This is a genomic window from Xanthomonas floridensis, assembly GCF_001642575.1.
GTDB lineage: Bacteria > Pseudomonadota > Gammaproteobacteria > Xanthomonadales > Xanthomonadaceae > Xanthomonas > Xanthomonas floridensis.
Map to the genome: position 1 here is coordinate 1 of NZ_LXNG01000010.1, position 57,671 is coordinate 57,671.

General features: G+C 65.5%; 43 protein-coding genes and 3 tRNA genes. 17 read left to right on the forward strand and 29 right to left on the reverse strand.

What is annotated here, in order from left to right; translation table 11 throughout:
* Nucleotides 1–157: 157 nt before the first annotated feature.
* The 9 genes from xylB to A7D17_RS06270 all read right to left on the reverse strand — a co-directional run bounded on the left by xylB (nucleotide 158) and on the right by A7D17_RS06270 (nucleotide 20,562).
* Entirely contained in the window at nucleotides 158–1,651 is a 1,494-nt protein-coding gene (gene xylB, locus A7D17_RS06230) for a xylulokinase (RefSeq protein ID WP_064508312.1), read from the reverse strand.
* Nucleotides 1,648–4,020, reverse strand: coding sequence for a glycoside hydrolase family 95 protein (locus A7D17_RS06235; protein WP_064508403.1), 2,373 nt, complete (start codon nucleotides 4,018–4,020; stop codon nucleotides 1,648–1,650). Before A7D17_RS06235 ends, xylB begins: the two co-directional genes overlap by 4 nt.
* Nucleotides 4,021–4,111: 91 nt before the next feature.
* Nucleotides 4,112–7,015, reverse strand: coding sequence for a TIM-barrel domain-containing protein (locus tag A7D17_RS06240; protein ID WP_064508313.1), 2,904 nt, complete (start codon nucleotides 7,013–7,015; stop codon nucleotides 4,112–4,114).
* Nucleotides 7,016–7,198: 183 nt separating this feature from the next.
* Nucleotides 7,199–8,941 carry a GH35 family beta-galactosidase GalD gene (galD, locus tag A7D17_RS06245; protein ID WP_064508314.1) on the reverse strand — a complete coding sequence of 581 codons (1,743 nt, stop codon included), beginning with the start codon at nucleotides 8,939–8,941 and terminating at the stop codon, nucleotides 7,199–7,201.
* 11 nt (nucleotides 8,942–8,952) lie between these two features.
* The gene (locus A7D17_RS06250) at nucleotides 8,953–10,869 is read right to left on the reverse strand and encodes a sialate O-acetylesterase (protein ID WP_064508315.1); all 1,917 of its coding nucleotides are present in this window, start codon (nucleotides 10,867–10,869) and stop codon (nucleotides 8,953–8,955) included.
* A gap of 106 nt (nucleotides 10,870–10,975) precedes the next feature.
* Nucleotides 10,976–13,234, reverse strand: coding sequence for a sialidase family protein (locus tag A7D17_RS06255; RefSeq protein ID WP_064508316.1), 2,259 nt, complete (start codon nucleotides 13,232–13,234; stop codon nucleotides 10,976–10,978).
* Between the two features lie 111 nt (nucleotides 13,235–13,345).
* Nucleotides 13,346–16,069 carry a TonB-dependent receptor gene (locus tag A7D17_RS06260; RefSeq protein ID WP_064508317.1) on the reverse strand — a complete coding sequence of 908 codons (2,724 nt, stop codon included), beginning with the start codon at nucleotides 16,067–16,069 and terminating at the stop codon, nucleotides 13,346–13,348.
* Nucleotides 16,070–16,403: 334 nt separating this feature from the next.
* Nucleotides 16,404–19,334 (reverse strand): TonB-dependent receptor, encoded by a 2,931-nt coding sequence (locus tag A7D17_RS06265; protein ID WP_064508318.1) that lies wholly within the window; start codon nucleotides 19,332–19,334, stop codon nucleotides 16,404–16,406.
* A 256-nt stretch (nucleotides 19,335–19,590) separates the two neighbouring features.
* The gene (locus A7D17_RS06270) at nucleotides 19,591–20,562 is read right to left on the reverse strand and encodes a LysR family transcriptional regulator (RefSeq protein ID WP_064508319.1); all 972 of its coding nucleotides are present in this window, start codon (nucleotides 20,560–20,562) and stop codon (nucleotides 19,591–19,593) included.
* A 415-nt stretch (nucleotides 20,563–20,977) separates the two neighbouring features.
* On the opposite strand from A7D17_RS06270, the gene A7D17_RS06275 reads away from it, so the two are divergent.
* The 5 genes from A7D17_RS06275 to fdxA all read left to right on the forward strand — a co-directional run bounded on the left by A7D17_RS06275 (nucleotide 20,978) and on the right by fdxA (nucleotide 25,188).
* Nucleotides 20,978–21,610, forward strand: a complete 633-nt coding sequence (locus tag A7D17_RS06275) for a 2-dehydro-3-deoxy-6-phosphogalactonate aldolase (RefSeq protein WP_064508320.1) — start codon at nucleotides 20,978–20,980, stop codon at nucleotides 21,608–21,610.
* A complete protein-coding gene (gene dgoD / locus A7D17_RS06280; RefSeq protein ID WP_064508321.1) occupies nucleotides 21,607–22,755 on the forward strand; it encodes a galactonate dehydratase in 1,149 nt (382 codons plus the stop codon). The genes A7D17_RS06275 and dgoD overlap by 4 nt, the downstream gene beginning before the upstream one ends.
* Nucleotides 22,749–23,660 (forward strand): SMP-30/gluconolactonase/LRE family protein, encoded by a 912-nt coding sequence (locus tag A7D17_RS06285; RefSeq protein ID WP_064508322.1) that lies wholly within the window; start codon nucleotides 22,749–22,751, stop codon nucleotides 23,658–23,660. Before dgoD ends, A7D17_RS06285 begins: the two co-directional genes overlap by 7 nt.
* On the forward strand, nucleotides 23,657–24,535 hold the full coding sequence (locus tag A7D17_RS06290; protein WP_064508323.1) for a 2-dehydro-3-deoxygalactonokinase: 879 nt from the start codon (nucleotides 23,657–23,659) through the stop codon (nucleotides 24,533–24,535). The genes A7D17_RS06285 and A7D17_RS06290 overlap by 4 nt, the downstream gene beginning before the upstream one ends.
* Before the next feature lie 329 nt (nucleotides 24,536–24,864).
* On the forward strand, nucleotides 24,865–25,188 hold the full coding sequence (gene fdxA, locus A7D17_RS06295) for a ferredoxin FdxA (RefSeq protein WP_006453280.1): 324 nt from the start codon (nucleotides 24,865–24,867) through the stop codon (nucleotides 25,186–25,188).
* Between the two features lie 104 nt (nucleotides 25,189–25,292).
* Here the strand turns inward: fdxA and A7D17_RS06300 are convergent, their stop codons facing one another.
* Together A7D17_RS06300 and dapA are read right to left on the reverse strand one after the other, a co-directional pair.
* Nucleotides 25,293–25,811 carry a hypothetical protein gene (locus A7D17_RS06300; RefSeq protein WP_064508324.1) on the reverse strand — a complete coding sequence of 173 codons (519 nt, stop codon included), beginning with the start codon at nucleotides 25,809–25,811 and terminating at the stop codon, nucleotides 25,293–25,295.
* A gap of 16 nt (nucleotides 25,812–25,827) precedes the next feature.
* On the reverse strand, nucleotides 25,828–26,736 hold the full coding sequence (dapA, locus tag A7D17_RS06305) for a 4-hydroxy-tetrahydrodipicolinate synthase (RefSeq protein WP_064508325.1): 909 nt from the start codon (nucleotides 26,734–26,736) through the stop codon (nucleotides 25,828–25,830).
* A gap of 92 nt (nucleotides 26,737–26,828) precedes the next feature.
* Here dapA and A7D17_RS06310 point away from each other — a divergent pair, with 92 nt between their 5' ends.
* The 9 genes from A7D17_RS06310 (at nucleotide 26,829) to A7D17_RS06350 (ending at nucleotide 32,362) form a co-directional block, all read left to right on the forward strand.
* The gene (locus tag A7D17_RS06310) at nucleotides 26,829–27,455 is read left to right on the forward strand and encodes a glycine cleavage system transcriptional repressor (protein ID WP_011036914.1); all 627 of its coding nucleotides are present in this window, start codon (nucleotides 26,829–26,831) and stop codon (nucleotides 27,453–27,455) included.
* Between the two features lie 14 nt (nucleotides 27,456–27,469).
* Nucleotides 27,470–27,820, forward strand: coding sequence for a ribonuclease E inhibitor RraB (locus A7D17_RS06315; RefSeq protein WP_053503188.1), 351 nt, complete (start codon nucleotides 27,470–27,472; stop codon nucleotides 27,818–27,820).
* 39 nt (nucleotides 27,821–27,859) lie between these two features.
* Nucleotides 27,860–28,342, forward strand: coding sequence for a peroxiredoxin (locus A7D17_RS06320; protein WP_064508326.1), 483 nt, complete (start codon nucleotides 27,860–27,862; stop codon nucleotides 28,340–28,342).
* An 82-nt stretch (nucleotides 28,343–28,424) separates the two neighbouring features.
* The gene (locus tag A7D17_RS06325) at nucleotides 28,425–29,822 is read left to right on the forward strand and encodes a PhoH family protein (protein ID WP_064508327.1); all 1,398 of its coding nucleotides are present in this window, start codon (nucleotides 28,425–28,427) and stop codon (nucleotides 29,820–29,822) included.
* Nucleotides 29,822–30,304 carry a hypothetical protein gene (locus A7D17_RS06330; RefSeq protein ID WP_064508328.1) on the forward strand — a complete coding sequence of 161 codons (483 nt, stop codon included), beginning with the start codon at nucleotides 29,822–29,824 and terminating at the stop codon, nucleotides 30,302–30,304. Before A7D17_RS06325 ends, A7D17_RS06330 begins: the two co-directional genes overlap by 1 nt.
* Before the next feature lie 82 nt (nucleotides 30,305–30,386).
* Nucleotides 30,387–31,196, forward strand: a complete 810-nt coding sequence (gene thiD, locus A7D17_RS06335) for a bifunctional hydroxymethylpyrimidine kinase/phosphomethylpyrimidine kinase (RefSeq protein ID WP_064508329.1) — start codon at nucleotides 30,387–30,389, stop codon at nucleotides 31,194–31,196.
* On the forward strand, nucleotides 31,193–32,074 hold the full coding sequence (locus A7D17_RS06340) for an alpha/beta hydrolase family protein (protein ID WP_064508330.1): 882 nt from the start codon (nucleotides 31,193–31,195) through the stop codon (nucleotides 32,072–32,074). Before thiD ends, A7D17_RS06340 begins: the two co-directional genes overlap by 4 nt.
* A gap of 40 nt (nucleotides 32,075–32,114) precedes the next feature.
* Nucleotides 32,115–32,191 (forward strand) — tRNA-Arg (locus A7D17_RS06345).
* 94 nt (nucleotides 32,192–32,285) lie between these two features.
* Nucleotides 32,286–32,362 (forward strand) — tRNA-Arg (locus tag A7D17_RS06350).
* A 163-nt stretch (nucleotides 32,363–32,525) separates the two neighbouring features.
* On the opposite strand, the gene A7D17_RS06355 is transcribed toward A7D17_RS06350, so the two are convergent.
* Nucleotides 32,526–33,518, reverse strand: a complete 993-nt coding sequence (locus A7D17_RS06355) for a DedA family protein/thiosulfate sulfurtransferase GlpE (RefSeq protein ID WP_064508331.1) — start codon at nucleotides 33,516–33,518, stop codon at nucleotides 32,526–32,528.
* Nucleotides 33,519–33,562: 44 nt separating this feature from the next.
* The gene (locus A7D17_RS06360) at nucleotides 33,563–34,507 is read right to left on the reverse strand and encodes a LysR family transcriptional regulator (protein WP_064508332.1); all 945 of its coding nucleotides are present in this window, start codon (nucleotides 34,505–34,507) and stop codon (nucleotides 33,563–33,565) included.
* Between the two features lie 136 nt (nucleotides 34,508–34,643).
* Between A7D17_RS06360 and A7D17_RS06370 the strand changes: the two genes are divergently transcribed.
* The gene (locus A7D17_RS06370; protein WP_064508334.1) at nucleotides 34,644–35,345 is read left to right on the forward strand and encodes a pirin family protein; all 702 of its coding nucleotides are present in this window, start codon (nucleotides 34,644–34,646) and stop codon (nucleotides 35,343–35,345) included.
* A gap of 366 nt (nucleotides 35,346–35,711) precedes the next feature.
* Here A7D17_RS06370 and A7D17_RS06375 read toward each other — a convergent pair whose 3' ends face one another.
* From A7D17_RS06375 to rlmE, 16 genes are all read right to left on the reverse strand, one after another.
* Nucleotides 35,712–37,664, reverse strand: coding sequence for a PAS domain-containing protein (locus tag A7D17_RS06375; protein ID WP_193395323.1), 1,953 nt, complete (start codon nucleotides 37,662–37,664; stop codon nucleotides 35,712–35,714).
* A gap of 1,034 nt (nucleotides 37,665–38,698) precedes the next feature.
* A tRNA-Ser gene (locus A7D17_RS06380) sits at nucleotides 38,699–38,791 on the reverse strand.
* An 83-nt stretch (nucleotides 38,792–38,874) separates the two neighbouring features.
* A complete protein-coding gene (gene csrA, locus A7D17_RS06385; RefSeq protein ID WP_003481884.1) occupies nucleotides 38,875–39,087 on the reverse strand; it encodes a carbon storage regulator CsrA in 213 nt (70 codons plus the stop codon).
* Between the two features lie 139 nt (nucleotides 39,088–39,226).
* Nucleotides 39,227–41,875, reverse strand: a complete 2,649-nt coding sequence (gene alaS / locus A7D17_RS06390; RefSeq protein WP_064508335.1) for an alanine--tRNA ligase — start codon at nucleotides 41,873–41,875, stop codon at nucleotides 39,227–39,229.
* Between the two features lie 101 nt (nucleotides 41,876–41,976).
* Nucleotides 41,977–42,465: a recombination regulator RecX gene (gene recX, locus A7D17_RS06395; RefSeq protein ID WP_064508336.1), complete on the reverse strand. Its 489-nt coding sequence runs from the start codon at nucleotides 42,463–42,465 to the stop codon at nucleotides 41,977–41,979.
* 253 nt (nucleotides 42,466–42,718) lie between these two features.
* Nucleotides 42,719–43,753 carry a recombinase RecA gene (recA, locus tag A7D17_RS06400; RefSeq protein WP_064508337.1) on the reverse strand — a complete coding sequence of 345 codons (1,035 nt, stop codon included), beginning with the start codon at nucleotides 43,751–43,753 and terminating at the stop codon, nucleotides 42,719–42,721.
* Nucleotides 43,754–43,924: 171 nt separating this feature from the next.
* Nucleotides 43,925–44,566 (reverse strand): transcriptional repressor LexA, encoded by a 642-nt coding sequence (lexA, locus tag A7D17_RS06405; protein WP_064508338.1) that lies wholly within the window; start codon nucleotides 44,564–44,566, stop codon nucleotides 43,925–43,927.
* Between the two features lie 87 nt (nucleotides 44,567–44,653).
* Entirely contained in the window at nucleotides 44,654–46,330 is a 1,677-nt protein-coding gene (ubiB, locus tag A7D17_RS06410; protein ID WP_064508339.1) for a 2-polyprenylphenol 6-hydroxylase, read from the reverse strand.
* A 415-nt stretch (nucleotides 46,331–46,745) separates the two neighbouring features.
* Nucleotides 46,746–49,295: a TonB-dependent receptor gene (locus A7D17_RS06415; RefSeq protein WP_064508340.1), complete on the reverse strand. Its 2,550-nt coding sequence runs from the start codon at nucleotides 49,293–49,295 to the stop codon at nucleotides 46,746–46,748.
* 386 nt (nucleotides 49,296–49,681) lie between these two features.
* Nucleotides 49,682–50,176, reverse strand: a complete 495-nt coding sequence (locus A7D17_RS06420; protein ID WP_064508341.1) for a CinA family protein — start codon at nucleotides 50,174–50,176, stop codon at nucleotides 49,682–49,684.
* A 156-nt stretch (nucleotides 50,177–50,332) separates the two neighbouring features.
* A complete protein-coding gene (hflX, locus tag A7D17_RS06425) occupies nucleotides 50,333–51,652 on the reverse strand; it encodes a ribosome rescue GTPase HflX (protein ID WP_064508342.1) in 1,320 nt (439 codons plus the stop codon).
* Between the two features lie 11 nt (nucleotides 51,653–51,663).
* Nucleotides 51,664–51,942, reverse strand: coding sequence for an RNA chaperone Hfq (hfq, locus tag A7D17_RS06430; protein WP_005915027.1), 279 nt, complete (start codon nucleotides 51,940–51,942; stop codon nucleotides 51,664–51,666).
* Nucleotides 51,943–52,019: 77 nt separating this feature from the next.
* The gene (miaA, locus tag A7D17_RS06435; RefSeq protein WP_064508343.1) at nucleotides 52,020–53,003 is read right to left on the reverse strand and encodes a tRNA (adenosine(37)-N6)-dimethylallyltransferase MiaA; all 984 of its coding nucleotides are present in this window, start codon (nucleotides 53,001–53,003) and stop codon (nucleotides 52,020–52,022) included.
* On the reverse strand, nucleotides 53,003–53,905 hold the full coding sequence (folP, locus tag A7D17_RS06440) for a dihydropteroate synthase (RefSeq protein ID WP_064508344.1): 903 nt from the start codon (nucleotides 53,903–53,905) through the stop codon (nucleotides 53,003–53,005). Before folP ends, miaA begins: the two co-directional genes overlap by 1 nt.
* 353 nt (nucleotides 53,906–54,258) lie before the next feature.
* The gene (gene ftsH / locus A7D17_RS06445) at nucleotides 54,259–56,199 is read right to left on the reverse strand and encodes an ATP-dependent zinc metalloprotease FtsH (protein WP_064508345.1); all 1,941 of its coding nucleotides are present in this window, start codon (nucleotides 56,197–56,199) and stop codon (nucleotides 54,259–54,261) included.
* 60 nt (nucleotides 56,200–56,259) lie between these two features.
* Nucleotides 56,260–56,892 (reverse strand): 23S rRNA (uridine(2552)-2'-O)-methyltransferase RlmE, encoded by a 633-nt coding sequence (gene rlmE, locus A7D17_RS06450; protein WP_064508346.1) that lies wholly within the window; start codon nucleotides 56,890–56,892, stop codon nucleotides 56,260–56,262.
* A 65-nt stretch (nucleotides 56,893–56,957) separates the two neighbouring features.
* Between rlmE and yhbY the strand changes: the two genes are divergently transcribed.
* Both yhbY and A7D17_RS06460 read left to right on the forward strand, forming a co-directional pair.
* A complete protein-coding gene (yhbY, locus tag A7D17_RS06455; protein WP_029219583.1) occupies nucleotides 56,958–57,263 on the forward strand; it encodes a ribosome assembly RNA-binding protein YhbY in 306 nt (101 codons plus the stop codon).
* A 16-nt stretch (nucleotides 57,264–57,279) separates the two neighbouring features.
* Nucleotides 57,280–57,654, forward strand: a complete 375-nt coding sequence (locus A7D17_RS06460; RefSeq protein ID WP_064508347.1) for an Mth938-like domain-containing protein — start codon at nucleotides 57,280–57,282, stop codon at nucleotides 57,652–57,654.
* Nucleotides 57,655–57,671: the final 17 nt, after the last annotated feature.

Sequence of the window (57,671 nt, forward strand, 5' to 3'; positions counted from 1 at the left end):
TTTTTTTGTTGGCGTCGTAGACCTTGAACGCGAGCGGGTTGTCGGAGTCGCGGCCTTCGAAGCCGATCTTGCCGATGCCGGGGAAATATTCCTTCGCGCCGATGTAAACGGTGTTGCTCATGGGGTGTGATGTCCTTGGTTCTGGGGGAGTGGTGAATCAGTCAGCGTAGAGCGGGCTGACAACGTGCAGATGCTTGAGGAAGGTCTGGTAATGCTGCTGGTAGCCGGCCACGCGCTGCGGATCCGGCTGCGCGGACAGCGCATCGTCCACCTGCAGGTGCTCCAGCACCACATCCGACAACGCATCGGTGCCACCGTCGTCGCGGTCGCAGGCCCATAGCGCCTGCAAGGCGGCACCGAAGGCGGCGCCTTCGGGCTGGGTCGGCACCACGACGGGCAAATTGAAAACGTCGGCGACCATCTGCCGCCACTGCGCGCTCTTGCTGCCGCCGCCGGTGAGCAGGATGGTATCGAACTGCAGACCGGCGGCGACGAAGGCATCGAAGCCATTGCGCAGGCTATAGGTCGCCCCTTCCATCGCGGCGCGATAGAAATGCGCCGCAGTGGTGTTGTGCAGATCCATGCCGAACAGGCAGCCGCGTGCATCGGGCAAATTGGGCGTGCGTTCGCCATTGAAGAACGGCAGCAACACCAGGCCGTCGGCGCCCGGCGCGGTGTCGGCAATCATCGCTTCGGTCTGCTCGCGGGTGATCGAGAACATGCGCATCACCGCTTCGGTGGCCACGGTGCAGTTCATGGTGCAGATCAGCGGCAGCCAGCCGCCGCTGGACGAGCAGAAGGCGGCCCAGCGCGCGTCGTCGTCCACCACCGGGTGATCGGCGTAGGCGAACAAGGTGCCCGACGTCCCCAGGCTCATGGTCAGGCGCCCAGGCACCACGTTGCCGGTGCCGATGGCGGCCATCATGTTGTCGCCACCGCCGGTGGTGACGCGCACGCCGGCCGGCAGGTTCAGCGCTTCGGCCGCCGCGTCGGACAACGCATACACCGCGCCGGTTTCCACCAGCGGCGGCAGTGCGGTGCGCAGATCGCGCTGCGCATCCACTGCGCCGAGCATGCGCTCGGACCATTGGCGCGTGCGCACATCCAGCCAGCCGGTGCCGGAGGCATCGCCGACTTCGGCAAAGCGCTCGCCGGTGAGCCAGAAGTTGATGTAGTCGTGCGGCAGCATCACCGTGGTCATCGCCGCATAGGCGTCGGGGCGATGCTTGCGCGTCCACGGCAATTTGGATGCGGTGTAGCCGGCCAGGATCGGGTTGCCTGCGGCCGCCACGCTACCCGCCGCGCCGCCCACCGCGTCCATGATCTCGTCGCATTCCAGCGCGGTGCTGGTGTCGCACCACAACTTCACCGGCGCGGTGACGCTGCCATCGGCGGCCACCGGCACGAAGCCGTGCTGCTGGCCCGACACCGAGATGCCGCGCACGCGCGCACGCTGTTCGCCATCGAGCTGCGCGAAGCAGTGCACGATGCCGTCGACCCACCACTGCGCCTGCTGCTCGCGGGTACCGTCGTCGCGGCTGATCAGTTCCATCGGCGCGGCGATGGTGGCGACCACGGCGCGCTCCTGCGGATCGTAGGCCACCAGCTTGACGCTCTGCGTGCCCACGTCCAGTCCTACGTACAAGCTCATTGCTTCACCAATCGGTTGTTGTTGAGTCCCACCTGCTGGGTGCGGCCCGCGCCCAGTTCCAGGTCCAGGGTCTGCCCTGCGTAGGACAGTTGATAGCGTCCGCCACGATCGCTGTGCAGGCGTGCCTGCTGCAAGCGACCGCCATCCCATTCCAGATCGATGCTGGCGCCGCCACGCACGCGCAGGCCGCGCACGCTGCCGCGCGGCCAGGCGCTGGGCAAGGCCGGCAGCAGAAACACACTGCCGCCCCAGCTTTGCAACAGCATTTCGGTAATGCCGGCGGTGCCGCCGAAGTTGCCGTCGATCTGGAACGGCGGGTGTGCATCGAACAGGTTCGGGTAGGTGCGCTCTGGCGAGATCAGCAATTGCAAGATGCGATACGCATGCTCGCCGTCGGCCAACCGTGCCCACAGATTCATCCGCCAGCCGATGCCCCAGCCGGTGGTGTTGTCGCCACGGGTTTCCAGCGTGCGTTTTGCTGCGGCGGCCAGCTCGGGCGTATCGCGCAGATTGATCTGGCTGGAAGGATGCAGCGCGTACAGATGCGAGACGTGGCGGTGATGGATCTCCGGCGCGTCCATGTCCCAGTCCTGCTGCCACTCCTGCAACTGCCCGGCCTTGCCGATGCGGTTGGGCGGCAGTTGCTCGCGCAGCGTGGTCAACTGCTGTGCCAGCGCAGCATCGACATCAAGCAATTTGCTCATCGCAATGCACTGCGCGAACAGATCGCGCAACAGCTGCGCGTCCATGCTCGGGCCGGCACAGATGGCGGCACCGAATGGATGCTGGTTTTCCGGCGAGATCGACGGATTGGTCACCATCGCGCCGGTCTGCGGGTCGCGCACCAGCGTGGCGACGAAGAACTCCGCCGCACCCTTGAACAACGGGTAGATCTTGCTCAGATACGCACGGTCGCGCCCGTAATCCCAGCGGTCCCACAGCTGCTGCAACAACCACACCCCGCCCATCGGCCACAGGCTCCACTTGGCGCCATCGATCGGCCCGGCCTGGCGCCACAGATCGGTGTTGTTGTGCACCACCCAGCCAGGTGCGTCGTACAGTTTGCGCGCGGTGTGCGCGCCGGTCTGAGCCAGGTCGAACAGCATGGATTCCAGCGGCTCCACGCATTCGTGCAGAGCGTTGGCCTCGCTGGGCCAGTAGTTCATCTCGGTATTGACGTTGATGGTGTACTTGCTTTCCCACGGCGGCTGCATCAGGTCGTTCCAGATGCCCTGCAGGTTGGCCGGCTGGGTGCCGGGCCGTGAACTGCAGATCAGCAGATAGCGACCGTACTGGTGATACAGCGCCGCCATGGCCGGATCGTTGCCGCCGGCAAACTGCTGCACGCGTTGATCGGTGGGCAGCGCTGCCGCATCGCTGGTGCCCAGGTCGATCGCCACGCGCCGGAACAGGCGCTGGTGATCGGCAAGGTGGGCACGCAGCAATGCGGGGTAATCGGACTTGGCGGCCTTCTGCAGGCTTGCCGCCGTCAACGCCAGCGGATCGCCATCCACTGCGTCAAAACGTTGGAAACTGGTTGCGGCCGTCAGCAGCAACACCACTTCATCGGCAGCCTCGATACGTAGCCGGTCGCGCACATGGCTGACGGTGCCGCCGGTGACCTTCGGCACTACGCGCAAGGCAAAACGCAGCTTGCCGTCGATACCGGCAAAACCACTGTTGCGACCACGGAACAGCAGGCCGCCCTGCTCCACCGTGACCTCGCCGCTCTGCGGGCTGTCGATGCCGACCCGCAACGAAATACCGCCCGGCCGATCGCAGGACAGGCGCACCACAATGCACTGCGATGGTGCCGACACGAACACCTCGCGCCGGTGCACGGCACCACCGGAACGGAACGTGGTGGTGGCCACCGCCGTGTCCAGATCGAGCTGGCGCCGGTACTCGCTGATGCCGTCGGCACGATCGAAATCCAGCAACAGATCGCCAAGCGGTTGATACGGCATCTGCTTGAGCGGACGCGAGAGCAGCTTGGCGTCGGCCAGCTGCTCGGCCTCGGCATAGCGGCCGGCAAAAATCAGCGCGCGCACCTGCGGCAACGCGGCCAGACCCTCCGGGCTGGTGGAATCGTAGGGGCCGCCTGCGTAGAGCGTGTCTTCGTTGAGTTGCAGGCGCTCGTGGGCAATGCCGCCCCACACCATCGCACCAAGCCGGCCATTGCCGACCGGCAAGGCCTCCACCCATTCGTTGGCCGGTTCGCGATACCACAGCTGCAGGGCGTCTGCCGGCGCTACGGCCGGCAACCCTGTGTCGCTGCCCGAACGTGCAGCCTGCGCGGCCACCGACGCGGCCCCCAGAACCGCAAGCGCGGCCCCGGTGGCCTTGCACAGTTCGCGCCGGGTCAGCACGGCCACCGCCGTGCTGCCTCACCGGAACCGCCCGCGACTGCCTTGCGGCGTTCCGGCATCTGCTCGCTCATCGACTGAAGACAGCCTGCGATCATCGACGACGCGCTTTGCCGGACGCAATCTTGCGCTGCAACACGCTGACCGCCTTGCCGTCGTACTGGATGCTGGTGTCGGACTTGGGCTCCAGCGCACCGGCATCGGCGCGTGGACCATCGACAAAACGCACATGGATGGTGCGTTTGGCCTGCATGCCGGTCCAGCTGCCTTCGCGCTTGCCGATGCTCAGCTCGCCCTTGGCCTGGTTCCAGACCAGCGGGATGCGGCTGAACTCGCCCTTCTCGTAGCCGTAGCCCTTGCCGTCATCCTCGTACAGCGAGAACTCACCGTCGGCACCGGTGTAGACCACCACGGTGAGCGGTGCATCCGGCTTCTGGTCCACGTATTCCTGCACCGGGCCGGTCGGCACGATGGAGCCGGCACGCACGAACAGCGGCATGCGTTCGATCGGCGCGGCCGCTTCGATGGTCTGGCCGCCTTCGTAGCGCTTACCGGTGGAAAAATCCAGCCAGCTGGTGCCGGCCGGCAGGTACACCTGGCGCGAGGTGGCGCCGAAACGGGTCACCGGTGCCACCAGGAACGCCGGTCCGAACAGGTACTGGTCGTTGATGTCGCGGACCTTCGCGTCATCCGGGAAGTCCATCATCATGCCGCGCATGATCACGCCATCGCGCTGATAGGTATCGCCGGCCAGGCTGTAGATGTACGGCAGCAAGGCGTAACGCAGGCGGTTGTAGTAGGCCATGCTCTCGTAGAACGGCGTGCCTTCCGGGGCGATGTTCCAGATTTCGCGGTACGGAAACTGACCATGCGAGCGGAAGATCGGCACGAACGCACCGAACTGGAACCAGCGCGTATTGAGCTCGCGCCATTCCGGCAGATGCGCCGGGTCCTGGTTCTCGTAGCGTTTCTCGACCGCAAAGCCGCCGATGTCGAAGGTCCAGTTGGGCAGGCCCGATAGCGCCATGTTGACGCCACCGGAGATCTGGTCGCGCATGTCGTCCCAACGCGACACGATGTCCCCGCTCCACACCGCCACCGCATTGCGCTGGGTACCGGCGTAGCCCTTGCGGGACAGGATGAACACGCGCTTGTCGTCGGCCGCGCGGTCGCCCACGTAGACGCCGTGGGTGTGCGGCAGCGGGTACGAATTGAAGTACTCGGTGGAGGTGCCCAGCGCATTGGGTGTTGTGCGCGCCTTGCGCTCGCCGATGTCCAGGTTGGAATGCACGTCCGGTTCGTCGGCGTCCATCCACCAGGCATCGAAGCCCTTGCTGTTGAGCTTTTCGTTGACCTGGCGCCAGAAGATGGCCTGCGCCTTCTCCGAGTACGGGTCGTAGAACGAGTTCTTGTAGCCCTTGCCGATCCAGTCCAGTTCGCCCACTTCCACGTTGCGCTTGTACATGAAACCGGCGGCATCCAGTTCCTTGTAGTTGGCGGTGGTGGGATAGAACTTGGGCCAGATCGAAATCATGATCTGCGCATGCATGTCGTGCACGGCCTTGACCATGCCATCCGGATCCGGGAAGTGCTGCTTGTCGAAGTCATGCGAGCCCCAGGCGTTTTCCGGCCAATACGACCAGTCCAGCACGATGTTGTCCAGCGACAGCTTGCGCTTGCGGTACTCGGCCACCGCGCCGACCAACTCGTCCTGGCTCTTGTAGCGCTCGCGGCTCTGCCAGAAGCCATAGGCCCACTTGGGCAGCATCACCGACTTGCCGGTCAGTTCGCGGTAGCCGGCCACGGCCTGGTCGTAGGAATCGGCCGAAACGAAGTAGTAGTCGATCATCTGGCCGGCTTCGGACCAGAGCGACAGATCCTTGGCTTCAGCGGCAGGCAGCGGGTCGCGATGCAGCAGCGCGATGTAGCTGGGGTCGATCAGGTCCCACTCGATCTTGACGGTGTGGCGCTTGCCCGGTTCCAGCTCCAGCTTGAACTCGTGATTCCACGGGTTCCAGTTCTGGCGCCAGCGGTCGATGACCAGCTTGCCGTCCACGTACAGCTTGGCGTACTCGCTCGAGTACAGCGAGAAGGTGTGCTCGCCACCGGTGAGCGCTTCGATCTCGCCCTCCCAGGTGACCTGCATGCGGCTGTCCTTGTCCTTGGTGATCGCCTTCTTGGGGAACTTGGTCAGGTCGCTGAGGTACTGGTAGTTCACCTCGCTCTCGCGGCGCTCGAGCACCTGCTTGCCGTTGATGGCATAGCGTGCGGTCAGCGCACCGGCCTTGCCCTTGGCGTCGTACAACTTGAGCGTCTTGGGCAGCGGCTGCAGGCCGCGCGGGTCGCCCAGGCGGCTGATGGAGTTGTTGTCCCACAGCAGGCCGTAGTTGCGGCTGGACACCAGGTAGGGCACCGCCATGTCGATGTTGTTCTGCTGCAATTCGACATTGCGGCCCTTCTGGTTCATCCAGCCCTGCTGGTGCTGGCCGAAGCCGTACAGGGCTTCGTCATCGGGCGACTGGAAGCGCTGACGCACGGTCAGGTACTTGTGCCCTTCCACCTTCAGCGGTGCGAAGCTGCGCCCCCCTGCCACTTCCGACAATACCGGCTTGCCATTGGCATCGGCGAAGCTGACATGGCCATCGACGGTGGACACGGTGGCGGTGACCTTGCCGGTCTTCAGCTGCACGCTGTCGCCCTGTTCGGCCAGCTGGAAGGTGCTATCGCCCTGCACAGGCACGCGCATCAGGCTGGGGCTGCGTGCGAAGTCGCCATCCGGATCGGCGCTGACGCGGATGATGCCGGCATCCACCACCTGCAGGCGCACCGGGGCGGCGCCCTTGGCGCTCGGCACCACGGTGACGCCGTCGGCGGCCTTGCGCACCTCCTGTGCGTGCGCGGCATTGGCCAGCAGGGCCAGCGACAACGCCAGGCAATGGGCAAGCGGTGTACGTCGGTTGGCAGGCGCGGCGCCGGCGGAACGGATGGTGGTTTGCATGGTCACTCCCTTTGAATGTCGAATCGCTGCCGCGGGGGCGGCAGCGCATGGGTTTCATGTATGAAGCAGCGCGCAGGGCGGCGGTGGTCGGGCAAGCCCCGTTGATGCGACGGAATCGACGTGCGGCATGTCGACTCCGCGCACCGGCCGCCCGCCCGAAGGCGGCGCCGTCTCGCGTAGCGATTACTTGTAGGTGGCGAGCTTGATCTTCAGCAATTGCGGCACGCTGGAGAAATTGACCCCGTAGTCGGTCTGGTCGCCGTTCCAGTTGCGCTGGAACTGCCACTGCGTGCCCTCGTACACGCCCTCCTCGACGCGGTCGTAGAACATGTTGGCAGTGGCGTCGCTGGCCGGGTGCAGGGTCACGCGCGCGTGGTAGCCGGTGACCAGGAACTCGTCCGGACCCAGCTCGGCGATCAGGGCGGCACCGATCGGCTCCGGGTTACCCGGCGGCTCGCCCTTGAACCAGAACTGCGGCACGCCATAGGTGATGGTGGCGCCCCAGCGGTCGTTGAGCTTGAGCTCCTGCACGGCCTGGCCAGGTTCTTCGGCGGTACCGTGCAACTTGCCTTCGGACGCAGCCTTGGCGAACGGGCGCATGCCCATGCTCACCGCCTGGAAGCCCAGCGCAAACGGTGCCAGCGTTTCTTCGTTGACGTGCTTGGCGCCCAGCGGATAGTTGGAGTAACGGGTGAAGTCGATGCCGAATGCCGACCAGCCGATGCCGTCATGGCCCAACGTGGGATACAGGTAACGCGCGTATTCCGGGCGGTTGCCGGTTTCGGCGACGAACAAGGCATTGTCCGGGCGCGCGTAGCGTTCCAGCACTGTGGTGTACATGCGGTATTCCGGCATGTAGATGTCTGGCGCCAGCAGATCGATATGCGGGCCGGCGGCCTTCCACACATCCAGCACGTTGTCGGTGGGGCCACCGCTGGCGTACTGGCCGGGCTGACCCGGATTGAAGGGGCCACGCAGCGCGGCATTGACGTACATCGGCAGCGGATATTCGGCCTTGCCGGCCTCGGTCACCTGGTCGATGTAACGGCCGATCGACCACGCATGGAAGATTTCATCGGCATCGGCGCCGAACACCTGCGCCCAGGTGCCGGGCTGCTTGTTCAAGCGCTTGATCAGCGCATCCGGGACAGGGCCGTCGAACAGCTTTTGCGCCATCGGCGAAAAGTCGCGCACGCTGCCGTAGGTGCCCGGCTCGTTTTCCGGCTGGATCATGATCACGGTGTGCTGCGGGTCGACCTGCTTCAGGTGCTGCATGAAGGCCACAAATGCCTTGCGGTCGGCATCCAGGGTGGCCTGCGCATGCGGCGACAGTGAGCCGATCGACTTGCCTTCGCGGGTGATCACGCGCGGGAAGCGCTGGTTGTCGGCCTTGACCCACAGCGGCGCGTAGGCCGGGCCATTGTTCTTCCAGGTGGCGAACCACAGCAGCACCAGCCGCACCTTGTGTTCGCGCGCCTGGGTGAGCAGCGTATCGACGAAGGAGAAGTCGAACTTGCCTTCTTCCGGTTCCACCTGCTCCCAGGCGATCGGCACCTGCACGGTGTTGGGGCCCATCACCTTGATCGCCGGCCACACCTTGTCCATCACGCCGGGATAGTTGCTGGAGTTGTTGACCTGCGCGCCCAGGATCAGGAAGGGCGCGCCATCGACCAGTAACGCATGCTTGCCGTCCTTGCTGACGAACTGCGGCATCGGCGTCTGCGTGGCAGGCGCCTGCGCAGAGGCAGACGGGGTGGCTGGCGCGTTCGCTGCAGGTTTGGCGGCGTCGGGCTTGGCAGCGCTGTCCTGCTCGCCGGATTGGCAGGCCGCCAGGGCCAGCGTCAGCGCGGGCAGCAGCAGCGGGCGCAGGCAGCGACGCGCGTTGGAACGGGAAGCTGCAGGCGTAACGGGGGAATGCATGGTCATAAGACTCCGTGTCACCAGGTATCGGTGCGGAAGGGGGAAACGGGCAACTGCTCGCGATTGATCAGGTTGGCGTCGTCGGGGTTCTCGCTCCAGCCATAGCGCACCGCAACCGGCGCGCTCACCGCGTCGCTGTGCACGGTGATGCGGTCACCGTCGATCTGCGCGGTGGCCGGGTGGAAGCGTTGATCGGCACCGGCAATACGCAGGCCCTGCACCGCACCGCCGCCGCGCACCTGCAGCGCACTGCCCTGCAGATCGAACGTCAGCACAGCCTTGTCGCCGTCGAAACGCACGCGCTTGAATACCGGCGCGCTGTACACCAGTGTTTCGCCATAGGCCACGTGCCGGGCCGCAAGCGCCAGGCGATGCCCGACATCACGCTTGTTGGTGGGATGGATGTCGGTGGGGTTGCCGATATCGATGATCACCGCCTGCCCGGTTGCCGGCAGTGCCAGCGTCTTGGATTGCGATTCGCGCAGCAGCGCCCACGGGCTCAGCTCGCCCTTGTCGCCGCCGGCCTTGAAGTTGGCCAGCTGCACCCACAAAAACGGCAGGGCCTTCTGGCCACGTTCGGCGCGCCACTGCTGGATCATGGCGGCAAACTGGTCGCGGTATTTCACCGCCCCGCTCTCGCTGGCATTGGTTTCGCCCTGGTACCAGATCACACCCTTGACCGGAAACGGCTGTAGCGGGTGAATCATCTGGTTGTACAGCAGCGTCGGCAGCTGGTTCTTGTTGTCGGCCAATGAGACGCGCACCGCCGCGGGGCGGAACTTCCAGCCACTCAATGCACGTCTGGCGCCGTCGTTGGTCTGCACGAAGCGCTGCTCATCCGGGCCATGCATGCCGCCGCCGCCGCTGAGATCTTCCACGCGCACCGCGATGTGATTGATGCCGGCCTTCAGCGCCGCGGCCGGCACCTGGTAGACGCGCGGCAGGTTCCACTGCTTTTCGGTGCTGCCCACCTGCTGGCCGTTGACGTAGGTGATGTCAGAGTCGTCGATCTGACCCACGCCCAGTGCGATGCCGGCCTTGGCTTGCGCAGCCGTCAAGGTGAAGGTGGTGCGGTACCAGGCAATGCCGTCCATGCCATCGAAGCCGCTGGCCTCCCATTGCTGGCTGGTCGGAATGCTGTCCCAGTCGCTGTCGTCGAAGTCCGGCTCACGCCATTGCGGCGTGTCGCCATCAACCTTCGGCCAGCGCGCGATGCGCTTGCCGGTGGCGGCCTGCGCCGCGGCATCGCGCTGTTTGATCGCCTCGATGGCGCCCTGGTTCTGGGTGGCGTTCATGCCCAGCGAGGCGGCGTCCATCCATGCCTCGATCGCGCTACCGCCCCAGCTGCTGTTGATGATGCCGATCGGCACGCCGGTGCTGGCGCGCAGCTCCCTGGCGAAGAAGTAGCCCACCGCAGTGAACTCGCCGGCGTTGGCAGGCGTGGCGGCTTTCCAGTCGCCACCGCTCAGGCGCGCCTGCGGCTGCACCGACCACGACTTGGGGACCTTGAAGTGACGCAGCTGCGGATCGTTGGCCGCCGCTACCGCCTGCGGGCCGTCGCTGGCCTGCGCCAACGGCCATTCCATGTTCGATTGCCCGCTGGCCAACCAGACATCGCCAACCAGCACATCGCGCACCTGCAGCTGGCCACCGTCGCCCTGCACGCTCAGTACATAGGGGCCGCCGGCAGTGTGCGCCGGCAGGCTGACCTTCCATGCTCCCTGCGCATCGGCCTTGGTGGTGGCGCGCTTGCCGTCCAGGCGCACGCTGATGGACGCATTCGGTGTCGCCCAGCCCCATACCGGCATCGGCTGATCGCGCTGCAGCACCGCGCCATCGCTGAACAACAGCGGCAGGGTCGGCTGCGCCGCTGCGAGCGGGCTGACCAGCGCCAGGCCCAGCAGGCAGGCGCGGCGAACGAAGGTGACAGTCATGCAGTGATCTCCAGGGTCGGCGCGGCCAGTCGGCGCGCAACGAGGCGACGGGGGACGAAGATGGACACGGTAGGACAGCGCGGTGACACGCCCAGGAACGGCACGCTCATCGCGGGTCGCCGTAAAAGATGCCACGTCCGCCGGTCGCGAAATACACCCGGCCGGGAAGTCGTGGGTCACCAGTGACGCTGTACGGCTTGCCGAAGCGATGCGCATCGTCGTTGATGCGCCGCCAGTGCGCGCCTTCGTCGTCGGAGCGGAACACCCCGTCCACGCCGGCCACGCGACCGGCCAGATACAGCGCCGGTGGCGCGCCATCGCGCAGCGGCTTGCCGATGCCGAGCGAGCGTGCCTCGTCCAGTGTCGACAGGGTCTGCAGGCGGCCGTCCTGCCAGCGCATCACGCCATCTGCGGGACTGGCCAGATACACCACACCAGCGCGCCATGGATCGGGCCGCAGCTGTGGACGCAGGCGCTCATCGCGCGCCGGCGTGCCCAGCGACTGCCCGGTATCGCGGAAACTGGCCGCACCATCGGTACTTTCGTACAGGCGCCCACTGAGCGGATCGGCGGCGTACCAACGCTGCGCATCGACACGGTCGGCCACCACCACGGCGGTCTCCGGCAGCCCCTGCACGCGCTGCCAGTGCGTACCGAAATCCGCAGTGCGCCAATTGCCGCCCTGCGCCGGCGCCCACACCACCTGCGCCGCATCGGCGCCGATGGCGATCGTACCGGCGCCCTGCCCGGCCGGCGGTTCGCTGGCGAATGCGCGCCAGTGCGTGCCCCCATCGCGCGAATACAGCGCGCGGATTTCGTTGTTGCGGCGATTGCGCACGGTGCCGCTGCGGACCACCGTCAACGGCGCCTGGCCGGCGGCGTCGATGCTTTCGCCATTGGTCAGGCGCGGGCCGGCGTATTGCAGCTGCGCGCTGTCCAGATCGTCGTGGCGAAAGCCATCGATATCGCCGAGCGCGCTGAGCAGATGCGCACCGGCCATCGGGCTGAGCAGATCCAGCGGCACGGTTTCTTCAAGCCCGCTGTCCTGGAACCACCACTGCAATGGCTGCCGCTTGCCGGCGAAATCGCGCAGATTGCGCGAGGCCCAGATGCCGTAGCCGGTGACGAACAGCGCGTGGTTGCTGTCGAATGGATCGATCGCCAGTGCGCCCATCCAGTGCGGCGTTGCCTGCGCGGTCCACGGCGCGGCGCTGTGGTCGAACACCGCATCGGCCAACAACGGCGTCCAGTGCTTGCCGCCATCGACGCTGCGAAACAGTTCATCGCGCGGCGTGCGCCGGCGGAAGGTGCTGGCCAGCAGCACCTGCGGATCTTGCGGGTCCACCGCCACCGCGCCCCAGCCAAAACCATCGCCATCGGCCGGCTGCGGAATCGGGCTGATCTCGCTCCAGCGCCCCTGTGCCGGGCTGTACTTCCACAGCGCCCCCCCGGCCATCAAGTCCGGGCCGGGCTGATCGCCGTAGCTCAGGTACCACTGGCCGTCGCTGCCACCGACCATGTGACTCGGACGCGACCCCCTAGGTTGCCCGGCCACTGCCACCCAGCTGCGGCCGGCATCGTCGGAGACATACAGACTGGTTTGCGCGGTGGAAACGCCCACATAGATGCGTGGTGTCGGACTGCCAGCGCGGCCGCTGGCGGCGTCGAACACGACAAAGGCGATCCCCACCGCCTGTTCGCGCCCGACATGGTTGCGCGCGGTGGCACCGGCCAATGCATCGGCAGGAAATCCTTCCACCCGCGCCCAGTGCGCGCCGCGATCGTCGCTGCGCCACAGGCCTGCATCACGTGAACCCAGCAACAGCACACGGCCATCGTGCGGGTCCACCGCCAACCGTTCGCCGTTGGCGCGGCCGAGCTGATTGCCGCCCAGCTTGAACGGCAGGTCGGCCCGCTCGAAGCTGCGGCCGCGATTGAACGAACGCAGCACCGCCGCATTGCCGGCACGCGCATGCATATAGGTGCCCGCTGCCAGATAGATGGCCTCGGGATTGGCGGGGTCGATGGCGAAAGCATCGATGCCCATCAGGTTCCAGTCGTCCGCACCCAGCCAGTCGGTCAGGGCAATCCACTGTTGCGCACGCGCATCCCAGCGATACGCGCCACCGACATCGGTGCGTGCGTATGCAAGATCGCGCTCGGCGGGATGGAACAGCACGCCGGTGACGAAGCCGCCACCGCCGATGGCGACACTGCGCCAGTGATACGGCCCTGGCGTGCCGGGCTCGGCCGCAGACACGTGGGGCGTCATGAAGGGCAACACCAGCGTCAGGCAAACAGCAGTCAGCCACGCGTGTGCTGCGGAAAGGCGGCGCTTAGTAGGCGGATCGATCATGGCGATCATTCCTCCGGCTCCCATCGCGATCGACGGCAGCGCCATCGATAGGAAAAACACCGGCCCGACGAGCTGCCTGCACAGCTCGCCGAACCGGAGACGCACTTCCTACGGCGCGTTCTACAGGCTGGCCCGCAAGGTCAGGCCATACCGACGATCGTTGATCACAAAGTCGCGGTAGCGCGACTCGTTACCCAGGTAGCTTTCGCGACGGGTATCGAGCAGATTCACGCCATCCAGCGAAATCGACCACACATCATTGATGTTGAAACGCAGCGAGGCATCCAGCTGGCCGAAGCCCTTGTTGTAGACCGGCAGATTCCCGGTGCCGTTGCCCGCGGTGGTCACCAGCCAGTCGCTGCGCCAGTTGTAGGCCACACGGCCCTGGAAGCGCGAGGTTTCGTAGCTGACGATCGCGTTGTAGCTGTTCTTGGACAGGCCTTCCAGTGGCACCGTCAACGACTGGCCGTTGGTGTCGGTGGCGGTGGGGCTCGGCGCCTCGCTGTCGACGTAGGTGTAGTTGGTCTGCAGGCCGAAGCCGCTCAGCCAGCCCGGCAGGAAGTCGAAGAACTGCGTGTAGCCCAGTTCCGCACCACGGATCTTGCCGGCATCGCCGTTGACCGGGCGGGTGATCTGCCACACCTGGCCGTCGTACACCTCGTTGAACACGCTGTCGGCGATGAAGCCTTCCACCTTCTTGTAGAACAGGGTGCCGTACATCATCGAGCCCTGGCCGAAGTACCACTCCAGCGCAGTGTCGAACTGGTCGGCCTTGACCGGCTCCAGATCGGGATTACCCGCCCTGCCGGTGAAAGTCGAGGCGCCGGTGGACGACGTGCCGGTGCTTAGGCTCAGGTTCGGGTTGAGCCTGTCGAAGGTCGGCCGCGAGATACCGCGCGAGGCCGCAAAGCGCCACTGCAGCTGATCGCTCAGCATCCAGCGCAGGTTCAAGCTCGGCAGCACGTCGGTGTAGGTCTGCTGTGCATCCACCGGGATCAGACCACCGCCTTCGGCATCGGTCCCGGTGCGCACGCCCTGTGAGCCTACCTCGGTCCGCACCACACGCACACCGATGTTGCCGTCGAACGGGATGTCGCCATCCACGCCGAAGCGCAGCACGCCGTAGGCCGCGTAGGTCTTCTCGTTCTGCGTGTTGATGTTGTTCGGCGCAAACTCCAGGGGCGTGCCGCCGAAGGTGGCCAGCGTCTGCTCGTAGTTGGCCACGGCCGCATCGGAAGCGGTCAGGGTCGGCCCAAAGGTGCTGCTCTTGCCGCGGAAGAAATCGGTGATCGGGTTGGTCACCACGCCCACGGTGGGGAACTGCGAGAACGGCGTACCGACGCAGCCGTTGATGCACATGAAGCGGAACACGCCACCCTTGGTCTCGGCATCGCGGTCGGTATAACGCACACCGGCCTTGAAGCTGCGCACGAAATCGCTGTCGAACGCCAGATCCATGTCGGAACGCCAGGCAAACTCGGTGCCCTTGTTGTCGTCCTTGTTATCCAGGTGCCAACGCCAACCGTTGTAGTTGTCCTGGTTGGCCAGGAAACCTTCGGCGCCGCTGGCGTCGGTCACCGACAGCTTGGGCAGGTCGCCACGGAAGTCGACGTTGAAGAACGGCGTGTTATTCAGGCCGGTCGCCACGATGTAGCGCGTGCCGGTGGTGGTGGCATCGACGTACTGGAAGTCGGTGCTCAGGGTCAGCTTTTCGTTGACCGTCCACTTGGCGCCCAGCGAGTAGTCGGTGGTCACCGAATGCCGCTCGGTCAGGCTGGTGTTGGAGTCGGCCGGCACGTTCTGGAAGGTGCCGTTGACGAACTCGTTGCGGTCGTTGACCTGGATGCCGGGCGTGCCCTGCATCGGGTTGGCGCCGGTCAACGCGAAGAACGAATAATCGTGCCAGCTGAAGTCGTAGTCCGACCGCAGCACCTGCGTATAGACCTCCACCGCATCGTTCGGACGCCATTGCATCGCAAAGGCGCCGGTCTTGCGCTCGCGCTCGCCGACGGTGGTGTTGATGCCGGCGCCGTGCGGCACCGACACGCCCTGCCCTTCGTAGCCCGGCAGATCGGTCTGGGTGTACCACGGCTCGATCGAGATGGTGTCCTGACGGAACGGGCTCTTCTGCTGCGAGTAGTTCACCAGGATGCCGATCTCGCCGATGCCGGTCTGCCAGCGATCGCTGAACAGGCCAGAGAACGCCGGCTTGCCGTCGTCGGCGAGGTCGTAATAGTTGTACTGCACGCTGCCGGCGATCTTGCGGCCGTCGTAATCGAACGGCAGACGCGTGCGCAGGTCGACAGTGCCGCCCAGACCACCTTCGATCATGTCGGCAGACGGGTTCTTGTACACGTTGACGCCGCCGAGCAACTCGGCCGACACGTCTTCGAAGCTCAGGCCACGGCCGTCGTTGGCGGTGAAGATATCGCGGCCATTGAGCTCGGTGCGCACCTGGGTCAGGCCGCGGATGGCGATCGAGCTGCCTTCACCGTAGTTGCGCGAAATCTGGATGCCGGAGATGCGCTGCAGCGCCTCGGCGACGTTGTTGTCGGGCAGCTTGCCGATGTCTTCGGCGACGATGGAGTCGACGATCTGCTCGGCGTTCTGCTTGACCAGCTGCGCCTTGGTGACGCTGCTGCGGGTACCGGTGACCTGCACCGTGTCCAGCTGCTGGGTGGTGGCATCCGACGCCGGTGCAGCGGTGGTGGTCGCATCCTGCGCATAGGCCTGCGCGCTCAGCAGCGTGGCTACACTGATGGCCATCACGGAGCGGCGGAAATCACGGATCGAACGCTGACCCACAGCCCGGCCTGCCGGAATGTGGCGATGTTGCACTGACATGGTGCTCCCTCCCAGGACGCATGTACTTCTTGTTTTAGCGGACCGGTGCGCGAACGCCCTGCCCGTCGTTGTTGCTGGCCCGCATCTGCCATCCGGCCGTTGCCGGGAGTGCCGATGCGTGGTCGCCCTGGCGGGCAGACCTGCGGCTGCGGCGGGAGCATAGGGCGCGGCCGTCATGCCACACCAATGAAATATTCCTGGAAAGGTATTCGTTAAAACTATAGCAATCGTGTGAAACCTGACAGGTCCGGCATTACGGGCCGTCCCTGCCAGTCGGCAGGAAACGGCCTCGACCGTGCAACGCACTTCACAGTCGAGGCGTGACTGCGCGCACTTACCAGTTCATGCGCAGCACCAGCGAGTAGCGCCGGTCGTTGACGAACGACGAGCGGGTATACAGCCGCGGGTCGACTTCGCCGCCTTCGTACGAGGTCGGGCCCATCAGCACCTTGGTCACGGTGTTGGTCAGGTTGTTGGCCTGCACGCCCAGCTGCAGATGCTCGTTGAAGCGGTAAAAGAACGAGCCATCGAGCTGACCATAGTCGTCGGCCCAGGTCGGCAGGCGGGTCGCCGCGTCGCTGGTGGTCAACAGGTAGCGCGAGCGCCAGTTGTAGGCCAGGCGCAACGACAGCGGACCTTTCTCGTAGATGCCGGCCAGGTTGTAGCTCCGCCGCGACAGGCCTTCCAGTGGCAGGTCGACACCGTCCACGGTGGTACGGGTGTAAGGATCGATGGCGGTATTGGCGCCGCCCTCGCTGTCGACGTAGGTGAAGTTGGCATTGACGCCGAAGCCGCTCAACCAGCCCGGCAGGCTGTCGAAGAACTGCGTGTAGCCCACTTCTGCACCACGGATGGTGCCTTCATCCGTGTTGTACGGCCGGGTCACCAGCCACTGGCGGTTGTCGTAGGTCTCGGCGCGGGTCTGGGTGGAGAAGTAGTCCTTGACCTTCTTGTAGAACAGCGTGGTGTAGAGCATGTCGCTGCTGTCGAAGTACCACTCCAGCGCGGTGTCGAACTGGTTGGCCCGCATCGGCTTGAGGGTCGGATTGCCCGCGGTGCCGACAAAGTTGGTCGCGTTGCCGGCGTCGTCGGTTTCCACGTTCAGCAGCACATACGGCTGCAGCTGGGTGTAATCCGGGCGCGCCATCGCCTTGGACGCGGCAAAGCGCCATTGCAGGTTGTCGGTGAAACGCACACGCAGGTTCAGGCTGGGCAGCACGTTGGTGTAGCTGCCCTGCGAGTTGTTGTCGAAATACTGGCCGGTATAGCGGGCCTGCAGTTCGGGCGAGACGTTCAGGCCGGACAGATCCTGGAATTGACCGAAGCCTTCGGCCTGGGTCTTGGTCTGCACGACGCGTATGCCGATGTTGCCGTCCACCGGCACGCCCAGTGCCTCATCGTTGCCGAAGTACAGCGCCGCGTAGGCGGCCTGGGTGCGCTCGAACTGGCGGTTGGTGTCCTGCGGCTGGTAGGTATCCGGCGCCCAACCGGAACCGCGCAGGTCCACGATCTGCTGCTGCAACAGCTCCGAGGCACGCCGGTAATTCCTGACCAGCCCGCCATTGGGCACGATCAAGGTGGTCGGCACGTTCACGCCGCCGCGGAAGAAGTTGGAGAAGGTGAACTGCGAGGACTCGTTTGGCAGGTACTGCGACATGTTGGCCAGGCCATTGGCGCTACCGGGGATGGCCGCCCAGTTGTCCGACAACACGCCCCAGTTGTAGCCGGAGTTCTTGTTGGTCTGGTTGCGGTCGGTGGCGCGCATGCCGAAGCGCGCAAAGCGCAGCCAGCTGCTGTCCTGGAAGGTGTATTCCAGATCCACACGGGTGGACAGCTGACGCCCGCGGTTGTGGCCCAGGTGGTCCATCGCCGCCGCCCAGAAGTAATTGGACGGGTCCTGGGTAAAGCCCTGGTTGGCGATCTGTACGGTCGGATACTTGCCCGATACGTCATAGGTCAGGCCAGGCAGATAGGTCGCGCTGAACACGGTGAAGTCCAGCTGGTCGTTCTCCGACTGCACCAGCTGCACATCGCCCTTGATCTGCAGGTTGTCGTTGAAGTAATGGCTGAAACCCACCGACAGGTCGGAGGTGGTGGTCTGCTGATCCGAATAGCGGTTGTCGGTATTGAAGCGCACGCCGTCGCCGGTCAGCAGGCCGCGCCAGGAGTTGGACACCGGCGAACCGCGCTGGAACACGCCGTCCTGGTCGTACTGGAAGGTCGTCCCCGGCGCCGGGCTGATGCTGTTGTTGCTGTCGTTGAAGAACGCCGCGCGCTCCTGCCAGTTCATGTCGTAGCGCGAGCGCAGGTATTGCGCATAGATCTCGGTCTGGTCGCTGGGCCGCCACTGGAACGCAGCAGCGATACCGTCGCGCTTGCGTTCAAAATCCAGCTGGCGCCAGTTGACCCCGCCCGGCACGAACACTTCGCTGCGGCCGCTGCCGGCCAGCACTGCATCGTCGGTACGGCGCACATACGGCTCGACCTGGATGCCGTCCGAGCGGGTCGCCAGTTCCGAATGGGCGATGTCGATCATGAAGCCCATCTCGCCGATACCGGTCTGCCAGCGGTCGCTGAACAGGAACGACGCCGACGGCTTGTACTTCTTGCTCATGTCGCCGTAGTTGACGTCGACATTGCCGCCGACGATGCGGCCCGGATTGTCGAACGGCATGCGCGTGCGCAGGTTGACCGTGCCACCCAGACCGCCTTCGATGATTTCCGCGGAAGGGTTCTTGTACACGTCCACGCCAGCCATCAGTTCGGCCGGCACGTCTTCGAAGCTCAGGCCACGGCCGCTGGCGGCGCTGAAGATGTCGCGGCCATTGAGTTCGCCGCGCACCTGGGTCAGGCCACGGATCATCACGCCGCTGCCTTCGGCCGAAAAGTGATCGGGGTCGCTGCGTGCGGCGAAGTGGTCGATGGTCACACCGCTGACGCGCTGCAGGGTTTCGGTGACGCTACGGTCGGGCAGCGCGCCGATGTCTTCGGCACTGACCGAATCCACGATCTGCGCGGCATCGCGCTTGATCGTTTGCGACTTGATCAGGCTGGCGCGCACGCCGCGCACCTCCACCGTGTCCAGGTCGACCGCGCTGCTGGCTTTGCCTGAGGGTGCGTTCTGCTGGGACGCGGCCTGCTGGGCATACGCCGGCGCAGCGAGCAGCAGCCCGATGCTGATGGCCATGGCCGAACGACGCAACGGTGGCAGACAACGCGCGCGCACGCCCGTTCCTGCCGAGGCATGGCTTGAAAACTTGGACATCTGAATCCCTCCCAGGACGCAAGACGACTGAAGACTGGTTGTCGCGGCGCAAGGCGCGCCGCGTGATCGTGCGGAACAGGCGCTGGCGCCGGTTCCACCTCCTGCTGCATGGCGGATTGGCCGCCGATCACCTGCCCGACTTCACGTGCGCTTCAGCGTGCGATCTGGCGCACAGATATAGGCGCACGGTCTAGCGCCAGCCAATGAAAAATTCACAGGCTGGTATTACCCCACGGAATAGAAATGGAAGAGCCTGTTAAGCAAGGGATTCCGGCCCACGCAGGGCCGGGTACAGCCGCCTGGCGGTGGTGCGCAGCGCCTGCAAAATGCGCTCGGCACCCGGCGGGAGGATGTAGTCGCGCCGACGGATGATGCCAAACGACTCCATCCGCACGCCCAGCTCGATCGGCAGCACGGTCAGCAGCTTGGCCTGGATCAGCGGCGCCACCGATTCCACCGGCAGGGCGGTCAGCATGTCGGTGCCGCGCAGCAGCGTGGAGGTGACCGGCAGCGACGAGGTCTCAATGGCATTGGTTGGCGTCTGCACGCCGTGCTCCATGAACATCGAGTCCAGCCGCGCGCGCAGCACGCTGTCGGCCGGCGGCAGGATCCAGCCGTGCCGCACCAGGTCCGCATGCTGCAGGCCGACCCGGCTGGCCAGCGGGTGGCCGGCACGGGCGATCACCGAATGCGGCTCGTCAGCCAGCGGCTCGAACTCCAGCTCGCCCACCCCTTCCGGCCCCAGGATGCGGCCGATCACGATGTCCAGCTGGCCATCCAGCAACTTGGCCACCAGCGGACGGCTGTAGTCCATCTCCACCCGCACTAGGATGTCCGGAAACTCACGCTTGACCTCGGCAATGGCCTGCGGCACCAGGTTGGTCCCCGGGTTGACCACGGTGCCGATCGACGCCTGCCCCATCCGCCCGGCACGCAGCGCCGCAATTTCTTCCTGCGCACGGCCGATCTCCGACATCGCCGCGCGTGCGCGCCGGATCAGCACATGCCCGTACCAGGTCGGCTCGACCCCACGGGCATGCCGCTCGAACAGTTTCACTCCCAGCATGTCTTCCATCTCGGCCAGCAGCTTGGAGGCGGCCGGTTGCGTCATGCTGGCGGCCTCGGCCGCGCGCAGCACCGAGCGTTGTTCGTGCAGATGCAGCAGCAGCAACAGCTGACGGGTTTTCAGGCGGGCTGCGTTGAACCAGGGAGTACCGGAATTTGCCATGGGGTGCGGTTGCGGCCGTGTATTCGTCGGAGGAATAGAATATGCCGAAAATTTCATTTGCAGCACATATCTCACCGCGCGAGGCTAGCGCTCGCCGCAGCAGGAGCCCCTACCTCCCGGGCGCGGCCAGAACAGACGTGACCCGCCTCGACCAGGCGATAACACGCACGCCATGAACGCGGAGGTGGACGACGATGACCGCAATTTGCCGGCCACTTGCGGGCCGTAGCGGCATGCTTGTGCATGCCGGGCGTGCCCATCGGCATTGCATCGCGGCGCTGCTACCGCATGGCGTTTTTCTCCCCGGATTGCGCATTGGCGGCGACCTGTCGTCTGCGCAGTTGCGCAAGCTCCCCCGACGTTGCCGGCCACTCGGTCGCCAACGGCCGCTTTCCGCTCTATCGCGAGTAACCGCATGACCTCAGACACCACCGCCAGCCTGTTCGCCCTGCCGCTGATCGCCATCCTGCGTGGCATCACGCCGGAAGAGACGCCCGACCATGTCGGCGCACTGATCGACGCCGGCTTCGATGCGATCGAGATTCCGCTCAATTCGCCACGCTGGGAGCAAAGCATCGCCCTGGCCCAGCAGACCTATGGCGAACGCGCCTGGATCGGTGCCGGCACCGTGCTGCGCAACGAAGACGTGGACACCCTGGCCGAGATCGGTGCGCGCTTCATCGTCACTCCGAATACGCGCCCCAGCCTGATCCGCCATGCGGTGTCGCGCGGGCTGACCGTGGTGGCCGGCTTTGCCACCGCCAGCGAGGCCTTCGACGCCATCGACGCCGGCGCCACCATCCTGAAGCTGTTCCCGGCGGCCACCTATGGCGCGGCGCATGTGCGCGCCTTGCGCTCGGTGCTGCCCAAGCACATCCCGGTCTACGTGGTCGGCGGCGTCAGCCCGCAGACCCTGGCCGGCTTCATGGCCCAGGGCGCGGCCGGTGCCGGCATCGGCGGCGAACTGTACAAACCCGGCCAATCCCTCGAAACAACCCAGACGCATGCACGCGCGTTCGTGCAGGCCTACCAGGAACTGCAAGGATGAAGATCACCCGCCTCACCACCTACCACGCTGCACCGCGCTGGCTGTTCCTCAAGGTCGAAACCGACGAGGGCATCACCGGTTGGGGCGAGCCGGTCATCGAAGGCCGCGCGCGCAGCGTGGAAGCGGCCGTGCACGAACTGGCCGGCTACATCGTCGGCAAGGATCCGGCACGCATCAACGACCTGTGGCAGACCATGTACCGCGCCGGTTTCTACCGCGGCGGCGCCATCCTGATGAGCGCCATCGCCGGCATCGACCAGGCGCTGTGGGACATCAAGGGCAAGGCGCTGGGCGTGCCGGTGTACGAGCTGCTGGGCGGGCTGGTACGCGATCGCATGAAGACCTATCGCTGGGTCGGCGGCGACCGCCCCGGCGCCATCATCCAGCAGATCACCGACTACCGTGCGCTGGGCTTTGACACCTTCAAGTTCAACGGCACCGAGGAAATGAAGCTGATCGACAGCGCGCGCGCCGTCGATGCAGCGGTGGTCAAGGTCGCCGAAATCCGCGAAACCTTTGGCAATGCCATCGATTTCGGCATCGACTTCCACGGCCGCGTCGGCGCGCCGATGGCCAAGGCGCTGCTGCGCGAGCTGGAGCCGTTCAAGCCGCTGTTCGTCGAGGAACCGGTGCTGGCCGAGCAGGCCGAGTACTATCCGCGCCTGGCCGCGAGCACCTCGATTCCGCTGGCGGCCGGCGAGCGCATGTTCTCGCGCTTCGAGTTCAAGAACGTTCTGTGCGCCGGTGGCATCGGGATGGTGCAGCCGGACCTGTCGCATGCCGGCGGCATCACCGAGTGCGTCAAGATCGCCGCGATGGCCGAAGCCTACGATGTCGGCTTCGCCCCGCACTGCCCGCTCGGCCCGATTGCATTGGCCGCCTGCCTGCACGTGGACTTCGTTTCGCACAACGCGGTACTGCAGGAACAGAGCATCGGCATCCACTACAACGAAGGCGCCGACCTGCTCGATTACGTCATCAATAAAGACGATTTTCAGTGTGTCGATGGCAGTATCGCTGCCCTGCCCAAGCCCGGGCTCGGTGTGGAGATCGACGAAGCCATGCTCAAGCGCGCCAACGAAAATCCGCCGGACTGGCGCAACCCGGTCTGGCGTCACAGCGATGGCAGCATCGCCGAATGGTGAGCACGCCCGAACACACTGCCGCGCTGGCGGTCGACAGCCGCTGCACACACGGCGAAGGCGTGCTGTGGTGCGAACAGCGCCAGGCGCTGTACTGGGTCGACATCGTTGAAAAGCGCCTGTGGCGGCACCATCCGGCCACGGCACGATCACGCTACTGGACACTGCCCGATCGCCCGGGCTGCCTGGGCCTGATGGACGATGGCCGCGTGCTGGTCGCGTTGGCCAAGGCAGTGGGGGTGGTCGATCCGGACAACACGGACGCCGACATGCTGCCATTCGAAAAATTGGCCGATGTGGAGGCGGACAACCCGCTCACCCGCAGCAACGATGGCCGCGTCGACCGGCACGGCAATCTGGTGTTCGGCACCATGGACGAACACGACAGCAAGGCCGCCCGCGGCGCGTTCTACCAGTTTTCGCTGCGGCACGGCTTGCGTGCGCTGCCGTTGCCGGGTGTGTCCATTCCCAACTCGATCTGCTTCAGCCTTGACGGCCGCACCTTGTATTACTGCGATTCGGTGCGCCCGCAGATCCTGTGCTGCGATTACGACCCGGAGACGGCGCAGACCAGCAATACGCGCGTGTTCACCACCCTGGATCGCGACGACGCCGAACCGGATGGATCGATCATCGACAGCGAAGGCCACCTGTGGAATGCGCAATGGCGCGCCTCGCGCGTGGTGCGCTATCGACCCGACGGCAGCGTGGAGCGCATCGTGCAATTGCCGATCAAGCACCCCACCTGCAGTGCGTTCGGCGGCGCGGCCCTGGATCGCCTGCACGTGATCTCCTCGCGCCTGGACCATAGCGCCGAAGAACTCGCGCGCATGCCCGAAGCCGGCAGCCTGTTCGTGTGCGACCTCGCCATCGCCGGCCTGCCCGAAAGCCGGGTGGCCAGCGCATGATCGCCGTCGACTGGGGGACCAGCAGCCTGCGCGCCTACCTGCTCGACGCGAGCGGCACAGTGCTGGAACAGCGTCGCGGCAGCGACGGCATCCTCGCCTGCCAGGGACGCTTCGCCGACGTGCTGAGCGCATTGATCAACGGCTGGGAGGGCCCGGTACTGCTGTCGGGCATGATCGGCAGCCGCAATGGCTGGGTCGAACAGGCCTACCTGCCCTGCCCCACCGACACTGTGGCCCTGGCAGCGGCCATGCGCCGCTACGCCGACCTGCTGCCCGGCCGCACGTTGTGGTTCGTGCCCGGCGTCAGCACCGGCGAGCGGACCGGCGTGCCCGACGTCATGCGCGGCGAGGAGACCCAGCTGGTCGGCCTGCTCGCCAGCCTGGGCCATGGCGACCACGTGGCCTGCCTGCCCGGCACGCACAGCAAATGGGCCACCCTCGCCAACGGCCAGCTGACCGACTTCGCCACCGTCATGACCGGCGAACTGTATGCAGTGCTATGCCAGCACAGCATCCTCGGCAAGCTGATCCCCGACGCCCACGCCGAGCTCGACGCGCCTGCATTCCTGCTCGGCATCGAGCGCAGCGCCGAACCGGGCGGGCTGAGCCACCATCTGTTCGGCACCCGCACGCTAGGCCTGTTCGACCGCCTCAGCGCACAGGCCCTGCCCTCGTACCTGTCCGGCCTGTTGATCGGCCACGAACTGCGCGAACACCGCGGCACGCACGCCACCGTGCACCTGGTCGGCAGCCCCGCGCTGGCGCAGCGCTACGCGCTGGCGTTGCAACATGTAGGCGTTGACAGCCGGTTGCACCCGGAAGATCTGGCTGCGGCAGGGTTGTTCGCGCTGGCCAGGCAGCGCGGGCTGGCTTGAGGTCAGCCCCTCTCCCGCGGGGCGAGAAGGCACGTCTTATGCGCCACTGGCGCGTGTGCCTTCGAGCCCCCGTGCCGCGAGCGCGGGCCGGGGCGTAGAGCGGGGGGCCGTGTGAGGGTACGGCGGCAGACAGCCAACTCGACGAACTCACCCAACACCGCTCAAAGCGCGCACCGCCGTCAGCCAACCTCACTAACCGACAGGCACCAGCTGCGTAGGACGGCACGCAGCTGCCGCAGCAAAAGTCGCACGCCACCCCCAAAGATCACCAACTCCACACCCGTCCCCCGACTGCTTTAGAATTGACAGGCTAAACGCCGGATTCCGCCATGCCTTTTGTTGTCACCGAAAACTGCATCAAGTGCAAATACACCGACTGCGTCGAGGTCTGCCCGGTGGATTGCTTCCACGTCGGCCCGAACTTTCTGGTCATCGACCCGGACGAGTGCATTGACTGCACCCTGTGCGAACCGGAATGTCCGGCCAACGCGATCTACCCGGAAGACGACGTGCCGGCTGGTCAGGAAGGCTTCGTTGCGCTCAATGCCGAGCTCGCCAAGGCCTGGCCGGTACTGACCGTGCGCCAGGAACCGCTGCCCGATGCCGCCGAATGGGATGGCAAGCCGAACAAGCTGCCGCTGCTGCAGCGCTGAGGCCGCCGTCGGCGAGCGCACTCCGCCAGCCCCTCACCGCACGCACTACAAACAAGACGGGCGCCTCAGGCGCCCGTTTTGCTGTCCGGCCATGCTGCAACCACTCAGCCGCCGAGCTTGCCCTTCAGCGAGGAGATCACCGCCACCGGCGCTGCCGCAGTGGCCGGCATACCGCGCGGGTCCACCGCCGACACATAGCTGCCCGCATCGACCTTGACCACGCGTACCAGGAAGCTGGAACCCTCGTAGCTCACGTCGTAGGAGCCGAGCATCTGCGCCTTGCTGGCGATGGTCAGGCCCGGAATATCGGCCAGCGCCTCACCCACCTTGGCAAACACCTCGTCGCGCTCGCCCGGCACGGTGAAACCGCTGTTGGCGCTCGCCGAGGGCGGCATGTTGCTGTTCTGCTGCGTGGTGGAGGCCAGGGTCGGCACCTTCATCGCACCGGAGGTGTCGGGCAGGTTCAGGTCCGGCGGCACTTCCAGCGGACGGGCTTCCGGCGCCAGCGCATAGTCGCCGCGCGCGCCCTTGTGGAACCAGCTGCAACCGCTCGTGGCAGCGACAGTGGCGGTCGCCAGCAACGCGAGCGACAGCACGCGGACGGGGGAAACGGAATGACGCATCGATAGATCTCCTGGGTCAGGCCGCGAGCATTTCGCGGCTGGAAAGCGCTTCCAACGCAACGGCGTCGGCGGCAAGGCGGTCGGCGGCAGGCTGGTGCGCCGCAGAAAGTGGCAGCAGCGGCAGGCGCAGGCCGTGCCCGATCCCGGCGCGCTGCAGCAGCGCCTTGACCGGGATGGGATTGGATTCGATCCCGCAGAAGCTGTGGTACTCGCTCAGGCGTGCGTCCCAGGCCAGGGCGGCCTCGCGCTGGCCATTCCGCGCCAGATCGCACAGGCGCCGGTAGGCGGACGGCAAGGCATTGGACGCCACCGAGACCAGGCCATCGGCGCCGGCCAGCATCGCCTGCGCCGCACTGCCGTCGTCACCGCTGAGTACCACGAAGGAGGCACTGCGTAGCGCCACCAGCGCGGCCACGCGCTCGGATTCGCTGCGGGCTTCCTTGATGCCGACGATAGTGGGATGCCCCACCAGCTCGGCCACCGTCTCCGGCAGCAGATCGCAACCGGTGCGGCCCGGCACGTTGTACAGCACCACCGGCAGCCCGCCCTGATCGGCGACCGCCTCAAAATGCGCCTTCAACCCGGCCTGGGTCGGGCGCACGTACGGCGGCGTCACCACCAGCGCGTACTGCGCGCCCAGTGCGGCGGCGCGGCGCGTCTGCGCAATGGTCTTGGCGGTGCCGGACAGGCCGGTACCGGCCAGCACCGGCACGCGGCCGGCCACCTGGGCCACGGCTGCGCGCAGCAGCGTGTCGTATTCGTCGTCGCTGAGCGCGGCGGCTTCGCCGGTGGAGCCGGCGACCACGATTCCCTGCACACCGCCGTGCAGCTGCTGCTCCAGCAGCCGCTGCCAGGCATCCAGGTCGAGTGCGCCGTCGGGACCGAAGGGGGTCGCCAGCGCGGTGATGATGCCGGAAAGGGACAAGATTCTGCTGCTCTTACGTGACAGGAAAGGCCCGCGCGGGCGCGGGTTGAGACCACCTGCATGTTACTTGCGGCGCGAAAGCACGGGCAAGTATGCTGGTCACCGCCAGGGCGCCTGCCCGGGCGGCCATTCAGCCTGATGCAATGCCGGAAGCCCCTTTGACCGACTCGACTCCCCGGCCTTCGCCGACCGAAAACCACCTCCTGATCAACGCCTACACGACGCATCCGGAGTCCCCCCTGTTGCCCGTCACCCGCCGCATCGCCGACAGCGGCTGCAATCTCGTGGACGCCCGCCTGGCCACGGTGGGGCGCGATGTCTCGGTCACCGCACTGGCCACCGGCTCCTGGGACTCGGTCGCCAAGCTCGAAGCCATGCTGACCCGCCTCGAACGCGAGGAAGGCCTGAAGCTGGTGTGGTACCGCACCGGCCCCAAGCAGGCGCAGTCCAACCTGCTGCCGTACATCGTCGAGGTGATCGCCGCCGACAAGCCCGGCATCCTGTTCCAGCTGGCCGATTTCTTCGACCGCCAGGGCATCACCATCGAAAACCTGCAGAGCACCCGCTACCGCGCCATGCAGACCGGCGCGGAGATGTTCTCGGCGCAGGTGACCATCGGGGTGCCGGCCAACATGCACATCGCCGCCTTGCGCGATGATTTCCTGGAATTCTGTGATCACCTCAATCTCGACGCGATCATGGACCCGATGAAGTTCTGAGGCAGGAGTTCTCCATGGCCATCGCGATGTCTGCGCTGAAACAGATGTTCGACCACATCCGCTCCGAGACCGACTGGAATCTGGACGGCCCGCTGCGCTGGGAATATTTCTTCGCCGACCCTGCGCAGGAACCGCTGCAGAAACTCGCCGAGCAACTCACCCAGGACGGCTACCGCGTCATCGACATCTTCCTCGGCGAACGCGACGAAGACGACGGCGACGATGAGGAGTCGTATTTCCTGCACGTGGACAGGAAAGAACACCACACCATCGAATCGCTGAATCAGCGCAATGCACAGTTCGATGCGCTCGCCAAACGTTTCCATGTGGCTGCTTATGATGGGATGGACGTCGGGCCGGCCTGATCGGCCGCCGACCGCCTCTCCCCTTCAGGCCGAGCAACGATGACAGACGCTGCAACCGAACTTCCTGCCGCAACCCTCGACCTGCCGCTGGCCTTGTCCGGCGGCACCCAGACCAGCCTGCGCGACTACGCCGGCAAGTGGCTGGTGATCTACTTCTATCCCAAGGACAGCACCCCCGGCTGCACCACCGAAGGCCTGGACTTCAACGCATTGCTGCCACAGTTCAAGAAGGCCGGCGCCGCGGTGCTGGGCGTCTCGCGCGACTCGGTGAAGTCGCACGACAACTTCTGCGCCAAGCAGGGATTTGCCTTCCCGCTGGTCAGCGATGGCGACGAGGCCCTGTGCCGCGCCTTCGACGTGATCAAGGAAAAGAACATGTACGGCAAGCAGGTGCTCGGCATCGAGCGCAGCACCTACCTGCTCTCGCCCGAGGGGCGCATCGTGCAGGAATGGCGCAAGGTCAAGGTGGCCGGCCATGCCGACGCCGTGCTGGCCGCGTTGAAGGCGCACGCCAAACAGTGACACCCCTCGCTTCCCGCGTCCTCCATCACCCTGCCCCGGCAGGCGTGATGGCTCGCCCCTGCTCCATCACTTGGAAGACCCAATGACCCGAGGCAAGCGCATCTACGTGCTGGACACCAACGTGCTGATGCACGATCCCACCGCGCTGTTCAAGTTCGAGGAACACGATGTGTTCCTGCCGATGCAGGTGATCGAGGAGCTGGACAACGCCAAGAAGGGCACCTCCGAAGTCAGCCGCAACGCGCGCCAGGTCAGCCGCTTCCTGGACGAATTGCTGGAAAACACCAATGCCGAGCAAATCCAGGCCGGCATCCTGCTGAGCCATCCGCAAGGCATCCAGCTCAAGGGCCAGGCCGCGATTGGCCGGCTGTATTTCCAGATCCACCCGATCGAGCCGGGCCGCACCTTCGGCGCGATGCTGCCGGACAACAAGATCCTGGCCTCGGTGCTGGCGCTGCGCGAAGAAAACCCGGATGTGCCGGTCATCCTGGTGTCCAAGGACATCAACCTGCGCATCAAGGCCTACATCAGCGGACTTGTGGCCGAGGATTACCAGAACGACCGCGCGCTGGACGATTTCAGCCTGCTGTTCACCGGCGCGATCGAACTGCCGGAAGATTTCTGGCAGAAGCACAACGAAGATCTGCGCAGCTGGAACGAGCGTGGCCGCACCCATTACGAGATCGTGCTGGCCGAGGACGAGGACTGGTATCCCAATCAGTACCTGTACCTGCCCGGCGACGACGAGGTGGAGCTGCGGGTGGCGCGGGTCGGCGGCGGCAAGGCCACGCTGTGCCTGGTCGATGACTTCCGCAACACCCAGCACGCGGTGTGGGGCATTGCCGCGCGCAACCGCGAGCAGAATTTCGCGCTCAATGCCCTGATGGACCCGGAGATCGACTTCGTTACCCTGCTCGGCACCGCGGGCACCGGCAAGACCTTGCTCGCGCTGGCTGCCGGCCTGGCCCAGACCATGGACCAGCAGCGCTACCGCGAGATCATCATGACCCGCGCCACGGTCAGCGTGGGCGAGGACATCGGCTTCCTGCCCGGCACCGAAGAAGAAAAGATGACCCCGTGGATGGGCGCGCTGACCGACAACCTGGAAGTGCTCACCCACAACCAGGAAGGCGGCTCCTGGGGCCGTGCGGCCACCAACGACCTGCTTGCCAGCCGCATCAAGATCCGCTCGATGAACTTCATGCGTGGGCGCACCTTCCTGTCGCGCTATCTGATCCTGGACGAGGCGCAGAACCTCACTCCGAAGCAGATGAAGACGCTGATCACCCGTGCCGGCCCCGGCACCAAAATCGTGTGCCTGGGCAACGTCGAGCAGATCGACACGCCCTATCTCACCGAGACCACGTCCGGCCTGACCTACGCGGTGGATCGCTTCAAGGCCTGGCCGCATAGCGCGCACATCACGCTGCGCCGTGGCGAACGCTCGCGTCTGGCCGACTTCGCTTCGGAGGTGCTGTGATGCGCACCCTGCGCGGCGCATTGGCGCTTGCGACGATCGCGCTGGGCGGCTGCGCCACCACGTCCTCGCCGTCCAGCGTGCCCACCAACCTCAAGAGCGGGCAGTCGTGGATCATCAGCCGCCAGGGCATCGCCGAGCAGGTGCTGGACACCTGCTCGCGCGACAGCCCCGCCCGCCAGCCAGGACGCATCAGCGGCTACTGGGCGCCCTCGCAGCAGCAGATCGAACTGCTGGAGTCGCGCCAGGATGCGCTGACCCCGACCATTGCCGAACCGCGCGAGTACGATCGCCAGTACGTGGGCGTGGTGATCCAGGGCCAGCAGCTGATCTACATCAACGCCTTCAAGCTGCCCAACGACCCGCCGGTCAAGCCGGCCCGGGAGGCGATCCGGGTCTGCGACGGTGGCAGCGCGTTCTGGGGCGCACTGTACGACCCGCAGACCGGGGCGTTTTCGGAAATCGCCGTCAACGGCAGCCCCTGACGCAACGCTGCTCCACGCCAGCGGGCGCACGCGTCGCATCTGCTTCTGCACAGCCGCGGCCCGGGCAGTGCAGAATCGGCGCATGACCACGCCCAGCACGCTGTCCGCATTGACCATCGCCGGCTCCGATTCCGGCGGTGGTGCCGGTATCCAGGCCGATCTGAAGACCTTCGCCGCGCATCGCGTGCATGGCCTGTCTGCCATCACGGCGCTGACCGCGCAAAACACCCGCGCAGTGACCGCGGTGCACATTCCGCCGGTCGCCTTCCTGCAGGCGCAGGTGCAGGCCTGTTTCGACGATTTCCAGATCCAGGCGGTCAAGCTGGGCATGCTGGCCAATGCCGATGTCATCCATTGCGTGGCCGACCTGCTCCAAGCGCATCGCCCGCCGTTTGTAGTGCTGGATCCGGTGATGGTGTCCACCAGTGGCGCACGCCTGCTCGAGGACGCTGCGCTGGACGCGCTACGCAGCCGCCTGCTGCCGCTGGCAACGCTGATCACGCCCAATACGCCCGAAGCCGAGCTGCTGACCGGCCGCCGCATCGACGATGCCGATGCGGCCGAGCATGCCACCGCAGCCCTGCTCGACCTCGGCGCGCAGGCGGTGTTGCTCAAGGGCGGCCATCTGCTCGAGGGCGCGCGCGTGATCGATCGCTTCGATGACGGCGTCACCCAGGACGTGTTCCTGCATCCGCGCCTGCAGGTGGATGCGCACGGCACCGGCTGCAGCCTGTCGGCGGCGATCGCCGCACAACTGTGCCAGGGCCTGTCGCTGCTCAATGCCTGCGAAGCGGGCATCGATTACGTGGCGCGCGCCATCCGCATCGGCCAGCGTCCTGGCCGTGGCGAGGTACTGGTGCTCGACCACGTCGGTGCCGCGCCCGGCGCATGAGCGTGCACAGCGACACCCTGCCCGTCAGCGCGAAAGATGGACATTGCTGGCAGGTGATGCGCTGCGCGCCGGTGCAGCCGGTCGCCTCGCTGCTATGGCTGCCGGCATTGGGCGTGGCAGCACGGCATTACCTGCCATTCGCAACAGCGTTGGCGTCCGCCGGCATCGCGGTGTATCTGCACGAATGGCGCGGCAACGGCAGCAGCACGCTGCGCCCATCGCGCCAGCACGACTGGGGCTTTCGCAGCTTGCTGGCCGACGATATTCCGGCCAGCCATGCGCTGATGACGCTGCACGATCCGCAGCATCCCCACATCGTCGGCGGCCACAGCCTGGGCGGGCAGCTGGCCTGCTGCCATGCAGCCTTGCAACCCACGCGCGTCGCGCAGCTATGGCTGGTCGCCAGCGGCTCACCGTACTGGCGACAGTTTCCGCGCCCCATGCGCTACGGGTTGCCGTTGGCATATCGCCTCCTGCCCTGGCTGGCACGCATGCAAGGCGTGCTGCACGGGCGCTCGCTGCGCTTTGCCGGCACCGAGGCACGCAGCCTGATCGCCGACTGGGCCCGGGTCGGTCGCAGCAATCGCTATCGCGCGGCCGGCACCGCATGGGATCTGGAACGCGCGCTGGGTGCGCTCACCGTGCCGATCACGGCGGTGACCTTCGCCCGCGATCACTTCGGCCCGCCTGCAGCGCTGCAGACATTGCTGCGCAAGATGCCGCACGCACCGGCCGATGTGCAGCCGCTGGACGATGCGCAACTGGGCGTGCGCAGCGATCATTTCGCCTGGATGAAAGCGCCCGCCGCGGTGGCTGCGACGCTGCGAGGCACGCAGCGCGACGCGGTCAACGACGCGCGCATGTCACAAAGGGATTGACGACCCGTGCGGGCATCCGCATAATTCCGCTCCTGACGAGGCGCCCGTAGCTCAGTTGGATAGAGTACCTGGCTACGAACCAGGCGGTCGGGAGTTCGAATCTCTCCGGGCGCACCATCTTCAGAAGCAAAAAAAGACAGCATTGAACCGCTGTTTTTTCAGTTAAACATCCGCTTGCATTGCATCGGATGCGCAAGACAAAACAAGATATGCGCCCGTAGCTCAGTTGGATAGAGTACCTGGCTACGAACCAGGCGGTCGGGAGTTCGAATCTCTCCGGGCGCACCAATCTTGAAGAAAACGACCAGCTTGCTGGTCTTTTTTTTGCCTGTCGTCTTGCCCTGGATTTAACGGTGCCGGCAGCATCGTCGCCGATGGCACCACCCGCGCAGATCGCACCACGATCCGTTGTTGATCGCTGCGCAACTCTCACGCGTGCGCGCACCAATGGTCACACCGTTGCACCTTGCGCATCCAGGTCTGCGGCCACCACTACCGGCAGCAACGAGGTCACCGGGTAGCCGGCGGCGTGCCATGCATCCAGACCACCCAGCAACGGCCGCACATCGCGATAACCACGCGCACGCATGCGCCCGGCCAGCCACGCGGCAGACACCTCGCCCGGGCATGCGCAATAGATCACCACCGCACGCTCGCGCGGCACGCTGGCAAGGATCTGCGCAAGCTGTCGCTCGTCGGCAAACACGGCGCCGGGAATCGTGTACGGCTGCAGATCGCGGTACCCCGGCGCACGAATGTCCAGCACCGTGGGACGCTGCTGCTCATCGCCATCCAGCAACGGCAGCAGCTCGCCCACCGCAATGCGCGCCTGTTCCAGCGACCGCAGCAAGGTATGCCGCCGCCACCAGCGCCAGCCGACGTAGCAGGCCAGCAGCGCCACCAGCACCACCACCGCACCGGACCCCAACTCGGACAGGAACGTCAGCACGTCCTGCACCTGACCGGCGAACAGCGCCCCCAGGCTCAGGCCGGCCAGCGCCCACAACGCGGCACCGAACGCGTCGTAGCGCAGAAACGCCGCCAGCCGTACCTGGCTGGCACCGGCCATCGGCACCGACACCATCGACAGGCCGGGCACGAACTTGGCCACCGCCAGCACGCGCACGCCCCAGCGCGAGAAGAATCGCTCGGTCTGCTTCATGCAGGTGTCGCGCGACAACGACAGGCGGCACAGTGACTGCAAGGTGCGATTGCCGAAGCGGCGGCCGGCCAGATACCAGGCCAGATCACCCAGCAGGCTTGCCAGTACCGACACCCCCCACGCCGCCAGGCCTGCCAGCCAGGCATCGCTGCCGCCCGCCAGCGCGTAGCCTGCGCCCACCAGCACCAACGTCGGCAGTGCCGGGACCGGCAGCCCGAGCGACAACGCCAGCACGTTGGCGAACACCAGTGCCAATCCGTACTGTTCGATCAAGCCTTGCATGCGGGGATCCTGCGCGACGGCAAGCGGGCATTATCCGCGCTTGCCTAGCCGCGCGACTGCCCGGCGGCAACGGAACGATACGTTTCGGCCAGCGACTGCGACCAGCGCTCGAACAGCCCCTCGCTACGCAACGCCTGGCGCCACCAGTTCAGGGCCTCGCCCTCCTCGCCCGGCCGCCACGCCAGGTAAAAGGTTTCATCGGCCTTGCGCGTCTCCACCGGCACCTCCTGCAAGCGGCCATCCTGCAACGCACCGCGCGCGTACGGCTCGGGCAGGAAGCCATACCCCACACCGGCCAGCTGCAGCAGCAGCTTGGTGTGCATGTCCGGCACGGTCAGCACATCGCGCCCGGACAACAGGCCCACGGTACGCGGCAGCAACCGCCGCGCCGAATCGGCCATCGCGATCGCGCGGTGGTCGGCCAGCTCGGCCGGCCCCAACAGGTGGGCGCCCGCCAACGGATGGCCGGCCGCCACTGCAAACACGAACCGCACGCTGCCGATCGGCTCGGCAACATACCCGCCGCCGCTTGGCCCCTCGCCTGCCGCCACGATCAGGTCCACCCGCCGGTCCAGCAAGGCCTCCCAACCGCCTGACAGCGATTCGCTCAGCACCCGCAGCCGCGTGCTGTCGGCCACCTGGTAGAACGCCAGGATCTGCGCCTGCAGCAACGCCGCAGGCAGGATCGCATCCAGCCCGATCGCAAAGTCCGATTCCCAGCCCGAGGCCACCCGCCGCACCCGCACTTCCAGCTCCTGCGCCGCACGCAGCAGGTGGCGGCCTTCGCGCAGCAGTTCGCGCCCGGCCTGGGTAGGGGTCGCCTTCGGCCCGAAGCGCTCGAACAGCTGCACAGCCAGATCCTCTTCCAGCTTGGCCACCGTGTAGGAAATGGTCGAGGGAACCTTGAACAACACCTTGGCGGCGGCGGCAAATGACCCACGGCGGTCGATCGCGTCCAGGATCTGCAATGCGTCCAGGCTGATTTTCATTGTTCGATTTTTTCGATGATAGCGGCCAAATCTACTCGCTTTTTCTTCCTTACACGCAGGCGGAGACTACGCATCAAGCCGCTGGCGTACCGATTCATACCCCGGCGCCAATTCGAATCTACCAAGGAGAAGCAGCATGTTGAATGTCCGCAAGAGCGAAACCCGTGGCCGCGCCGAGCATGGCTGGCTGTCCTCGCGCCATACCTTCTCCTTCGCCAGCTACCACGACCCGCGCCACATGGGCATCGGCCCGCTGCGGGTGATCAACGAAGACAAGGTGACCCCGGGCGAAGGCTTCGGCACCCACGCCCACCGCGACATGGAGATCATTTCCTACGTCCTGGGCGGCGCGCTGGAGCACAAGGACAGCATGGGCACCGGCTCGGTCCTGCACTACGGCGATGTGCAGCGCATGAGCGCCGGCAGCGGCGTCACCCACAGCGAATTCAATCATTCGTCCAGCGAGCCGGTGCACTTCCTGCAGATCTGGGTGATGCCCGAACGCGCCGGGATCGAACCGAGCTACGAAGAAAAGCACTTCGATACCGACAGCAAACGCAACCAGCTGCGCCTGATCGCCTCGCCGGGCGGTGACGATGGCTCGCTGCGCCTGCATCAGGACGCACGGCTGTATGCGTCGATCCTCGATGGCGACGTCCGCCTGCAGCAACCGCTGGCGGACGGCCGCATCGGCTACGTGCAAGTGGCCCGCGGCAGCCTCTCCGTCAACGGGCAGGCGTTGTCTGCCGGCGATGCGGTGCAGGTCACCGACGAGCCGGAGATCATCCTGGCCGACGCGCGCGATGCCGAAGTGCTGGTGTTCAATCTGCCCAAGTAACCGGACCGACGCGCACACTCCCCTCGACGACAGCTGGGGGGAAGCAGAGAACAAGCGGCGCCTTGCTTCGGTGAGGCGCCGTCTTTTTGTCTTACGCAGGCACCGGCCTGCCTGGCCGTTTGCGGTTGCGCTGGCCTGCAGCCATTGCCCGCCCGGCATTCGTAGGGGCGATGCGGCAACGGCGCGAGCTGGATGTACCAAGAAGTGACCGATCGCCCAAGTCCTGCAGGCAAGCCGAGCGGATGGAGTGAAGCCTCGATACGTCCATGCCGACTTACAGGCCATTGGCCTGTCTTTGCGCAGTGCTCAGGCGCCGTGCCGGTGACGCGACGCCAAGACCGAGACCGAGACCGAGGCCGCTCAGCGTCATGCAGCCTGTGGGCGGACCCGCTGCGCCGCGGCGTCCGCACTGGCGGCTTGCGGCACAGCGCCCCCGGCATCGCCGTTGACCAGCGCGAACAACGCATCGGCATCGGCCTCCAGCACGCGCGCCGAACGCGCCAGGTCGTCCACCATCTGCGCCTGGTCGCGCGCCTGCACGCCGATCGATTGCAAGGCAGTGTTGGCGGTGGAAATATCCTGCGCCTGCTCATGGCTGGCAGCGGCAATCTGCTCCACCGTCGCGGTGACGCGCAGCACCGATGTCACCAGATCCTGCATCACCACACCGGCCTGCTCGGCCAGCCGCGAGCCATCACCCACTTGGTCGGTCGCATTGTCGATCAACGAGCGGATCTCCCTGGCCGACACGCTGCAGCGCTGCGCCAGGCTGCGCACTTCGGTGGCCACAACCGCAAACCCGCGCCCCTGTTCGCCGGCACGCGCGGCCTCCACGGCCGCATTGAGCGCCAGGATATTGGTCTGGAAGGCGATGCCGTCGATGACCTCGATGATCTGCCCGATCCGATCAGTGGCCGAACGAATGCCGGCGGTGGTCTGCACCACTCCGGCGATGACATCGGCACCGCGTCGCGCCACGACCGCAGACTCTTCGGCCATGCGCTGCGCCGAGCCGGCGTTCTCGGAGTTGGTGCGCACGGTGGCGGCAAGCTGATCGATGGTGCTGGAGGTCTGCGCCACCGCGCCGGACTGCGCAGAAGCGCGTTTGACCAGCTCCTGGTTGCTGACGGAAATATGGTGCGATTCGCGTTGCACGTTCTGCGCAATGCTCATGGTCTGCCGCATGAGGTCGCGCATGCGCTCGGCCGAACGCACCTGATCGGTCACATCGGTAGCGTACTTGACCACCTTGTACGGCCGCCCGGAGACATCCAGGATCGGGTTATAGGACGCCTGGATCCATACCGGGCTGCCATCCTTGCGCAGGCGGCGGTAACGCCCGGCGTCGAACTGGCCACGCGCCAGTTTCGCCCAGAAATGCCGGTAGTCTTCCGACGCGCGAAAGGCCGCATCGACAAAGATCCCGTGATGCTGACCGATTGCCTCCTCCGGCGTGTAACCCAGGATCGCCAGGAAGTTGTCATTGGCAGTCAGCACCCGGCCGTCCAGATCGAACTCGATCACCCCCATCACCTTGTCGATGGCCTGGATGCGACCATCCGCATCGGCCGACTCGATCACCTGGCGAGTCACGTCGGTGGCGTACTTGACCACCTTGTACGGCCGCCCGTGCTCGTCGAGCACCGGGTTGTAGGAGGCCTGGATCCATACGTCCTGGCCATTCTTGCCGACGCGCTTGTAGCGGCCGGCATCGAACGCGCCGCGCCCGAGCGATTCCCAGAACGCGCGATACGCCGCCGACTGACGCGTGACCGCATCCACGAACATGCCATGGTGCTTGCCGCGGATCTCGTCCAGCCGGTACCCCATGACCTGCAGGAAATTCTGGTTGGCATCGAGCACCGTGCCATCGAGCGAGAATTCGATCACGGCCATCACCTTGTCGATCGCGTCGATCCGACCTTCGAAATCGGCGGTCTGGCGCACCTGCTCGGTGATGTCGGTGGCGTACTTCACCACGCGATACGCCTTGCCCGAGCGATCGAGCAAGGGGTTGTAGGAGGCATTGATCCAGACCTCGCGCCCGCGCTTGTCCAGCCGGCAGAAGCGCCCGGCATTGAAGTCGCCGCGGCGCAACGCGCCCCAGAACTGGCGATAGCTTTCGCTGTCACGGTCGTTTGGGGTGACGAACATGCGGTGATGCTGGCCGACCACCTCCTCCAGCCGGTATCCCATCAACGACAGGAAGTTCTGGTTCGCATCCAGGATGCGCCCATCCAGATCGAATTCGATCACCGCCATCACCCGGTCTACCGCATTGGCCTTGTGCTGCAGGCCGCGACTCGAGGAAGAGAACAGGCGTCCAAGCAGCGGTAGGCGCATCACGTCGAAATCCGAGATATGGGTCACGTCGTTAGCGACACCTGTGCGCACAACTTGATCCCTCTTCGCCCGCAGCATCATCGAGCGATTCAGATGCCGGAACCCTCAACCGAGCCGAACCGCTCAAGCCTCCACGCGATGAGTGCAACGACAGCGAAGGGAGAAGCGAACACGCAACTCACCAGACGGTGGCTATTTGAACAGCGGGGTCGTTGGGCATGGAGCAGTTGCCCCGCCTTCAAACGTCGCTTGAGCGACTGCAGTGACAGAAGCAGCGATGACGCGAGTCACCCTGCTTTGCAGGACAAGCGAAGTTCGCAACGTCGACGCTTGCTGACGGCGCGAATACGATTCCGGCATACCGCAGACCGTACGTCGCACATCGTAACCTGACTGCCTGGCTGCCCTGGCTGCCAGTAGCTAGTCTGCATCGCCTGCGACAGATTCGCGGCCGAGTTGCAGCACTGCACCGCGTCGAAACTCCATTGGCTGTTTGATCCAGCAGCAAGAGGACGCAGCGCGACGTCACACCCTGCGGATAGCGACATCGATTCTTCCGAAAGCAAGTCGTTGCCGATGGAGCTCCAGGTCAGCCCGCGAACGTGCAGGTAGGCAACACCCCGATGTCCATCTCCGCAACAAGTTCCGACACCCTTCGCAGCCGTGCCGGAAAGCTACCCGCCAAAGCTTACGGCTCTGACCAACGCCACCCGCTCTGAAGACGCGGGCGGGCGTGGATGCTGTGGAGGTAACGCATCAGAAACGCATCAGATCCAACTTGTTGTACCTGCGCCTGCCCTTTGCGTCCCGCCGACACCACACTTTGCGGTTCGCGGTTCGCGGTTCGCGCTCGTCGCCTGAGTGCTGGGTGCTGGGTGCTGGGTGATGGGTGATGGGTGATGGGTGCCAAATGATGGGTGCTGGGTGCTGGGTGCTGAGTGCCTAGATCGAACATCAAACACACAAATAAAAACGCCCGCAAATCAACGATTTGCGGGCGTCCAGAACACTGGCGGAGCGAGAGGGATTCGAACCCTCGATAGAGCTTTTGACCCTATACTCCCTTAGCAGGGGAGCCCCTTCAGCCGCTCGGGCATCGCTCCAGTTTTTGCGTCCTGCCGCGATGTCCGTGGCAGGCCGCGAAGAATACCGGGTAACAGGGGCTAACGTAAACCCTTTATGACGATCAATTCGAAGAATCGTCGCCGTGATGCGCACCAGAAGCCACCGGCTCGTCCCCACGCTGGATGCGCTGGTAAATCTCTTCGCGATGCACAGCTACATCTTTCGGTGCAGTGATGCCAATGCGCACCTGATTACCCTTGACGCCGAGCACGGTAACAGTGACCGAGTCGCCGATCATCAAGGTTTCGCCTACCCGGCGAGTGAGGATCAACATTTTGCAAATCTCCTGGAACCGGTGGGTTTCCCACCAGCATTGACGGCCTCCTGAGTGAGACACGCCCTAGGTAAAGGGAATAGACCAGAAATGGTAGCGGGACATCCTGCCAGCCAGCAAGGCATAGCAGGATAAGTGTTCAGCCCAAGTGTTGCTTGACCCAGGAGGGCACACCGTCGAGTGCGGTCGCAAGGGCGGGCCCGTCCTCGCCACCACCCTGGGCGAGATCCGGACGGCCGCCGCCCTTGCCTCCGATCTGACTGGCGATATGGCCGAGGAGTTCCCCTGCCTTCACCTTGCCAGTTGGGCTCCCATTCACGCCGGCAACCAGGGCGACCTTGCCCGCCGATGCACCGGCCAGCACGATCACCGAGTCGCCCAGCTGCTGCTTCAGGCGGTCCATCGCTTCGCGCAAGGCCTTTGCATCAAATCCTTCCAGACGCACGGCTATGACCTTGACCCCGGCCACATCGACCGCACCGGCACCGAGATCGGCAGTCGCGCCGGAGGCCAACTTGGCCTTCAGCGATTCCAGTTCACGCTCCAGGCGTTTCTGACGCTCGGTCAGCGCACGCACCTTGTCGACGATTTCCCCGGCATTGCCGCCCAACAGGCCGGCTGCCTCGGACAAGCGCCGCTCCTGGTCGGCGACGTAATCCAGTGCACCCTGCCCGGTCACCGCCTCGATGCGACGCACACCCGAGGACACCCCGCCTTCGGACGTGATCTTGAACAGACCGATATCGCCGGTGCGGCTCACATGCGTGCCGCCACACAGTTCGGTCGAATAACCGCCCATTTTCAACACGCGCACGCGCTCGCCGTATTTCTCGCCGAACAGAGCCATCGCACCGAAATCCAGTGCTTCCTGCATGGCCATGTTGTGCACTTCGACGCTGTGGTTGGTGCGCACCTCGGCATTGACCTTGCGCTCGATTACCGCCAGCTCGTCGGCCGTGATCGGCTGGAAATGCGAGAAGTCGAAACGCAGCCGGTCCGGCGCCACCAACGACCCCTTCTGCTGCACATGCGTGCCCAGCACCTCGCGCAACGCGGCATGCAGCAGGTGCGTGGCCGAGTGGTTGAGGATGGTCTTGCCGCGGCGCTGTACATCGATGCCGCCCGCCAGCACATCGCCCAGCGCGAGCGCGCCTTCGGTGATGCGCCCTACGTGACCGTGGAACTGGCCGGCGAACTTCTGGGTGTCGGTGACGTCGATCGATACATCGGTATTGCTCAATTGCCCGCTGTCGCCGACCTGACCGCCGGACTCGGCGTAGAACGGCGTGCGATCGGTGAACACGATGACCTCGTCGCCGGCCTCGGCACGCTCGACCGGACGGCCCTGCTTGAGCAGCGCGACGACCTTGAGCGTGTCGGCGTCATGCGCCTCGTAGCCCAGGAATACGGTCGGCGACATGGTGGCGACCAGGTCGGCCGGCAACGCAACGCCGCCACCGAACTTGCCTGCGGCACGTGCGGTTTCACGCTGGCGCTCCATGGCGAATTCGAAGCCCTCCATGTCCACGCGCAAACCGCGCTCGCGCGCGATGTCCGATGTCAGATCGACCGGGAACCCGTAGGTATCGAACAGACGAAACGCATCCTCGCCGGGGATGACGTCCTGCGACCGTGCGGCCACGTCGTCGAAGATCTTCATGCCGGCGTCCAGCGTCTCGGCAAAGCGCTCCTCCTCGGCCAACAGGGCGCGCGCGACGGTGTCCTTGGCCACCACCAGTTCGGGATAGGCTTCGCCCATCAGCTCGACCAGGGTGGGCACCATCTTGCTGAAGAACGGCTGGCGCACGCCCAGCATCCAGCCATGCCGCAGCGCACGCCGGATGATCCGGCGCAGCACGTAGCCTCGCCCTTCGTTGGACGGCAGCACGCCATCGACGATCAGGAACGAACAGGCGCGGATGTGATCGGCGATGACCCGCAGCGACTTGTTTTCCAGATCGCTGACGCCGGTCAGCGCGCTGGCCTTGCCGATCAGGGTCTGGAACAGGTCGATTTCATAGTTGGTGTGGACGTGCTGCAGGATCGCGGCCAGTCGCTCCAGCCCCATACCGGTATCCACGCACGGCGCCGGCAACGGCACCAGGGTGCCGTCGGGCTGGCGATCGAACTGCATGAAGACCAGGTTCCAGATCTCGATGAAACGATCGCCATCTTCGTCCGGAGAGCCCGGCGGGCCACCGGCGATATGGTCGCCATGATCGAAGAAGATCTCGGTGCAGGGACCGCAGGGGCCGGTATCGGCCATCTGCCAGAAGTTATCCGAGGCGTACGGCGCGCCCTTGTTGTCGCCGATGCGCACGATGCGGCTTTCGGGAATGCCAATCATGTCGCGCCACAGCGCGAAGGCTTCTTCGTCGGTGTGGTAGACGGTGACCAGCAGGCGGTCGGCCGGTAGTTTCCAGACCTGGGTCAACAGCTCCCAGGCCCAGGCGATGGCATCCTTCTTGAAGTAATCGCCGAACGACCAGTTGCCCAGCATCTCGAAGAAGGTGTGGTGACGCGCGGTGTAGCCCACCGAATCCAGGTCGTTGTGCTTGCCGCCGGCGCGCAGGCAGCGCTGCACGTCCGCAGCCCGCACATAGCTGCGCTTCTCGGCGCCAAGAAAGACGTCCTTGAACTGGACCATGCCGGAATTGGTGAACAGCAGGGTCGGGTCGTTGCCCGGCACCAGCGGCGCGGACGGCACGATGGTGTGACCCTTGCCCTCGAAAAACGCAAGAAAGTCGCTACGGATCTGGGAAGTGCTGAATTTGGCAGGTGCGTTCATGTGCTGGCATTGGGCGGGCGGCAGTCCCGGTCACCCAATGAGATGTGGGCGCAGAGGAGCGGAACAACCTGAAACCACGAAGGGTAGCAGGCCTGACGCCCTCAGTCCTCAAGGTCGAAGCGCGTGGCGCTCCGAATGCTGTTGCCGTCGAAACCCCGCCGAGCCAGCAGATCGGCGGCCTTGCGCCGCTGAGGCAGATCCACCGGCCCCTGTTCGCCGAACCGACGGCGGACCAGGTCGCGCGCATTTTCGGTCCAATCGCCCTCAAACGTCGCCATCGCGGCGCTGATGGCCTCGCTGTCCAGACCGTGGGTACCGAGTTCTGCACGGATGTGCAAAGGGCCATAACCCGAGCTGGCCCTGTTTCGCACGACCGAGGCGGCGAAGCGTGTGTCGTCCTGCCAGCCCTCGCCCGCCAGGCGTTCAACGGCCGCCTGCGCGGCGTCCGGCTCGATTCCGCGTGCCAGCAGCTTGCGATTCAATTCCTTGCGCGAGTGCTCGCGCCGCACCAGCAACCCCAGTGCGCGTTGGACCGGCGTCTGCTCCTTGAACCGGCGGCCCCGCTTGGGAGCGGACTCTTGCTCGTCCATCGTGACGTGTCCCTCGATTTCTGCATCAATGCGCCGTCCCTGGCGCCTGCCCTCCTGGCCCTCGATAGATCTACCGCGAGACGCGACGGCACTGACTCCGCCGTTCCCGCGATAGAAAAACCTGAAACGACATCAACGAATCGCATCCAACGAAGGCGAAGCAGCTGAGGCCGCCACGCCCTCCCGGACAACAACGCGTTGCAGCACCGCGGTCGCGCCAGCAGTCGCCAGCGTGCCCGGCCACCAAGACCGCTTATTCCTTCTCGGCGTCGTCGCCTTCTTCGCGCGGCGCCTCGGCGGGCTGGAACTTCTCGCGCAGCTCGGCCTCGAGCTTGGCCGCCACCTGCGGGTTGTCACGCAGATAGCCACGCGCGTTGTCCTTGCCCTGGCCGATACGCTCGTCGCCGTAGCTGTACCAGGCACCTGCCTTGTCCACCAGCTTGGCTTCCACGCCCATGTCGATCAGCTCGCCCTCGCGGCTGATGCCTTCGCCGTAGAGGATTTCGGTGATGACCTGCTTGAACGGAGGTGCCAGCTTGTTCTTGACCACCTTGATCTTAGTCTGGTTGCCGATGATCTCGTCGCCCTTCTTGATCGCGCCGATGCGGCGGATGTCCAGGCGGACCGAGGCATAGAACTTCAGGGCATTGCCGCCGGTGGTCACTTCCGGGCTCTGGCCCGGCATCATGACGCCGATCTTCATGCGCAGCTGGTTGATGAACACCACCAACGTATTGGAGCGCTTGATATTGCCGGTCAGCTTGCGCAGCGCCTGGCTCATCAGGCGGGCCTGCAGGCCCGGCAGCTGGTCGCCCATCTCGCCTTCGATTTCCGCCTTCGGCGTCAGCGCGGCAACCGAGTCGACCACCACGATATCGACCGAGCCCGAGCGCACCAGCATGTCGGCGATTTCCAGCGCCTGCTCACCGGTATCCGGCTGCGACAGCAGCAGATCGTCGACGTTGACACCCAGCTTGGCGGCATAGATCGGATCCAGCGCGTGCTCGGCGTCGATGAAGGCCGCAGTGCCGCCCTTCTTCTGGCATTCGGCAATCGCCTGCAGAGTCAGGGTGGTCTTGCCCGAGGATTCGGGACCGTAGATTTCCACCACGCGGCCCTTCGGCAGACCGCCGATCCCCAGTGCGATGTCCAACATCAGCGAGCCGGTCGGAATGATTTCGACCGCCTCGATCACGCGGTCGCCCATGCGCATCACCGAGCCTTTGCCGAATTGCTTTTCGATCTGGCTCAGTGCGGCGGAAAGGGCGCGCTTCTTGTTCTCATCCATCTGGGTGATCCTTGTCAGTGATTTCGGTGTGGAGCCAATGTAGCGGCGGTGTATCGCACAGGCTGAGATTGCAGGCGACACACTCAGATTAATGATGCGATCTAGTCCAGGGCAGCGGAAAAGACTGCGGTGCCGGCTGGGGAAACGACCAGCGCCGGCATCGGCACAACCCTAGCGATTGGGCCTCAGCAGCCCGCAATACAGGCCTTCGATGGCGAAATCCTGATCCGGCTGCACTTCGATCGGGGCATAGTCCGGGTTGCGCGGCAGCAGCCGGATCCGGTCCTTGCCGATCTTCAACAGTTTGACCGTGATCTCCTCATCGATCCGGGCCACCACGATCTGCCCGGAGCGCGCATCGCGGGTGCGGTGCACGCCGATCAGGTCGCCGTTGAAGATGCCTTCGTCGCGCATGGAATCGCCCTGCACCTTGAGCAGATAGTCCGGCGATGGCGAGAAGAACACCCGATCCAGTACCACGAAGTCGTCCGAGCCGATATCGGCACCAATCGGCAGGCCCGCCGCCACGCGGCCCAGCACCGGCAACCGCAGCACGTCGTCACGCTCCGGCGCGCTTGCCGCTGGCGTGCGCGCCTGCGCACCCTGCCCGGCCAGGCGAATGCCGCGCGCCTGCCCCGGCACACGGCGGATCGCGCCGGCCTGCTCCAGAGCCTCGAGGTGGTACTGCGCCGCGCGCACGCCCTTGAAGCCAAACGCACGGGCGATCTCGGTCTGCGAGGGCGGGACGCCATCGGCGTCGATGCGCTCTGCGATCAAGGCGAGGATGGCATGCTGGGTATCGGTCAGGTCCATGGTTAGTAGTATTACTACTAACTGAGCAGTGTGCAATCCCTTTCGCGTCGCTGCCCGCTCACCCCGATGCCCGGTTGATACACCCGGCTAGCGTCGGCTGCGCCAGATCGAAAACAGGATCCAGATGCCGCACAGGCCGGCGCCGATGAAGCCGCCTACACCCAGGCCGAGCAGCCAACGGCTGGCGCTGCCACCAACGCTGTTCATCACGATCGACGAACCGATCACCAGGGCCGCGGTCACGATCCCCATGGTGAGCCGATTGGCAGCGCGATCGACCTGCTCGCCGAACTCGCGCAAGGCGCGCGTCTCCACATGCAATTGCAGTTTGCCGCGACGCGCCGCCTGGATCAGGCGCTTGAGATCGCGCGGCAGATCGCCGATCAGATCGATTGCTCCGGTCACGGTACGGCGGCTGCGTCGCAGCATGGCGCTGGGCGCGTAGCGTTGCAGCACCACGCGTTCGAGATACGGCCGCGCTTCGGTGGCCATGTCGAAATCCGGGTCAAGTTGGCGCCCCATGCCTTCAAGGGTGAGAAACGCCTTGATCATCAGCGCCAGATCCGACGGCAGCGTGAGCCCATGGTCGCGCAGGATGGCGGTGACATCGCCGAGCATCGCACCGATGCGCAACTCCTTCAGCGGCACGCCGCGGTACTCGTCGACGAATGCACCGATGTCCTGCTGCAGGCGCGCCTCGTCGATGTCCAGACTGGTGCCGGCCCACTCCAGCAACACATCGATGACGGCTTCGGCGTCGTAGCTCACCATGCCGTGCAGCAACTGCGCGACCTGGAAACGGCGCTGCTCGGACACCCGCCCGACCATGCCGAAATCGATGATGGCGATGCGGCCGTCGCGCAGATAGAAAATATTGCCCGGGTGCGGGTCGGCATGGAAACAGCCGTCCTGCAGCACCATCTTCAGCACGATGCCGGCGCCGGTGCGCGCCAATGCCTGGCGATCCAGGCCTGCGGCATCCACCGCCAGCATGTCGCGACCGGGAATGCCGTCGATGAATTCCTGCACGTTGAGCGCGTCGCAGGTCCATTCCCAATACACCGCCGGCACCACCACCTGCGCGTCGTGCGCGAAGTTGGCGGCGATGCGTTCGGCGTTGCGGCCCTCGGCGGCGAAATCCAGCTCGCGCCGCAGCGACACGGTGAATTGCTGCACCACTTCGGCAGGGCGATAGCGCTTGAGGTCCGGAGCGCGGGTTTCGACGATGTCAGCCAGCCGCGCAAGCAGGCGCAGATCTGCGTCGATGGTGTCGCCGATGCCGGGGCGGCGGATTTTCAGCACCACCGGCGTGCCGTCGGCCAGCCAGGCGCGGTGGGTCTGCGCCAGCGACGCGGCCGCCAAGGGCTGCTCGTCCAGCCGGGCGAACACGCTCTCCGGTTCCGCACCCAGCGCGGCGACCAGTTGCGGCCGTATTTGATCGAATGGCAAGGCCGGCACCGCGTTCTGCAGTTCGCTGAGCTCCTCGATCCAGTCCGGCGGCAGCAGGTCCACGCGCGTGGCCAGCACTTGCCCCAACTTGACGAAGGTAGGGCCGAGTTCCTCCAGGGCGCGCCGCACGCGCATCGCAGCGGACATGCGCAGGCGGCCCTCGACGTTGTTCCAGTGCAGCAACCTGCCGGCGCGATCGAGCACATCGGCCAGCCCGATGCGGCGCACGACATCGCCAAACCCGTAGCGAATCAGAACGGAGGCGATTTCCTGCAGCCGCCCCAGATCACGGACAGTGCCAAGCGCTTCCCACATCAGCGTACCGCCTGCTGGGGCGCGCAGGCCGGGGGCTGTCTGCAGTCTGGTTGCACGACCAGGGCGATCCGCACGTACCGCCGCGACACGCAATGAGCGCGCCCCTGCAGCCTGGAAGATGCATCAGGATCGCGCGGGCCCAAGACCAGGCCTTGACGCGCCACGGGCCGCGCTGTCGCATCTAAACCAGGCGCGCCAGACGCGCCTAACCGGTCACAGGGAATCAGGGAAGGCGAGGCAGTGCTCACGACAGCAGAAAACGGAAACATTGGCACACAGCGTCAGCAATGAAACCGTGTTTGTAGCCGATCCATCCGCCGATGTCGCGCCCCGGCCCGATTCGTACTTAGCGTGGAGTGGGCTGCACGCTGAGGCGGTTGCATCGCACGCGTGGCAAGCAGGCGGCAGCATATGCTCAGTAGCGCAAGCGCAAGGTAAGCCCGTAGGTGCGCGGCGCCCCTAGAAATGCATTCCACGAGCCAGCCTGCAACGGCGCGTCGATCACGACCTGCCGATAGGTTTCGTTGCCCAGATTTTCGGCCCATGCCTCCAGCAGCCAGCGTTTGTCGGTGGCGCCGATGCCTACGCGTGCGTTGAGCAAGGTGTAGCCCGGTTGCGCCTTCTGCGGATCCAGATCCGAACCGGCGTTGTACTCGGAGGTGTATCTGGCGCCGACATTGACGCGACCGGTCAATCGGTTGCCCATTGCGTGTTCGTAGGTTGCCGACAGATTGGCCGACCAGCGCGGCGCAAGACTCAGCCGGCTGCCGGGCAACAACGCCAGTTCTGCATCCGGCAACGGGTCGTTGCCATAGGTGGTGTCCGCATAGCTGAGCCCGCCTTGCAACATCAGGCCGGGTAGCGCGCCTTGCCAGAGAACGTCGGTGTCGATGCCACGCGATACCACGGTGGGAATGGAGCGCACCACGAAACTGGTGCCGAGGAAATTGTTGAGCTGGAAGTCACTGAATTCCTGATGGAACAGCGTTGCGTTCACCAGCAGGTTGCCGCCCAGCCAGGTGCTCTTGGCGCCGAGTTCATAGCTATCGACGAACTCGCCCGGGAACGACGTATCGTCCACCGGCACGATGCCCTGCACGCCGCTGGACAGGCCGTCGGACGATTGCACGCGATCCAGATTGAATCCACCGGCCTTATAGCCACGCGCTGCGGAGACGTACGTCATCAGCGTATCGTTCCAGCGATACGCCAGCTTGGCGGTGCCGGACCACTCGCGTTCAGTGCGGCGTTGTTCTGTCAGTCGACCGGCATGGGCGATGTTGGCCCAGGGCAGACAGGTAAAGCCGATCACTTGCGGCGCGATGGCAGGGACTGCGGCAGCAGGCACGCCACGTGCGGTGAGCGCTGCGCCAATGCGTCGCAGCGCCGCCGGGTCGACCTGCCCGTTCGGCGCGAAATAGCGGGCGCAGGCCGGGCTTCCGTCTGGATTGGCAAAGGCCGAGCGCAGCGCCTTGTGCTCGTGGGTGTAGCGCAGGCCAACCACCACATCCAACGCGTCGGTGGCGTGCCAGGTGTTGTTGGTGAACAGTGCCGCGCTGGTGCCGTCTTGCCGAAAGCGATCCTGGCTGCCCTGCCCGCGAAACAGGGTTCCCGTCGGCAGGCCGGTGGCGTCCGCGAGGAAACGCGGCGCATCGGCACGTGCGGCCAAGGCCGGATTGATGCGCGCCAGCAGTACGCTGGAGAGGTACGGCTCGTACGCGTTACCGAAGCGATAGGACTCGTTGCGATGCAGAGTTTCATCGGCATAGAACGCGCCCACCAGCCAGTCCACGCGTTCGGTGGAACCAGCAAAGCGCAGTTCCTGGCTGAAGGTCCTGAACTTGGTGAGCATCTCGTTCTCGCGCGCGTCGCGATACAAGATGTCGGCCGTGCCATAGTCGAAGTCCAGACCGTTCACCGACTTCCAGTCACGCAGTGCGCTGATCGAGGTCAGCACCGCATCGTCGAGCCAGGGCGTGGTCCAATCGACCTGCGCCGAGACACCCTTGTCGTGAATGTCCTGCGCCGTGCCGCGGTTGCTGTAGGCACGCCGGCGTTGCGGTTCGGCGCGCGGGCTGGTGCCCTGCCCGCCCGGCGCCAGCGCATCGATCAAGGCAGCGGTGGGGCCGCGCTCGGTGGTGACGGTGACGCAGCAGTTTTCCTTGCGGGTCGTGGCATCGGCTGCCAGGTTGATTTCCAGATCGGGGGTCGGCTCCCACAACACCTGCACGCGGGCGGTGCGCAGGTTCTGGTCGCCGTCATCGGTGGCCGTGCGCGGGCCGGAGCCGGTCACCACCTGTTCGAAGCCGTCGCGCTGCCGTCTGGCGGCGTAGACGCGCAATGCAGCGGTTTCGCTCAGGGCGTCGTTGAACGCACCGGCTATCCCCAGCGCACCATAGTTGCCGGCAGTAAGCTCGGCATCGGCGCTGCGGGTGAAACTCGGCCGGCGCGTCACCACATTGATGACGCCGGCCGAGGTGTTCTTGCCGAACACCGTGCCTTGCGGCCCCTTCAGCACCTCGATGCGTTCCAGTTCCCCCAGATCGGCGAAACCCACGCCATTGCGCGCACGCGGGACGCCGTCGATGACCACGCCCACCGACGATTCCAGCCCGGCGTTGTCGCCCACCGTGCCGATCCCGCGAATGCGCGCGGTGGTCTGCGCCGCACTTTGCGAACTGGTCACGATCAGCCCGGGTACCAGCACCTGAAGATCCTTGATGTCGTGTACGCCACTGTCCTGCAAAAGCTGCTCGGGCAATACCGACACCACGACCGGCACGTTCTGTAGCACTTCCTCGCGCTTTTGCGCGGTGACCGTCAGCGCCGCCAAGGTGGCAGGTTCGGAGGACTCCGTCGTTGATTGCTCTGCGGACGAGGCGACCTGTGCATGGAGGCAAGGCGCAGGCAGCGCCATGAGCAAGGCGAGCGCCAACACGGCACGAGGTTGCTGCTGCAGATTCATGAGTTTCCCCCGGCGAGGGCGCGACCAGGGCAGTACCAACGGCACTGCATGCGCGCACGAGGCTCCATCATCATTCAATTGCACTGCACGCGCACTGCAAGGAGCCGAAAGCGCTGTGCGCATGGCGAACCCGACTGCACTCCAATGCGCATGCGAGCCATGTACCAAGCCGGCTCAACGACGAAAGAATCGACACGCTTGCCGCCATGTCCAAACCTTTGACGGCCGGCCGCACTGCTCAACCACGCGCTGCTGACAAACACCGCTGCGCAGCCGCCAGGTGGACGCGACCGGAACGCGGAAGAGGCGTGGACGACTCGACCGCTGCGGTGCCCGGCGCGCCCTCCACCGCCCCGACCACTGTTTGCTGCGTTCTGCTGGCCGCCCTACAGCAACGCGCTCAATCCATGAAGCGCAGCCATCACCGTCTGACGACGCACGGCATCGCGGTCGCCGTCGAACTGGAACAGCTGCGCCGATGCATACCCGCCGCGTCGCTTCCAGCCGATCCACACCGTGCCGACCGGTTTGTCCTCGCTGCCACCGCCCGGGCCGGCGATGCCGGTCACTGCCACCGCGATGCTGCCACCGGAGGTGACCAGGGCGCCGGACACCATTTCGATCACCGTTTCCCGACTGACTGCGCCATGGACTTCCAGGGTCTGCGGGCGTACCCGCAACAGGGCCTGTTTCGCCTCGTAGCTGTAGGCCACCATGCCGCAATCAAACCAATCCGAGGAACCGGCGATATCGGTCATGGCCTTGGCGATCCAGCCACCGGTACAGCTTTCCGCCGTCACCAGACGCTCGCGTGCCGCGCGCAACTGCGTGCTCAGGGAATGGGCAAGCTGCAGCAGATCGTGATCAGTGGGAGACGTCATTGCGGGGATCGGGAATGGGCAGCGGTCACTTTTATCCGAATTTGTGCGTGCTGTCTCCCTGACCGGATGCGGCGTGGAGCACGCTACACCCGGCACGACAGATCGTTCGTGGGCCGGTTGCTGCCCACCGCCCCGCCTGCCAGCCGGGCGCAGCGATCAGGTTTCCCAGTCTTCGCGGCGGTCCGGCAACATTGCCCGCAGCGGCGCACCGTCGTCGCCCGCTGCCAGACGCTCGGCCTCGACCATCGGCAGATCGACCTCGAGCAGCCAGCCCTCTTCGTCGACCTGCTCGTCGCGCACCACTTCCAATTGATGCAACTTGGAGCGCAGGCGGCCGGCCGAGGGCGGCAGCCGCAGTTGCCCGGTCACATGGCGCAGATCCAGGCGCTGGCCGAGCGCGTGTTGCAGCTCTTCCAGCCCGCGGCCATCGCGTGCGGAAATCCATACGCGCTCGCGGCGTGCCGGATCAGGAATGCCGTCCTGGGCATCGTGTCGCACTTGTGCGCCTTCGATCCTGTCGATCTTGTTGAACACCAGCAGCTGCGGTAGATCGCCGGCACCCACCGCATGCAACACCTCGTCCACCTGCAGGATGCGCTCTTCGCGCAGCGGGTCGGCGGCGTCGACGATATGCAACAGCAGATCGGCCTCGCGCGCCTCGGACAGGGTCGAACGGAACGCGGCCACCAGTTCGTGCGGCAGATCGCGCACGAAGCCGACCGTATCGGCCAGAATCGCGCTGCCGCCCGGCAACGCGATGCGCCGCACGGTGGGATCGAGCGTGGCGAATAGCTGATCGGCGGCATACGCATCGGCGCCGGTCAACGCGTTGAATAGCGTGGACTTGCCGGCATTGGTGTAGCCCACCAGCGCAATGCGCGGCAGCTCGCTGCGCAGCCGTGCGCGGCGCATCTGGTTGCGCTGCACCTCGACCTTTTCCAGCCGCTTCTGCAACTGCTCCACCCGCTTCTGCAACAGGCGGCGGTCGGTTTCCAGCTGGGTTTCGCCAGGGCCGCGCAGGCCGATCGCACCACCGCGCTGTCGCTCAAGGTGGGTCCAGCCGCGCACCAGCCGTGTGGCCATATGCCGCAGCTGCGCCAGTTCCACCTGCAACTTGCCTTCGTGGCTGCGCGCACGCTGCGCGAAGATATCCAGGATCAGCCCGGTGCGGTCGATCACGCGCCGCTCCAGATAGCGCTCCAGGTTGCGTTCCTGGCCGGGCGACAAGGTGTGGTTGACCAGCACCAGATCCGCGCCGGTGGCCTCGGCAGCCGCCTTGACCTCTTCCAGCTTGCCACTGCCGATCAGGGTCGACGGGCTGGGTTTGTCGATGCGCGCAGTGAGCGTCGCCGCCACCGTGGCGCCCGCCGACTTTGCAAGGTCGGCGAACTCCTCCAGCACATCTTCTTCGGCAGGCCCACCGGAGTGGGTCTGAATCAACAACGCGTGTTCACCCTTGCGTGAGCGATCAAACACGCACTACTCCATTACTGCTCGACGTCGTCATCTTCCGCCTGATTGCCTTCATTGGATTGCACATACCCACCACCCGGCCCCACGCGCACATTGCGCGCCGGCACGACCGTGGAGATGGCGTGCTTGTAAACCATCTGACTCACGGTGTTGCGTAGCAGGACCACGAACTGGTCGAACGACTCGATCGTGCCCTGCAGCTTGATGCCGTTGACCAGATACACAGAGACCGGCACCCGCTCACGCCGCAGCGCGTTGAGGAATGGGTCCTGTAAAGATTGCCCCTTAGCCATCGAAAACTCCTCTTCATTATTGTTCTTATTGTCCCGGTCGACACCTGCCATCCCCAGCCGGTCCCGGAAACGGGATGTTACACGCCTGAAGCCTGCCGTACAGCGGGACGATGAGCGAGGAAGCCGACAAGTGCGTCCTCCAATTGATGGCGGTCACGCTCCGGGTCGAACCAGAGCGCGTCGAGCTCGCCTCGGAGCCAGGTGAGTTGCCGCTTGGCCAGTTGCCGGGTCGCCTGCACCGCCTTGTCGCGGAACTCGGCCAGGCTGCCGGCACCGTCCAGATACTCCCAGGCCTGGCGGTAGCCCACCGCGCGGACCGCCGGCAGATCCAGTGGTGCAGCCACCGCACGCATCTGCGGCAGCGCCCGCAGGGCTTGCACTTCGCCGAGAAAACCCTGCGCCAGCATCTGCTCCAGCCGTTGCGCGATCCGCGCATGCAGCACGGCCCGCTCGCGCGGGGCCAGGATCAGCTTCAGCACCCGCACCGGCAAACGTGGCGGCGCCGGCAGGCCCTGCCAGTAGCTGATCGGCCGGCCGCTGATGCGATACACCTCCAGCGCACGCTGGATGCGCTGCGGGTCGGTGGCATGAATGCGCGCCGCAGCGACGGGATCGATCTGCGCCAGCTGCGCATGCAGGGCGGCCCATCCGAGCTGCTCGGCCTGCGCTGCGATCGCCGCGCGTACCGCCGGGTCGGCTTCGGGTAGTTGCGACAGCCCCTCCAGAAGCGCGCGGAAATACAGCCCGGTGCCGCCCGCCAGGATCGGCAGCTTGCCGCGCGCAACGATGTCGTCGACTGCGCGCCGCGCATCGCTGGCGAACTCGGCGGCCGAATAGGTCTGCCAGGGATCGCGCAGGTCGATCAGATGGTGCGGCACCGCCGCGCGCATCGCCGCATCCGGCTTGGCCGCACCGATATCCAGCCCGCGATAGACCAGCGCCGAATCGACACTGACGATCTCGCCATTCCAGCGCTGCGCCGCCTCCAGCGCCAGCGCGGTCTTGCCGCTGGCGGTGGGGCCCATCAGCGCGATCGCCAGCGGGCGGCGGTCGGCTGGCATCAGTCCTCGTCCGGCCAGCGGATCGTCGGCGCAGCCGGCGCCGACACCCGTGGCACCGGGATCGCAGCGACCGCGCTCCAGACCTTCAGCGCATCCACGGTCGCGGCCACATCGTGCACGCGCAACAACAGCGCGCCGTGCTGGGCGGCAATCAGATGCGCTGCCACCGAGCCGTGTACCCGCTCTGCGGCCGGCTCGCGCCCGGTCAACTCGCCGATGCTGCGCTTGCGCGACAGCCCCGCCAGCACCGGCAAACCGAACTCCTGCAAGCGCTGCAACTGCGCCAGCAGGGTGAGGTTGTGCGCGGTGGTCTTGTCGAAACCGAACCCCGGGTCGAGCACCAGCCGACGCTTGTCGATTCCGGCCATCTCCGCGGCGAAGATGCGCTCGGCAAGGAACCGATGCACCTCCCCCACCACGTCGTCGTAGTGCGGCGCCTGCTCCATCGCATGCGGCGCGTTGCGCGCGTGCATCAACACCACCGGCACCTGCAACTCCGCCGCAGCCTGCAGCGCGCCCGGCGACCGCAGCGCGTAGACGTCGTTGATCATGCCAGCGCCCGCCGCGACGGCCGCACGCATGACGTCCGGTTTGGAGGTATCGATGCTGATCGGCACGGTCGTCTGCTGCGCCAACGCCTGGATCACCGGAATGACGCGCTGCAGTTCGTCGTCCAGCGACACCGGCGCTGCCCCGGGGCGGGTGGATTCGCCACCGATATCCAGCACCGCCGCGCCCTGCTCCACCAGCTGCAGCGCGTGGGCAATGGCCGCATCGCAGCTCGCATGCTGGCCGCCGTCGGAAAACGAGTCGGGTGTGACATTGACGATGCCCATCACCTGCGGCGCGTCCAGTCGCAGGCTGCGACCGGCGCAATCCAGCTTGAGGGCGGTGTCGAACATCGGGTAGCTCCTGAATCGGTTGTACGGAAGGATGGGCGGCGTGTCGTGCTGGCGCGGGTGGCAGTGCATCGATGGCGATGGCGATGGCAGCTTCGCCACGTCGTGGCCGCCGACCCGCAGTGCGGTGAGAGCCGCAAATGCAGGGCCATTGTCGCGTAGCGCGCAACGGCTGACATCTTGCGCAACTGGGTTTGACCAACCGGGCGACCATCGCATGCGGATCGCAGCCTGCAAGGATCTCTCCGTCGCCGTCCTTGCCAGACGCTATAACCCTGCCCGACGCCGCAACGCATCGGGGCCAGGAATCGCTTCCTGGCCCCGATGCTTGTTACGGCACGCTGGTCAGCAGCGGCTTACAGCTGCTCGGCCGGGCCTGCGATCGGCGGCAACGGACGTGGGCTGCCCTTGTCGTTGTTGTTGCCCCCATCCTTGTCGGACTTGCCCCAACCCGCCGGCGGCGGCGGATCGCGACCTTCCATGATGGCGTCGATCTGCGGCACGTCGATGGTTTCGTATTCCAGCAACAGCTTGGCCATCACGTGCAGCTTGTCGATGTTCTCGGTCAGGATGGTCTTGGCGCGGTTGTAGGCACCATCCAGGATGTCGCGCACCACGTCGTCGATCTTGCGCGCGGTCTCATCGGACACGCTCTTGTGTTGCGTGACCGAACGTCCCAGGAACACCTCGTCCTCTTCCTCGCCATAGGCGATCGGGCCGAGCTCATCGGACAGGCCCCACTTGGTGACCATGTTGCGAGCCATCTTGGTCGCGCGCTCGATGTCGTTGGAAGCACCGGTGGTCACCTTGTCGGCGCCGAAGATCAGTTCTTCGGCAACGCGGCCGCCATACAACGTGGCCAGACGACTATGCAGGCTCTCGCGGGTAGAGCTGTAACGATCGCCCTCGGGCAGGAACTGGGTGACACCCAGCGCACGCCCGCGCGGAATGATGGTGACCTTGTAGACCGGATCGTGATCCGGCACCAGGCGCCCAATGATGGCGTGGCCGGCCTCGTGATACGCGGTGTTGGTCTTTTCTTCTTCGCTCATCGCCATCGAACGACGCTCGGCGCCCATCAGGATCTTGTCGCGCGCACGGTCGAAGTGATCCATCCGCACTTCCTTGACCGCCTCGCGTGCAGCAAACAGCGCTGCCTCATTACAGAGGTTGGCCAGATCCGCGCCCGAGAAACCCGGGGTACCGCGTGCAATGACCATTGGAGCGACGTCGTCGGCCAGCGGCAGCTTGCGCATGTGCACGCGCAGGATCTGCTCGCGACCCTTGACGTCCGGCAGGCCCACCACGACCTGACGGTCGAAGCGACCCGGGCGCAGCAGCGCCGGGTCCAGCACGTCCGGACGGTTGGTCGCGGCAATCACGATCACGCCTTCGCCGCCCTCGAACCCGTCCATCTCGACCAGCAGCTGGTTCAAGGTCTGCTCGCGTTCGTCATGACCACCGCCCAGGCCGGCACCGCGATGGCGACCAACCGCATCGATTTCGTCGATGAAGATGATGCACGGCGCGTGCTTCTTGGCCTGTTCGAACATGTCGCGCACGCGGCTGGCACCCACGCCGACGAACATTTCCACGAAGTCCGAGCCGGAGATGCTGAAGAACGGCACCTTGGCCTCGCCGGCGATCGCCTTGGCGAGCAAGGTCTTGCCGGTACCCGGCGGACCCACCATCAGCACGCCACGCGGGATCTTGCCGCCCAGCTTGGTGAACTTGGTCGGGTCACGCAGGAACTCGACCAGCTCGCCCACCTCTTCCTTGGCTTCGTCGCAACCGGCAACGTCAGCGAAGGTGATCTTGATCTGGTCTTCGCCCTGCAGCTTGGCGCGGGACTTGCCAAAGCTCATCGCCCCCTTGGCACCGCCACCACCGCCCTGCATCTGGCGCATGATGAACAGCCAGAAGCCGATAATCAGGATGACCGGCAGGAAATTCAGCACCAACGACCAGAACCCGGGGCCAGTGGACGGCTTCTGCCGGGTCATTTCGATGTTCTTGCTGTACAGCACGTCGACCAGCTTGTCGTCGCGCGGACCGTAGACGGTGGCTTCGCTCCCGTCGGTGCGCTTGAAGCGGATCGCGTTGACCGCGAGGTTGGTCTCATCGGTGTAGTCCACCGATTTGACGCGCCCGGAGTCCACTTCCTTCAGGAACTGGGTGTAGGTGATCGAGTCGGCGCCGACACCGCCCGCCATCCGCGGCGAGAAGCTCTGGAAGACGACCATCAGCACAACCGCGACGACCACCCACAGCAGCAGATTCTTGGTCAAGTCGTTCATCCTCATTGGCTCCGGTGCCCTCTACTCTTTAATTCTTGAAACACGGTGGTCATTGGCAGCTTACTTGATCTGGACACGCTTGCCCTGACCGAGCGCATAAACTTCCGGGGAGCGCTTGCGCGAGGCCGCCGGCTTGCGGATCGTCACCTTGTCATAGCGGCGGCGAAGCTCGCGAATGTAGTCGTCGGATCCGACACCCTGGAACAGCTTGATCAAAAACGCCCCACCCGTCTTGAGGTGGGTGTCGGCAAATTCCATCGCCAGTTCCGCCAGGTGCATCATCCGCGGTTGGTCGACCGCATCCATGCCACTCTTATTGGGGGCCATATCCGACAGCACAAGGTCCACCGGCACATCGCCCAGCATGGCTTCGAACTGCGATAGGACGGCCTGCTCCCTGAAGTCGCCGTGAAGGAACTCCACGCCGGCCAAGGCGGGCATGTCCAGGATGTCCAGCGCCAGCACCCGGCCACTGTCGCCCATGGACTTGCGTACCTGCTGTGACCAGCCGCCCGGTGCGGCTCCCAGGTCCACCACCACCATGCCGGGCTTGAGCAGGCGGTCGCGCTGCAGCAGCTCCTCCAGCTTGTAGGCCGCGCGCGAGCGCATGCCCTCGGCCTGGGCCTTCTTCACGTAAGGGTCGGCGAAGTGTTCCTTGAGCCAGCGCTGGCTGCTTTTACTGCGGGAAGGCATTGGCAAAGGGGTCCGAACGGGCCGCCATGATACCCTGAACACCCTTTGCTGCCCTTCGATCCTGCATGTCCATTGTTCTCACCTCCGCCCAGAACCGTTTCCTGCGCGGCCAGGCCCACGACCTCAAGGCCCTGCTGCAGACCGGCGGCAAAGGGGTCACGCCAGCATTTCTGGCCGAACTCGAGGAAGTGCTCGAGCGCCACGAACTGATCAAGGTGAAGGTGGCTTCCGAGGACCGTGAGACCCGTGATGCATTGATCGCCGAACTGGTCGAACAGACCGGCAGCGCCCTGGTGCAGCGGATCGGCCACATCGCCATCCTGTACCGCCCCAGCAAGGAAAAGCGCCAGATCGTGCTGCCGCGCGGCTGAAACTGCGAGTGACTTCATGCCTTTGAGTCAGGAACACCCCGATTACACCTATGCCTTGCGCGCGGCCGATGGCCGCCATGCCAAGGTGAATGAGCAGATCCTGCAACACAGCTTCGTCCTGATGCCGGACGAACTGGTGGACCACTGGCCGGTGCAGGACCTGGCGCATCTGCAGGCCAGCCATATGGATGCGATCCTGGCGCTGTCCCCGGCCGTGATCCTGCTGGGCACTGGCGACCGCCAGCAATTTCCCAATGCCCAGGTCCTGGCGGCCTGCCTGACCCGCGGCATCGGCCTGGAAGCGATGACCAACGCCGCTGCCGCCCGCACCTACAACGTGCTGGCCAGCGAAGGCCGCCGGGTGGCGCTGGCGATGATCTTGCCTGGTTGAATCGGGAATCGGGAATC

Coding starts and splice junctions, on each gene's coding strand:
- A7D17_RS06260 (WP_064508317.1), bottom strand. CDS start 16,069: ATGTCAGTGCAACATCGCCACATTCCGGCAGGCCGGGCTGTGGGTCAG.
- lexA (WP_064508338.1), bottom strand. CDS start 44,566: ATGGACCTGACCGATACCCAGCATGCCATCCTCGCCTTGATCGCAGAG.
- A7D17_RS06285 (WP_064508322.1), top strand. CDS start 22,749: ATGGTGAGCACGCCCGAACACACTGCCGCGCTGGCGGTCGACAGCCGC.
- yhbY (WP_029219583.1), top strand. CDS start 56,958: ATGTCCATTGTTCTCACCTCCGCCCAGAACCGTTTCCTGCGCGGCCAG.
- recX (WP_064508336.1), bottom strand. CDS start 42,465: ATGGACGAGCAAGAGTCCGCTCCCAAGCGGGGCCGCCGGTTCAAGGAG.
- A7D17_RS06320 (WP_064508326.1), top strand. CDS start 27,860: ATGACAGACGCTGCAACCGAACTTCCTGCCGCAACCCTCGACCTGCCG.
- A7D17_RS06310 (WP_011036914.1), top strand. CDS start 26,829: ATGCTGGTCACCGCCAGGGCGCCTGCCCGGGCGGCCATTCAGCCTGAT.
- folP (WP_064508344.1), bottom strand. CDS start 53,905: ATGTTCGACACCGCCCTCAAGCTGGATTGCGCCGGTCGCAGCCTGCGA.
- A7D17_RS06360 (WP_064508332.1), bottom strand. CDS start 34,507: ATGAAAATCAGCCTGGACGCATTGCAGATCCTGGACGCGATCGACCGC.
- rlmE (WP_064508346.1), bottom strand. CDS start 56,892: ATGCCTTCCCGCAGTAAAAGCAGCCAGCGCTGGCTCAAGGAACACTTC.
- ftsH (WP_064508345.1), bottom strand. CDS start 56,199: ATGAACGACTTGACCAAGAATCTGCTGCTGTGGGTGGTCGTCGCGGTT.
- A7D17_RS06460 (WP_064508347.1), top strand. CDS start 57,280: ATGCCTTTGAGTCAGGAACACCCCGATTACACCTATGCCTTGCGCGCG.
- fdxA (WP_006453280.1), top strand. CDS start 24,865: ATGCCTTTTGTTGTCACCGAAAACTGCATCAAGTGCAAATACACCGAC.
- A7D17_RS06265 (WP_064508318.1), bottom strand. CDS start 19,334: ATGTCCAAGTTTTCAAGCCATGCCTCGGCAGGAACGGGCGTGCGCGCG.
- A7D17_RS06420 (WP_064508341.1), bottom strand. CDS start 50,176: ATGACGTCTCCCACTGATCACGATCTGCTGCAGCTTGCCCATTCCCTG.
- xylB (WP_064508312.1), bottom strand. CDS start 1,651: ATGAGCTTGTACGTAGGACTGGACGTGGGCACGCAGAGCGTCAAGCTG.
- A7D17_RS06275 (WP_064508320.1), top strand. CDS start 20,978: ATGACCTCAGACACCACCGCCAGCCTGTTCGCCCTGCCGCTGATCGCC.
- alaS (WP_064508335.1), bottom strand. CDS start 41,875: ATGAACGCACCTGCCAAATTCAGCACTTCCCAGATCCGTAGCGACTTT.
- recA (WP_064508337.1), bottom strand. CDS start 43,753: ATGGATGAGAACAAGAAGCGCGCCCTTTCCGCCGCACTGAGCCAGATC.
- ubiB (WP_064508339.1), bottom strand. CDS start 46,330: ATGTGGGAAGCGCTTGGCACTGTCCGTGATCTGGGGCGGCTGCAGGAA.
- A7D17_RS06370 (WP_064508334.1), top strand. CDS start 34,644: ATGTTGAATGTCCGCAAGAGCGAAACCCGTGGCCGCGCCGAGCATGGC.
- A7D17_RS06255 (WP_064508316.1), bottom strand. CDS start 13,234: ATGATCGCCATGATCGATCCGCCTACTAAGCGCCGCCTTTCCGCAGCA.
- A7D17_RS06355 (WP_064508331.1), bottom strand. CDS start 33,518: ATGCAAGGCTTGATCGAACAGTACGGATTGGCACTGGTGTTCGCCAAC.
- A7D17_RS06315 (WP_053503188.1), top strand. CDS start 27,470: ATGGCCATCGCGATGTCTGCGCTGAAACAGATGTTCGACCACATCCGC.
- thiD (WP_064508329.1), top strand. CDS start 30,387: ATGACCACGCCCAGCACGCTGTCCGCATTGACCATCGCCGGCTCCGAT.
- A7D17_RS06290 (WP_064508323.1), top strand. CDS start 23,657: ATGATCGCCGTCGACTGGGGGACCAGCAGCCTGCGCGCCTACCTGCTC.
- A7D17_RS06240 (WP_064508313.1), bottom strand. CDS start 7,015: ATGCAAACCACCATCCGTTCCGCCGGCGCCGCGCCTGCCAACCGACGT.
- A7D17_RS06415 (WP_064508340.1), bottom strand. CDS start 49,295: ATGAATCTGCAGCAGCAACCTCGTGCCGTGTTGGCGCTCGCCTTGCTC.
- dgoD (WP_064508321.1), top strand. CDS start 21,607: ATGAAGATCACCCGCCTCACCACCTACCACGCTGCACCGCGCTGGCTG.
- galD (WP_064508314.1), bottom strand. CDS start 8,941: ATGACCATGCATTCCCCCGTTACGCCTGCAGCTTCCCGTTCCAACGCG.
- A7D17_RS06300 (WP_064508324.1), bottom strand. CDS start 25,811: ATGCGTCATTCCGTTTCCCCCGTCCGCGTGCTGTCGCTCGCGTTGCTG.
- hfq (WP_005915027.1), bottom strand. CDS start 51,942: ATGGCTAAGGGGCAATCTTTACAGGACCCATTCCTCAACGCGCTGCGG.
- A7D17_RS06330 (WP_064508328.1), top strand. CDS start 29,822: ATGCGCACCCTGCGCGGCGCATTGGCGCTTGCGACGATCGCGCTGGGC.
- A7D17_RS06325 (WP_064508327.1), top strand. CDS start 28,425: ATGACCCGAGGCAAGCGCATCTACGTGCTGGACACCAACGTGCTGATG.
- A7D17_RS06250 (WP_064508315.1), bottom strand. CDS start 10,869: ATGACTGTCACCTTCGTTCGCCGCGCCTGCCTGCTGGGCCTGGCGCTG.
- miaA (WP_064508343.1), bottom strand. CDS start 53,003: ATGCCAGCCGACCGCCGCCCGCTGGCGATCGCGCTGATGGGCCCCACC.
- A7D17_RS06340 (WP_064508330.1), top strand. CDS start 31,193: ATGAGCGTGCACAGCGACACCCTGCCCGTCAGCGCGAAAGATGGACAT.
- csrA (WP_003481884.1), bottom strand. CDS start 39,087: ATGTTGATCCTCACTCGCCGGGTAGGCGAAACCTTGATGATCGGCGAC.
- A7D17_RS06270 (WP_064508319.1), bottom strand. CDS start 20,562: ATGGCAAATTCCGGTACTCCCTGGTTCAACGCAGCCCGCCTGAAAACC.